Annotated in this window: 48 protein-coding genes, 2 tRNA genes and 1 pseudogene (1 of these 51 running past the window's edge); 30 read left to right on the plus strand and 21 right to left on the minus strand. The window is 70.6% G+C overall.

All coding sequences use genetic code 11. The annotated features are described in order from the left end of the window. Positions 1–174: 174 nt before the first annotated feature. Positions 175–486: a hypothetical protein gene (locus ACZ5CZ_RS14845; protein ID WP_385841452.1), complete on the minus strand. Its 312-nt coding sequence runs from the start codon at positions 484–486 to the stop codon at positions 175–177. Between the two features lie 370 nt (positions 487–856). Between ACZ5CZ_RS14845 and ACZ5CZ_RS14850 the strand changes: the two genes are divergently transcribed. Further along, the gene (locus ACZ5CZ_RS14850) at positions 857–1,729 is read left to right on the plus strand and encodes a bifunctional DNA primase/polymerase (protein ID WP_468942788.1); all 873 of its coding nucleotides are present in this window, start codon (positions 857–859) and stop codon (positions 1,727–1,729) included. Positions 1,730–1,819: 90 nt separating this feature from the next. Here the strand turns inward: ACZ5CZ_RS14850 and ACZ5CZ_RS14855 are convergent. Then, positions 1,820–1,906 (minus strand) — tRNA-Ser (locus ACZ5CZ_RS14855). Positions 1,907–3,052: 1,146 nt separating this feature from the next. Between ACZ5CZ_RS14855 and ACZ5CZ_RS14860 the strand changes: the two genes are divergently transcribed. After that, positions 3,053–4,795 (plus strand): amidohydrolase, encoded by a 1,743-nt coding sequence (locus ACZ5CZ_RS14860; protein ID WP_385841454.1) that lies wholly within the window; start codon positions 3,053–3,055, stop codon positions 4,793–4,795. After that, entirely contained in the window at positions 4,783–4,968 is a 186-nt protein-coding gene (locus ACZ5CZ_RS14865; protein ID WP_385841456.1) for a hypothetical protein, read from the plus strand. The genes ACZ5CZ_RS14860 and ACZ5CZ_RS14865 overlap by 13 nt, the downstream gene beginning before the upstream one ends. A gap of 25 nt (positions 4,969–4,993) precedes the next feature. On the opposite strand, the pseudogene ACZ5CZ_RS14870 reads toward ACZ5CZ_RS14865, so the two are convergent. The 4 genes and pseudogenes from ACZ5CZ_RS14870 to ACZ5CZ_RS14885 form a co-directional block, all read right to left on the minus strand. Beyond that, positions 4,994–5,804, minus strand: a pseudogene (locus tag ACZ5CZ_RS14870) (IS5 family transposase). Between the two features lie 385 nt (positions 5,805–6,189). Then, entirely contained in the window at positions 6,190–6,909 is a 720-nt protein-coding gene (locus ACZ5CZ_RS14875) for a pentapeptide repeat-containing protein (protein ID WP_385841457.1), read from the minus strand. A 390-nt stretch (positions 6,910–7,299) separates the two neighbouring features. Continuing rightward, on the minus strand, positions 7,300–7,770 hold the full coding sequence (locus tag ACZ5CZ_RS14880; RefSeq protein ID WP_385841458.1) for an NUDIX domain-containing protein: 471 nt from the start codon (positions 7,768–7,770) through the stop codon (positions 7,300–7,302). Between the two features lie 2 nt (positions 7,771–7,772). Then, positions 7,773–8,519, minus strand: coding sequence for an XRE family transcriptional regulator (locus ACZ5CZ_RS14885; RefSeq protein ID WP_385841460.1), 747 nt, complete (start codon positions 8,517–8,519; stop codon positions 7,773–7,775). Positions 8,520–8,638: 119 nt separating this feature from the next. Here ACZ5CZ_RS14885 and ACZ5CZ_RS14890 point away from each other — a divergent pair, with 119 nt between their 5' ends. The 3 genes from ACZ5CZ_RS14890 to ACZ5CZ_RS14900 all read left to right on the plus strand — a co-directional run bounded on the left by ACZ5CZ_RS14890 (position 8,639) and on the right by ACZ5CZ_RS14900 (position 10,454). Then, positions 8,639–8,869, plus strand: a complete 231-nt coding sequence (locus ACZ5CZ_RS14890; protein ID WP_385841461.1) for a hypothetical protein — start codon at positions 8,639–8,641, stop codon at positions 8,867–8,869. Positions 8,870–9,105: 236 nt separating this feature from the next. Further along, a complete protein-coding gene (locus ACZ5CZ_RS14895) occupies positions 9,106–9,549 on the plus strand; it encodes a glycine-rich domain-containing protein (RefSeq protein ID WP_385841462.1) in 444 nt (147 codons plus the stop codon). Between the two features lie 68 nt (positions 9,550–9,617). After that, on the plus strand, positions 9,618–10,454 hold the full coding sequence (locus tag ACZ5CZ_RS14900) for a protein kinase family protein (RefSeq protein ID WP_385841464.1): 837 nt from the start codon (positions 9,618–9,620) through the stop codon (positions 10,452–10,454). A 777-nt stretch (positions 10,455–11,231) separates the two neighbouring features. On the opposite strand, the gene ACZ5CZ_RS14905 is transcribed toward ACZ5CZ_RS14900, so the two are convergent. Together ACZ5CZ_RS14905 and ACZ5CZ_RS14910 are read right to left on the minus strand one after the other, a co-directional pair. After that, positions 11,232–11,318 (minus strand) — tRNA-Ser (locus tag ACZ5CZ_RS14905). Positions 11,319–11,400: 82 nt separating this feature from the next. Next, the gene (locus ACZ5CZ_RS14910) at positions 11,401–13,050 is read right to left on the minus strand and encodes a S1C family serine protease (protein WP_385841465.1); all 1,650 of its coding nucleotides are present in this window, start codon (positions 13,048–13,050) and stop codon (positions 11,401–11,403) included. Between the two features lie 268 nt (positions 13,051–13,318). Here ACZ5CZ_RS14910 and ACZ5CZ_RS14915 point away from each other — a divergent pair, with 268 nt between their 5' ends. From ACZ5CZ_RS14915 to ACZ5CZ_RS14925, 3 genes are all read left to right on the plus strand, one after another. Beyond that, complete coding sequence (locus ACZ5CZ_RS14915) at positions 13,319–14,146, plus strand: glycerophosphodiester phosphodiesterase (RefSeq protein WP_468942795.1); 828 nt, start codon at positions 13,319–13,321, stop codon at positions 14,144–14,146. Positions 14,147–14,355: 209 nt separating this feature from the next. Continuing rightward, positions 14,356–15,018, plus strand: a complete 663-nt coding sequence (locus tag ACZ5CZ_RS14920) for an ATP-binding protein (protein WP_385841467.1) — start codon at positions 14,356–14,358, stop codon at positions 15,016–15,018. 195 nt (positions 15,019–15,213) lie between these two features. Continuing rightward, positions 15,214–16,179: a DUF5926 family protein gene (locus ACZ5CZ_RS14925; RefSeq protein ID WP_385841469.1), complete on the plus strand. Its 966-nt coding sequence runs from the start codon at positions 15,214–15,216 to the stop codon at positions 16,177–16,179. A 243-nt stretch (positions 16,180–16,422) separates the two neighbouring features. On the opposite strand, the gene ACZ5CZ_RS14930 is transcribed toward ACZ5CZ_RS14925, so the two are convergent. Both ACZ5CZ_RS14930 and ACZ5CZ_RS14935 read right to left on the minus strand, forming a co-directional pair. After that, positions 16,423–17,061 (minus strand): hypothetical protein, encoded by a 639-nt coding sequence (locus tag ACZ5CZ_RS14930; RefSeq protein ID WP_385841470.1) that lies wholly within the window; start codon positions 17,059–17,061, stop codon positions 16,423–16,425. Between the two features lie 55 nt (positions 17,062–17,116). Further along, entirely contained in the window at positions 17,117–17,791 is a 675-nt protein-coding gene (locus tag ACZ5CZ_RS14935; protein ID WP_385841471.1) for a bifunctional DNA primase/polymerase, read from the minus strand. A gap of 642 nt (positions 17,792–18,433) precedes the next feature. Here ACZ5CZ_RS14935 and ACZ5CZ_RS14940 point away from each other — a divergent pair. The 3 genes from ACZ5CZ_RS14940 (at position 18,434) to pdxR (ending at position 22,896) form a co-directional block, all read left to right on the plus strand. After that, positions 18,434–19,834: a PP2C family protein-serine/threonine phosphatase gene (locus ACZ5CZ_RS14940; RefSeq protein ID WP_385841472.1), complete on the plus strand. Its 1,401-nt coding sequence runs from the start codon at positions 18,434–18,436 to the stop codon at positions 19,832–19,834. Positions 19,835–19,980: 146 nt separating this feature from the next. Then, a complete protein-coding gene (locus tag ACZ5CZ_RS14945) occupies positions 19,981–21,465 on the plus strand; it encodes an aminopeptidase P family protein (protein ID WP_385841473.1) in 1,485 nt (494 codons plus the stop codon). Positions 21,466–21,531: 66 nt separating this feature from the next. Further along, entirely contained in the window at positions 21,532–22,896 is a 1,365-nt protein-coding gene (gene pdxR / locus ACZ5CZ_RS14950; protein ID WP_468942801.1) for a MocR-like pyridoxine biosynthesis transcription factor PdxR, read from the plus strand. Between the two features lie 22 nt (positions 22,897–22,918). On the opposite strand, the gene ACZ5CZ_RS14955 is transcribed toward pdxR, so the two are convergent. Then, positions 22,919–23,365 carry an ATP-binding protein gene (locus ACZ5CZ_RS14955; RefSeq protein WP_468942804.1) on the minus strand — a complete coding sequence of 149 codons (447 nt, stop codon included), beginning with the start codon at positions 23,363–23,365 and terminating at the stop codon, positions 22,919–22,921. A 197-nt stretch (positions 23,366–23,562) separates the two neighbouring features. Here ACZ5CZ_RS14955 and ACZ5CZ_RS14960 point away from each other — a divergent pair, with 197 nt between their 5' ends. The 9 genes from ACZ5CZ_RS14960 to ACZ5CZ_RS15000 all read left to right on the plus strand — a co-directional run bounded on the left by ACZ5CZ_RS14960 (position 23,563) and on the right by ACZ5CZ_RS15000 (position 33,486). Next, positions 23,563–24,414 (plus strand): hypothetical protein, encoded by an 852-nt coding sequence (locus ACZ5CZ_RS14960; RefSeq protein WP_468942807.1) that lies wholly within the window; start codon positions 23,563–23,565, stop codon positions 24,412–24,414. A gap of 103 nt (positions 24,415–24,517) precedes the next feature. Further along, complete coding sequence (locus ACZ5CZ_RS14965; protein ID WP_468942810.1) at positions 24,518–25,222, plus strand: YcnI family copper-binding membrane protein; 705 nt, start codon at positions 24,518–24,520, stop codon at positions 25,220–25,222. Between the two features lie 152 nt (positions 25,223–25,374). After that, positions 25,375–26,031: an SCO family protein gene (locus ACZ5CZ_RS14970; protein ID WP_385841478.1), complete on the plus strand. Its 657-nt coding sequence runs from the start codon at positions 25,375–25,377 to the stop codon at positions 26,029–26,031. Next, positions 26,028–26,483, plus strand: coding sequence for a copper chaperone PCu(A)C (locus ACZ5CZ_RS14975; RefSeq protein ID WP_385841479.1), 456 nt, complete (start codon positions 26,028–26,030; stop codon positions 26,481–26,483). Before ACZ5CZ_RS14970 ends, ACZ5CZ_RS14975 begins: the two co-directional genes overlap by 4 nt. 13 nt (positions 26,484–26,496) lie before the next feature. After that, positions 26,497–28,449, plus strand: a complete 1,953-nt coding sequence (locus ACZ5CZ_RS14980) for a copper resistance CopC/CopD family protein (protein ID WP_385841480.1) — start codon at positions 26,497–26,499, stop codon at positions 28,447–28,449. Positions 28,450–28,457: 8 nt separating this feature from the next. Further along, entirely contained in the window at positions 28,458–29,735 is a 1,278-nt protein-coding gene (gene efeB / locus ACZ5CZ_RS14985) for an iron uptake transporter deferrochelatase/peroxidase subunit (protein ID WP_468942815.1), read from the plus strand. Positions 29,736–29,890: 155 nt separating this feature from the next. Beyond that, positions 29,891–30,823: a prephenate dehydratase gene (gene pheA, locus ACZ5CZ_RS14990; RefSeq protein WP_385841483.1), complete on the plus strand. Its 933-nt coding sequence runs from the start codon at positions 29,891–29,893 to the stop codon at positions 30,821–30,823. A 588-nt stretch (positions 30,824–31,411) separates the two neighbouring features. After that, on the plus strand, positions 31,412–32,689 hold the full coding sequence (gene serS, locus ACZ5CZ_RS14995) for a serine--tRNA ligase (RefSeq protein ID WP_385841485.1): 1,278 nt from the start codon (positions 31,412–31,414) through the stop codon (positions 32,687–32,689). Then, positions 32,686–33,486: an HAD family hydrolase gene (locus ACZ5CZ_RS15000; protein WP_468942820.1), complete on the plus strand. Its 801-nt coding sequence runs from the start codon at positions 32,686–32,688 to the stop codon at positions 33,484–33,486. The genes serS and ACZ5CZ_RS15000 overlap by 4 nt, the downstream gene beginning before the upstream one ends. Before the next feature lie 190 nt (positions 33,487–33,676). On the opposite strand, the gene ACZ5CZ_RS15005 is transcribed toward ACZ5CZ_RS15000, so the two are convergent. The 5 genes from ACZ5CZ_RS15005 to ACZ5CZ_RS15025 form a co-directional block, all read right to left on the minus strand. Beyond that, positions 33,677–33,925: an SGM_3592 family protein gene (locus ACZ5CZ_RS15005; RefSeq protein WP_468942822.1), complete on the minus strand. Its 249-nt coding sequence runs from the start codon at positions 33,923–33,925 to the stop codon at positions 33,677–33,679. Positions 33,926–34,001: 76 nt separating this feature from the next. Next, complete coding sequence (locus tag ACZ5CZ_RS15010; RefSeq protein ID WP_385841488.1) at positions 34,002–34,721, minus strand: ABC transporter permease subunit; 720 nt, start codon at positions 34,719–34,721, stop codon at positions 34,002–34,004. Between the two features lie 10 nt (positions 34,722–34,731). After that, entirely contained in the window at positions 34,732–35,643 is a 912-nt protein-coding gene (locus ACZ5CZ_RS15015) for an ABC transporter ATP-binding protein (RefSeq protein ID WP_468942825.1), read from the minus strand. Further along, positions 35,640–36,548: an ABC transporter permease subunit gene (locus tag ACZ5CZ_RS15020; protein WP_468942828.1), complete on the minus strand. Its 909-nt coding sequence runs from the start codon at positions 36,546–36,548 to the stop codon at positions 35,640–35,642. Before ACZ5CZ_RS15020 ends, ACZ5CZ_RS15015 begins: the two co-directional genes overlap by 4 nt. Next, the gene (locus ACZ5CZ_RS15025; RefSeq protein WP_385841802.1) at positions 36,538–37,518 is read right to left on the minus strand and encodes an ABC transporter ATP-binding protein; all 981 of its coding nucleotides are present in this window, start codon (positions 37,516–37,518) and stop codon (positions 36,538–36,540) included. Before ACZ5CZ_RS15025 ends, ACZ5CZ_RS15020 begins: the two co-directional genes overlap by 11 nt. Positions 37,519–37,745: 227 nt before the next feature. Between ACZ5CZ_RS15025 and ACZ5CZ_RS15030 the strand changes: the two genes are divergently transcribed. The 5 genes from ACZ5CZ_RS15030 to ACZ5CZ_RS15050 all read left to right on the plus strand — a co-directional run bounded on the left by ACZ5CZ_RS15030 (position 37,746) and on the right by ACZ5CZ_RS15050 (position 43,080). Beyond that, positions 37,746–38,588, plus strand: a complete 843-nt coding sequence (locus ACZ5CZ_RS15030; RefSeq protein WP_385841492.1) for a M24 family metallopeptidase — start codon at positions 37,746–37,748, stop codon at positions 38,586–38,588. Beyond that, positions 38,585–40,339 carry an SDR family oxidoreductase gene (locus tag ACZ5CZ_RS15035; RefSeq protein WP_468942832.1) on the plus strand — a complete coding sequence of 585 codons (1,755 nt, stop codon included), beginning with the start codon at positions 38,585–38,587 and terminating at the stop codon, positions 40,337–40,339. The genes ACZ5CZ_RS15030 and ACZ5CZ_RS15035 overlap by 4 nt, the downstream gene beginning before the upstream one ends. 207 nt (positions 40,340–40,546) lie before the next feature. Beyond that, positions 40,547–41,110 (plus strand): RNA 2'-phosphotransferase, encoded by a 564-nt coding sequence (locus tag ACZ5CZ_RS15040; RefSeq protein WP_385841803.1) that lies wholly within the window; start codon positions 40,547–40,549, stop codon positions 41,108–41,110. Positions 41,111–41,233: 123 nt separating this feature from the next. Beyond that, complete coding sequence (locus ACZ5CZ_RS15045; protein WP_468942834.1) at positions 41,234–42,136, plus strand: LLM class flavin-dependent oxidoreductase; 903 nt, start codon at positions 41,234–41,236, stop codon at positions 42,134–42,136. 59 nt (positions 42,137–42,195) lie between these two features. Then, positions 42,196–43,080, plus strand: a complete 885-nt coding sequence (locus tag ACZ5CZ_RS15050) for a Cof-type HAD-IIB family hydrolase (protein WP_450789215.1) — start codon at positions 42,196–42,198, stop codon at positions 43,078–43,080. 38 nt (positions 43,081–43,118) lie between these two features. On the opposite strand, the gene cydD is transcribed toward ACZ5CZ_RS15050, so the two are convergent. From cydD to ACZ5CZ_RS15065, 3 genes are read right to left on the minus strand one after another with little or no spacing between them, the layout of a single operon-like run. Further along, positions 43,119–46,754, minus strand: a complete 3,636-nt coding sequence (cydD, locus tag ACZ5CZ_RS15055) for a thiol reductant ABC exporter subunit CydD (protein WP_468942838.1) — start codon at positions 46,752–46,754, stop codon at positions 43,119–43,121. A 59-nt stretch (positions 46,755–46,813) separates the two neighbouring features. Beyond that, positions 46,814–47,833, minus strand: coding sequence for a cytochrome d ubiquinol oxidase subunit II (gene cydB, locus ACZ5CZ_RS15060; RefSeq protein WP_468942841.1), 1,020 nt, complete (start codon positions 47,831–47,833; stop codon positions 46,814–46,816). A gap of 15 nt (positions 47,834–47,848) precedes the next feature. Continuing rightward, entirely contained in the window at positions 47,849–49,357 is a 1,509-nt protein-coding gene (locus ACZ5CZ_RS15065; RefSeq protein WP_385841498.1) for a cytochrome ubiquinol oxidase subunit I, read from the minus strand. A 207-nt stretch (positions 49,358–49,564) separates the two neighbouring features. Between ACZ5CZ_RS15065 and ACZ5CZ_RS15070 the strand changes: the two genes are divergently transcribed. Then, positions 49,565–49,942: a cyclophilin-like fold protein gene (locus ACZ5CZ_RS15070; protein ID WP_468942845.1), complete on the plus strand. Its 378-nt coding sequence runs from the start codon at positions 49,565–49,567 to the stop codon at positions 49,940–49,942. 60 nt (positions 49,943–50,002) lie between these two features. Here ACZ5CZ_RS15070 and hisC read toward each other — a convergent pair whose 3' ends face one another. Next, complete coding sequence (gene hisC, locus ACZ5CZ_RS15075; RefSeq protein WP_385841500.1) at positions 50,003–51,082, minus strand: histidinol-phosphate transaminase; 1,080 nt, start codon at positions 51,080–51,082, stop codon at positions 50,003–50,005. A 419-nt stretch (positions 51,083–51,501) separates the two neighbouring features. Between hisC and ACZ5CZ_RS15080 the strand changes: the two genes are divergently transcribed. From ACZ5CZ_RS15080 to ACZ5CZ_RS15090, 3 genes are all read left to right on the plus strand, one after another. Then, on the plus strand, positions 51,502–52,614 hold the full coding sequence (locus ACZ5CZ_RS15080; RefSeq protein WP_385841501.1) for a LacI family DNA-binding transcriptional regulator: 1,113 nt from the start codon (positions 51,502–51,504) through the stop codon (positions 52,612–52,614). Positions 52,615–52,995: 381 nt separating this feature from the next. After that, positions 52,996–54,075, plus strand: coding sequence for a metallophosphoesterase (locus ACZ5CZ_RS15085; protein ID WP_385841502.1), 1,080 nt, complete (start codon positions 52,996–52,998; stop codon positions 54,073–54,075). 182 nt (positions 54,076–54,257) lie between these two features. Beyond that, positions 54,258–55,118, plus strand: coding sequence for a hypothetical protein (locus tag ACZ5CZ_RS15090; RefSeq protein WP_468942849.1), 861 nt, complete (start codon positions 54,258–54,260; stop codon positions 55,116–55,118). 167 nt (positions 55,119–55,285) lie between these two features. Here ACZ5CZ_RS15090 and thiC read toward each other — a convergent pair whose 3' ends face one another. Further along, positions 55,286–56,478, minus strand: the 3' portion of a protein-coding gene (thiC, locus tag ACZ5CZ_RS15095) for a phosphomethylpyrimidine synthase ThiC (protein WP_468942852.1). Its footprint extends 592 nt past the window's final position; the window shows 1,193 of its 1,785 coding nt (coding positions 593–1,785); the start codon falls outside the window, past its right edge — the gene reads right to left on this strand; the stop codon is at positions 55,286–55,288.

Genomic DNA, 56,478 nt, shown 5'->3' on the forward strand with positions numbered 1-56,478 from the left:
CGCCCTCCCCCCCTCCCTGCGTGGGGGTGCTGAGAGTGCGCAGAGGAGGGGGGCCCCCCCCCCCCCCCCCCACACCCCCCCCCCCCCCCCCCCCCCCCCCCCCCCCCGCGGACGTGAGACGACCCCGAAGCACACCCCACGGGAACCCTCACCGGGAGGGGCCCCGCCCGGCGGTCACCACAGCTGGACGAAGTGGACGGCGACGTTCTCGTTGCCCTGCTGGATGGCGGACCAGACGGAGCCGTTGACCTGCGCGGTGTTGCTCTGGTTCGAGGCGCCGGAGCCGACCGCGTTCTGCTGCGTGGTCGACGAGTTGCCGTTGTTGTCGTGGCCGACCCCGCTGCCGACGACACTCGCCACCCCCGCGTTCGATCCGTCGCCCGCGATGGCGCCGTTGTCCGCCGTCGCGACCCCGGCGAAGAGAGCGGCAGCGAGCGGAAGAGCGGAGACGGCGGCGAGAACGCGGGCGGTGCGGATGCTTGCCATGTTTGTTCCTCCCAGAACCAGACACTCGGCGGACCCGAGGGCCTCAGTACACGAACTACGGCTTGCGTCAAGGCAGTTGGCCGACCGCCTCGACTTCGTGGACGACGTCGCGCTCTCAGAATTGCCCACCGAATCCCCGGCGAACCACCATGGAAGCCGCTATTCGCACGCAAGCGTGAGGACAAGTCGATAAACCTGTATCGCCATTTTTGGGCACTTCCCGCCGTACTCCGGCTCGACGGGGATGTTCACCCCGCAAGCACGACAAGAGGGGAACCGTTCCTGCGTCATTCCGGCCATTCCCCCCGCCCCTGGCGTGTCCCCGCCGGCCGCCCTTCCCTTTTTCGAACGCATGTACGACCATCGATCCATGGCCACCACCGACCGGCAGGCCACGACGCTGGCCCTCGCCCACGCCCTGTCCGCCGCCGAGCACGGCCTGGCCGTCATCCCCCTGTCCCGGACGAAGCTCCCGGCCCTGCGCTCCCCGCACCGCCACGACCCCGTCCCCGCGGCACCGCCCTGCCACGGTGCCTGCGGCCGCTTCGGCCACGGGGTGTACGACGCCTCCACCGACCCCGCCCGGATCCGCGAGATGTTCGCCGCCGCCCCCTGGGCCACCGGCTACGGCATCGCCTGCGGACTCCCGCCGTACCACCTGATCGGCGTCGACCTGGACACCAAGTCCGGCACCGACTCCTCGGCCGCCCTGCGCGAGCTGGCCCTGCGGCACCTCTTCACGATCCCGGAGACGGTCGTCGTCCTCACCCCGAGCGGCGGCCGCCATCTGTGGCTCACCGGCCCGGCCGACACCGTCGTCCCCAACTCGGCCGGCCGGCTCGCCCCCGGCATCGACATCCGCGGCGCCGGCGGCTATCTGGTCGGCCCCGGCTCCCGCACCGACCACGGCGTCTACGCCACCGCCCCCGGCACCGGGCGACTGCCCCCGGCGCCCTGCCCGCCCTCCCTGCTCCGGCTCCTCCTGCCCCCACCGCACCCCGCCTCCGGCGGCGCCGGCCATGCGTACGGCCAGGGCCACGGCCTGATCGCCTTCGTCCTCTCCGCACACGAGGGCCAGCGCAACACCCGCCTCTTCTGGGCAGCCTGCCGCGCCTACGAAAACGGCCTCGGCCCCACCCTGGCCACCCCCCTCACAGAAGCCGCCCGCCGCACGGGCCTCTCCGAACAGGAAGCCCGCGCAACAATCGCCTCGGCGGCCCGGATGACGGGACACCGGCCTTGATCCACTCCCGCTAGTGAGCGGAGCTGAACGCAGAAAGGGGCGCCCCTGATGCCGGGGCGCCCCTTCTGAGCTGCGCTTCTATGACCTCTGCGGAGGCGGTGGGATTTGAACCCACGGTGACATCGCTGCCACGACGGTTTTCAAGACCGTTCCCTTCGGCCGCTCGGGCACGCCGCCTTCCACCTCGTTCACCAGGAACGGAACAGGTATGGCATATCGGCCAAGGACCTCGCGCGGGGGCTGTGGTCCACGCGGGGTCCACTGGCTCGGACCCGGCCCAAGATCCATCAGGGGCGACCCTTGGATCGCCCGCAGTTCTTGCCCGACACCGCAGAAGCCTACTGCCGCGCCGGCCGAATCCGTCCTCCCTAGGTCCACCGCCCGTGGTGGCGGAGCCTGGACAGCGCTGCACCTTCTGATCCGTAGGATCGGGCAGGCCGTGGGGCGGGGGCTGCGCCTTACTCCCGACTGATCGCTGACGATCGTGATCAACGGTGTCCGTGTGCCGTCGTTGCCGTCAGGGTTGCCGTCGGCTCCGGACGGTGCCACCGGCTAGGCCCCCAACTGACCTGCACATTCACACCCGCCGTGATCCCCATGACGCAGATCCGATCGGACGTCCTTACACACGCAGAAACCCCCAGCGGCATCCAGCCGATCTGCGTGTGTCCAAGGTCCGCCCCCGCGTCGTCCCGTCCCCCACAGCTCCCGGCCCTCGATCTGCCCGGTCCGCGCGTGGCAGGCGTGGAAGGAGGCCGCCGGCCTCACCGACCCGGACGGCTACGTCTGGCGCCGCCTGCACGACCTCTGGCACACCGTCCTGGGGGGCGGCCTGACGCCCGAGTCCATCGGCGACATCGTCACCCGCGCCGGCGAGAGGGCCGGGATCGAGACCCCCTTCACCGGCCATAGCCCCCCGCCGCAGCCTCGCCACCGCCTCCCGCCTGAAGGGCCACGACCAGATCGTCATCGGCAAGCAAGGCGGATGGGCCCCCACTCCAAGGTCCTCGCCGGCTACCTCGCGGTCGTCGACCAGTGGGAGGACAACGCCCTGCTCGGCGTGCTGTAAGGCGTGTCCAGTATTTCAGCTTGCAGCGGCAGCCATCCTCTCACGGAAGCCCGAGAACTGGCTTGACAATAGACGCGTATAATAGCGTTCACCTCCTTGGAGTGCCTGCTCTGCTACGTCGTTCGGGTGATTCCCCTCCGCCTTGTTGGTCCATTCGGGTTCATCTTTTAAGCTGGAAGAAGAGTGCCGCCGAGAAAGGAACCGTCTCGGCCACGGGGAACAGGCTCACTACGCCGCCAGGCGAGGGGTTCGATATGAGCAATGGCGAGGCTACGACGTTCGTAAACGCAGCGATTTACACCGGGTCGAGCAGGAACCCCAATAATGCGGAGCGAACCGGGTGGTACGGAAGCGGAATTCTCCAGGTGAGCAACGGAAAGATAGTTTCCTGCGCCCTGTGGAGTGGCCCTGGAGAAAGCGACTGGCTCAACCTGAAGGGTTACACGATCATTCCGGGCTTCCACGACTCACACCTGCACCTCATGGGAGGCGGTTGGGCGGAGGTCGGCGGTGAATGTGATCTCCGCGGGACGGTCGAACCTGCCGAATACGAAACTCTCATCAAGAAATGGGCGGTGACCCACAGGGATACGAGCAGGCAAGCCGAGAACGACTGGGTGGCTGGAAGTGGCTGGGCCGTGGAAGCCTTCTTCGACCCGCAGAGTGGTAGGAGATGGCCGACGCGCGAGATACTGGACAGGTGGGTGCCGGACAGGCCGGCGTTCCTCGGTCTTCGCGACGGTCACGCCGCTTGGCTGAACAGCATCGCGCTGGACAAGGCGGCTCTCCCCGAGAGCGACCGCGACGTCATCGGTGGATGGATCGAGCGGGACAGTTCCGGGCGCCCCAGCGGGACCCTGCACGAGTGGGCCACCAACTACGTGAAGGACTCCTGCCCATCCCCCGTGCCCGATGAGAAGCTGGTCCAGAGGGTATTCACCTATGCCCAGAACGAGGTGCTGTTCCGTCGCGGTATCACGGGCTGGCAGGACGCGGGGATCGTCTACACGCCTGGCGGCCAGGCCGACACCTACCGCACAGCACTCGCCAACGGGACATTGAAGGGCCGGGCCACGTGCGCCTTCTTCTGGAATCCGTTCGACGAGCGGCCGGTCAAGGATCAGATCGCCGACCTGTGTGCGGCCAGAAATGGTCTGCAGGACTCGACTCACATCATTGCGGACTCGGTCAAGATATATCTTGACGGGATCGTGGAGAACTGGACTGCGGCACTGCTGGAACCGTACGCCATGAAAACTCAGGTGCCAGGGGATTGTGGGACGCTCCACTATAAGGAAGAGTCCCTCCGGGAAATTGTCGGAGGCCTCGCCAAAATGGGTCTCTCCACCCATTTCCACGCGATAGGCGACGCGGCGGTCGAACAAGCTCTCAAAGTGCTCACCGCCGTCAAGGGGACATTGGCGTCCCATCACCAGATAGCACACCTGCAGCTCGTCACCGATAACGATCTCGCACGTTTCGCAGGCATCGCGTTCGCCAGCATTCAGCCGTCCTGGGCCTGCGGAGGGCAACAGATGGAGCAGTACAACGTCAAGGCACTCGGACCGGTGCGAGCAAAGAGAATGTACCGCTTCAATAGCCTGCGGCAGAAAGGTGCGATTCTGGCTGGGGGATCCGACTGGCCGGTCAGCTCCATGTCCGGGACGCAGAAGTGGCCGAAAGGGAATGTGGATCCGCTCGGGGGCATCTATGTCGCCATGACACGGAAATCGCCGGAGGATCCCGACCTTCCTCCCCTTGAGCCGGAGAAAGAGAAGCTGTCCTTTACGGACGCCCTCGACGCCTATACAACGGGTTCTGCCCAGGCCGGCGGATGGGGTGACCGCAGCCTGGTCTCGGGCCATGCCGCTGATTTCGTGGTCCTCAACAAGAAGCTTGACGAGAACACGTCCGCAGAAGACCTCAGAGAGGTGAAGGTGCTCGCCACCTATGTCGCTGGAGAGGCCGTCTACAAGGCCCCGGAATGGCCCTACTGACACTCCCTCTCGCCGACCCGCACAGCTCCGGCAGCGGACAATGGAACACCGTCGAGCGGTGCATCAACCGCCTCAATCAGTGGCGTAGCATCGCGACCCGCTACGAGAAGACGGCGACCATCCACCTGGGCGCACTCCACATCACCGGCATCTTCCTCTGGTCCGCCCGCTGATCCAAACGAAACTGCCTAACAACGGCTAACACAATGAGCTGAGTTGTCGGTGGGTGATCAGGCAGCAGGCGAGTTTGAGGAACGCTTCGTGGATGTCGGCTCGGCGTTCCCAGCGGATCCTCAGGCGCCGGAAGCCGTGCAGCCACGCGAAACTCCGCTCGATTACCCACCGGTAGGTGCCCAGTCCGGTGCCGTGTCGTGTTCCGCGGCGGGCGATGGCCGGCACGATGCCGCGGTCGCGGACCTGCTCGCGGTAGATGTCGTGGTCGTAGCCGCGGTCGGCGAAGAGCGAGTCGGGTTTGCGGCGGGGCCGTCCGATACGGCCGCGGACGGGCGGGATCGCGTCGAGCAGGGGCAGGAGCTGGGTGACGTCGTTGCGGTTGCCACCGGTCAGCAGGACGGCGAGCGGGGTGCCGTGCCCGTCGGTGATCAGGTGGTGCTTCGAGCCGGCCCGGCCTCGGTCGACCGGCGAGGGGCCCGTGTGGCTCCCCCTTTTAGGGCCCTGACGTGGGAGGAGTCGACCACGCAGCGGGACCAGTCCAGCCGAGAGGCTGCGTTCAGTTCGGCCAGCAGGACCTCGTGCAGTCGTTGCCAGACGCCAGCCTCGTTCCAGACCCGCAAGCGTCGCCAGCAGGTCATGCCCGAGCCGAAGCCCAGCTCCTTCGGGAGGTACTCCCACTGGATGCCGGTGTGGAGCACATACAGGATCCCGCACAGCACTCCCGGTCCGGTAAGGCCTTGCGGCCCGGGTACCGGAAGCGCCGTTCGCGCTGCGGCAGCAGCGGCTCCAGGCGATCCCACAGTTCATCCGACACGATCCACGGCGATGTCCCCACACCGGACCGAACGCTCAACTCCAGCTCCAGAAACGGCCATCAACGCCGATCCACCTCATTGTGTTAGCCGTTGTTAGCCAGGAGAGCCGGGGCCCCCTGGCTAGCGGCCTATCAGCACTCCCACACCCTGTACACCCAGTTACCGTAGTCATCCTCGACGTACCCTCGGCGGGTATTGGGGGGATGCGCTTTGGATTGGGCACTCGCGGAAACGGCACTGTGGTCCTCCGCAGGAACCGAGAAGGCGGGGGCGCCGGAGTGGCCGAATGCGTTGGCTTATTGCGCCGGGGATTTCCGCACTGCCCGCTCGCTGGAGCGGGGGCTTGCCGCCCCCCGGCGAGTACGCCAGACCGCTAGGGCGCAGGCCAGAAATAACTGTGCGATCTCACCGTTCCATCAAATGGCAATGAGGAGCAACCTCCCCGCCTGCGATCCCGTCCTCCCTTTTATCCTGCTGGGCAGTAATCACAACACCTTCTTTGTTTGTGAAATTTCGCACTTTTACTTCTTTGAGCATTTGTAGCGAAATTCCTTTGGGCCAGCATGTGCGGGCATTCACCTGCGCTCCGGCGAGTTCTTGCGGAGTTTCGACCATCTTCGCGTGAGTTAGATTAGCGCTCTGCAGTAGCGCTCCCCTCAAATCGGTGTGGTCGAAACTCGACGCCTCCATGTCTGCTCCTACCAGGTTGGCTCCGCCCATATGCGCCCTGTCGAACAGCGCGCCGTAGAGCTTAGTGTCCCTCAATTGGGAGCCGCGAAGGTCCGCATTGGTGAAGTCGGCGTCAAACAGGGACTTCCCACTAAAGTTGATTCCTCGAATGTCGCGATTACCCGGTGAAAATCCCGGGATGCTTTCGGCGGCCTCAACATCTGCTCTCCATGTCGCGTACCTCGTCGAGGCATCGAACGAAGCCTGCAACATGAGCGTTGCAAGTCCCACCGACAAGCCCGTGATAAGACCTCCACCAATAGCAGATAGAACCCCGATCTTTGAGCCCTTTTCTGTCTGATGGACTGCCAGCCTCCAAGCGTCCGCAGCAAAGAGCATTCCGAGAACGAGGAGCGTGCCAACAAGGAGCCATTGCCAGGGGCCAGATGCAGGCACGTGAATACACCCCTTGCCCGCATGTTTTTGATATCTATGTGAGTTACGCTACATAAAGCGTCGGCACATCACTCGACGTGAAGCGCAGCTAGTTGCCTCAACCGACCGCGAGGCTGGCTGAGTCCGGTCTATCCCCTCGCATCCTTCTTACGCCCGGCAGTCCGTGATCGCAATTGGAGTGCTAAAGCCCCCAGCCGTTGAGGCTGAAATAATTGAATAAGGAAGTTGGGCGAGGCGATGTGTTGTGAAACCAAGAAGTTGAGGTCATGGTCCGTTGCTGTCAACAGCTCACTGTGCGAACAGCCCATCGCCCGCCTGATTTGGACCAGAGCCAATGGCTGGGAGCGCCTACGCAAAGCCGATCTGAAGCAGGGGCAGCAAGCTGGAAGATCAGCCGAGGTAGGGCTGCTCCCGGTGCTCCACGAAGTGACGGATCCGGAGCCGCTGCGTATGGTGCATCGGCAGTTGATCAATTTCCTCCGGCTGGACGAACCGCAGTTCCGTGGACTCGTCCGAGATCGCGAGCCGGCCGCCGACCACGCGGGCGGTGAAGCAGACGTTGAACTGTCTGCGCACCTCGCCGTCCGAGTAGGCGATGATGTGGCGAGGGTCGGTGTAGGTGCCCACGAGCCCGGTGATCTCCACGTCCAGGCCCGTCTCCTCCTTCACCTCGCGGACGGCCGTCCCCGGCAGTGAGTCGGTCATCTCCATGCCGCCACCGGGGAGCGCCCAGAGATCGTTGTCCCGGCGCCGCTGAAGGAGCACGCGCCCCTCGTCGTCGGTGACCACGGCGGACGCGGCGACCACCATGCTGTTCGGCTGCGGTGCCTCGGGGTCGTCGTAGTACTCGGTCCGTGCCATGGTCACCCTTCTTCGCTTACCGGCGTCGCGGTCTCCCACACAGCGTCGAAGCTGTGGGCGTAGGTGTCGAACATGCCGCCGGCTCCGTTGCGCCGAAGGTGCCACACGGGAGCACCGTAGGCGTTCACACCCCACACATGGGCATTGACCAGCGCCTGGTCATCCGCACGGTAGATCGAGTTGTAGAGCGTGGTGGCATGGGTCCGCACCTCGATGCCCGGTACCCCGGCAAGAGGGCGATAGTGCATGAGCGCGAGTCGGCAACGGGACTCGATTCCGTGTCCGAACTTCTCTTCCTTGCCGCGCTGCTGAACATTCGTACTGTCGGGGTCGCCGACCGCGATGCGGACTGCGCACCCGTCGGCAGCTCGCTCTCGCAACAGGTCATTGAGACGCGGGTACGCCTCGTGCAGGAAGACTGCGGCATACACCAAGACGTCGATGTGCTCGCGGGCCTGCGTCAGCATGTCCACGAATGCGGACACGGGGATGTCGGCCCGCTGGTCGTAGAGCGCCACAAGTTCCGGACTGACGGCGCGGGCAGGACGCGCCTGCCGAAGGGCAGGCCAAAGAGCGTGCACATCTTCTCCTAGCGTTTCCGCTGCCAGCATGGCCGTGGCGCGGCGCGGCGTACGGCCCAGATTCACCCATCGTTCGACGGACTTGGGATCGACTTCGACCTTGTCCGCGAGGGCGGTGTACGTCCAACCGCCGGCCGCCATGGCAGCACGTAGCCTCTCGTTCGGCATCCCAATCTCTCCCAACACCCGGGGACGGCACTAGGGACGTTCTACCCGACGCGGGACGTCCCAAAGTGGGGTTTGTCGGAGGTTCCGGTGTCCTGACGAGCGGCAGGATGCTCGTGCCCATGGCGAGCAACCAGCAGACCAGACCAGGCATCGGCGAACTGGCGAAGGACACCGCCAGTGGACGGATTGGCGTCGTCATGGACGAGGTCGGCGCCCGGGTGCAGATAAGGCCCATCGGCGGCGGCACCGAGTGGGATGCCCTGCCGAGCGATGTGGTGGCGCCGACGGCGCGGGAGGAACTGAGCGCCCGCCTCGCCATCAAGAACGGCAACAGCCGGGACGGCCTGTGATGCGCGCCATCGGCCGGTACGCGGGAGTCCTCTTCATCATCATGATCAGCGGGTCCTGTGGCCTGGTGATCGGTATTGCCCTCGGTACCAGCCAGTAGACCGGCCGCCCCCGAGCGGGATGCCACTCCCTCCGTTCGGAGGCGGCCTTCCAAGCCCCGCGGTGGTCCGGGGTCGACACCTCGGCAACCGATGCGGGTGCACGTGCCAGAGCACAGCGACACTCAAGGAGTACTCGCATGACAGCAACGGCCAATGACCAGAGGACCGGTCGCTCCCTGGCTGGTGAGGAACTGTTCGACAGCCTGGCGCACTTCGTGGTCGTCCACAACGGACAGCCGCGCGAGCGCGCCGAGCGGATCGCGGACCAGGCGGTGGCCTTCCTGGTCACCGCAGCGACGGCGACCGTTCCCATGGTCCCCTCGGAGGACGTGGACCTCGGTCTCCACGCCCTCATCCTCCACACCAAGGACTACGCCGACCTGTGCGAGCGGTTCGCCGGCCGCTTCCTCCACCACAACCCCAAGCCGGGCGGCGGTCCCCGTGACCCGAAGGCGGTCGCCGCGTCCGCGCACGCGATGAAGGCGGCCGGGTTCATGGTCTTCGACGACCTCTGGACCGTGGACGGCGCGAACCTCGCGCAGTGCGACGCGGACTGCGGCCGACCGTACGGTCAGGCATAGCGACGACAGCAGCGGCGCGGCTGGCCTCCCTACGGGGTCGGCCGCGTCGCCCGGAAGGAGAACAGACGTTGTTCGGGACACCCCCTGAACTGCCGATCGTCGTGCTCGATGCCCTCATGCCCACGGCTCAGCGCCTGGTTCTCAACCGCCGGGGTTCCATGGTCTGGGAGGTCGAGAGTCATCGGGGCCACTACGCCGTGAAGGTCGGCTATCCCATCAAGGCGACGGCCGAGTGGCCGGCGCAGCCATGGACTGCGCTCGCCCCCGCGCGCGAAGGCGCCGTACTGCACCGGCTCGGCTTCCATGACTTCGCGTACGGCGAGTGGGAAGGCGGTACCTGGAACTTCCAGCCGTGGCGCGAGGGGCCGGACCTGTACCAGCTGTGGGAGCCCTGCCGAAAGCCCGACTCGCGCATCCTGCCGCACACCGGTGTGGCTCTCGGCTGCGTGGAAGCGCTGGCCGAACTGCACTCCCAGGGCTGGGCGCACGGCGACGTGCAGCCCGCGCACTTCATCATCGGGCCGGAGCGGACCCACCTCATCGACCTGGCGCTCGCGCACGGCCGGCATGTTCCCGAGGGTCACGACTTCCCGTTCCGCGGCTGCCTGGTCCACTACGAAGCGCCGGAGATCGCGCGTAGCGTGCTGGCGACCGGAGAGGCTGAGCCCACGCAGGAAGCGGATGTCTACGCGCTCGGTGCCTCACTGCTCCTCTCAGCCACGGGCTGGCGGGCAGTCGAGTACCCGGACGACGCACCGCGCCCCGTCCAGCGAAGGGCCGTAGCAGCCGGCAAGCGTCGATCCGTCCGGATGCCGGGGGAACTGGGCGAGCTGATCGAGGCCATGCTCAGCCACGCTCCCGAGGACAGGCCAACGATCTACGAGGTCGGCAAGGCTCTGAGCTGAACCCGGCAGTGCCGACGCTGCCCGACGGCGCATCTCACAGCGAGGACCAGTAACAAGAAAGACCGGACCACCCCTCAGCCTGGACAGCATTCCGGGTGATCCGGTCGCGGAAGCCCTGATCAGGACCCCGGTGCCGATGGTACCGGGGTGGTTGGCGTGCTCGAACTCGGGTGCAACCCCGGCTTCTTGTTGTCGATTTGAGAGGGGTCCTGACCTGAGCCCGGGAAAGTCAGCCACGACGGCGGGTGCGCCGATCGAGCACCCGTCACGTGTGTTTCCAGCAACCCCGTGCCGACCTCAGCCACGCTTCGTCCATGCGTCACGGGCCGCGCCACGACCCTGCCTGGCCGCTGCCGACACGGCGGAGCAACACGTCCTGGACTACGGCTTGGCGGCCCATACGGCTTTGAAGTGGCGAGCACTTGGGAGGCATGGCCCAGCTGGGAGTGCGTCGCCCTGGTCCTGGTGCTCGGAGCGCTCGGGGTGCTTTCTGGTCCGGTCGACCGCTTCGGCGATGCTGCGCGCTGAGCGGGTGGGGGCCGCCGGAGCGGGGCGGAGACAGGAGCGGCGGCGGCCCGTGGCCGCCAGCGCGCGCGGCCCGCCGAAGGCGGGCCGCCTTGACCGAGGAACAGAAGAGTGCCCGATCTGGTCCACGCCTGGTCCACACACACTGATCCACAAGGCGACAGGGCCGGATCAAGGTGAGACGGACCCCATGCAGAAGGGGCGCCCCTCATCGAGGGACACCCCTTGTGAACTGCGCTTCTATGACCTCTGCGGAGGCGGTGGGATTTGAACCCACGGTGACATCGCTGCCACGACGGTTTTCAAGACCGTTCCCTTCGGCCGCTCGGGCACGCCTCCCCGCGCCGCCCACCGGGGCGGAGCGGGTATAGCGTACCGGCCCCGCGCGGGCGGCGGCGGGCGAGGCCGGGCTGTGCGAGCGTCAGTTGTCGCCCTTGCGGGAGCCCAGCGTCACCACCGCCGTGTGCTCCTGGCCGCCCCGCTTGTAGGTGATCGTGACCCTGTCGCCGGGCTTGTGGGTCCAGATCTCGCCGATCAGGGTCGGGCCGCTGTCGATCACCGAGTCGTCCAGCTTGGTGATCACGTCGCCGGGCTTCAGGCCGGCCTGGGCCGCCGGGCCGCCCGGCTCCACCGCGGCGGAACCGGAGGTGCCCTGGTCGGTGATCTTCGCGCCGTCGGTCGAATCCTCCAGGGAGACGGAGGCGCCGATCTTGGCGTACACCGGCACACCGGTCTTGATCAGCTGCTGGGCGACGTACTTGGCCTGGTTGATCGGGATGGCGAAGCCCAGGCCGATCGAGCCGGACTGGCCCGAGCCGCCGAGGCCGCCGCCGCTGGTGGACTGGATCGCGGAGTTGATGCCGATCACCGCGCCCGAGGCGTCCAGCAGGGGCCCGCCGGAGTTGCCCGGGTTGATGGACGCGTCCGTCTGGAGCGCGCTCATGTAGGAGGCCTTGCTCGTGGCGCTGCCGTCGCTGGAGGCCACCGGGCGGTTCTTGGCGCTGATGATGCCCGTCGTCACCGTGTTGGACAGGCCGAAGGGGGCGCCGATCGCGATGGTCTCGTCGCCGACCGCCACCTTGTCGGAGTCGCCGAGGGCCAGCGGCTTGAGGTCGGACGGGGGGTTCTTGAGCTTGACGACCGCCACGTCGTACCCCTGGGCGTGCCCGACGACCTCGGCGTCGTACTTCCTGCCGTTCGGGAACGTCGCGGTCAGCTTGCCGCCGTTGAGCGCGTCCGCCACCACGTGGTTGTTGGTGACGATGTGGCCCTGGGTGTCGAAGACGAAGCCCGTGCCGGTGCCGCCCTCGCCGTTGCTGCCCTCGGCCTCGATGGTGACCGTGCTGGGCAGTGCCCGGGCGGCCACGTTGGCGACGGTGCCGGGGGCCCGCTTGACCTGGGTGGCGCTGCTGTCGGAGGAGGAGATGGTGGTGGAGCCGTGGTCGTCGTGGTTCCGGGCCAGGGTGTAGCCGATACCGCCGCCCAGGCCGCCGGCGACCAGCGCCGCCACCAGCACCGCGGCGACCAGTCCGCCACGGCCGCTGCGCGGCTTGGGGGCGGGCGGCTCGTACGTCGCGCCCCAGCCGCCGGGACCGGCGCCACCGGGACCCATGCCACCCGGACCCGTCCCACCGGGACCCATGCCGCCGGCGCCGCCCTCACCGCCGCCGTACCCGCCGCTGCCGAAGCCTGCGGCACCGCTGTAGCCCGGACCGGCGGGCGGGGCAGGCGGCGGCCAGGAGCCGTCGGGGGCCGGTCCGGACGCATGCGGGGCGCCGGACGGTCCGGAAGGCGCCTCGGCGGTCGGCATCGGGGCCTGCGCCCGCGTCTGCTGCGCGGCGGACTCCGCGGCGGCGGCCGGCGGCGCGCTCGGCTGGGGCGGCGCGGTGGGTGCCTCGGCCGGCACCGGCGGAAGCGGCGCCGTCGGCGCGTTCCCCTCGGGGCCGCCGGGGGCGGGGGCCTCCGGGGCGGATGGCGCGGCGCCCTGCGGGGAGGTGTGGGGAGAGGCCACCGGCACGGGAGGTGCGGACGGGGCCGCGGGTACCTCGTTGCCCTCGTTCTCGGTGCTCACAGCTCTTCTCCTCGATCCACGGCTGTTTTCCTCGGTCGCGCTCGGTCACACTCGGATGCGGCTGCGCATGGTCTGTCTTCTTGTATGCAGTCAGCTTTTCCCACGGGCCGTCAGAGCACCATAAGCGGTGCCTGTGGGTCCGGGACCTCTCTTTATATGGGATCTTTACCGCAAAAGTTACATAAAACGGCAGGGCGTACATCCCCGTTCGCCCCACGGTCGCGTCCTCGCCGCCACACGTACCCGGCGACGGTGGCACCATGACGCGGTGACCGAAGCACCACAGCGCTCCCCCCAGGTCGTCGCCCACCGCGGGGCCTCGGAGGACGCCCCCGAACACACCCTGGCCGCCTACAAGAAGGCGATCGAGGACGGCGCCGACGCCCTCGAGTGCGACGTCCGGCTGACCGCGGACGGCCATCTGGTCTGTGTGCACGACCGGCGGGTGAACCGCACCTCCAACGGCCGCGGCGCCGTCTCGGCGCTGGAGCTGGCCGATCTCGCCGCCCTGGACTTCGGCTCCTGGAAGACCCGGGAGGCCTGGCGCGGCCGGGACGAGGAGCCCGACTGGGAGCATCCGCCGGAGGACCCGGCCGAGACCTCCGTCCTCACCCTGGAGCGGCTGCTGGAGCTGGTCTCCGACGCCGGGCGCCGGGTGGAGCTGGCGATCGAGACCAAGCACCCCACCCGCTGGGCGGGCCAGGTGGAGGAGCGGCTGCTGACGCTGCTGAAGCGGTTCGGCCTGGATGCGCCGGCCAGCGCCGCCGAGTCCCCGGTGCGGATCATGAGCTTCTCGGCGCGCTCGCTGCATCGCGTGCGTGCCGCCGCGCCGACCCTCCCGACGGTCTATCTGGTGCAGTTCCTCTCGCCGCGACTGCGCGACGGACGCCTTCCGGCGGGCGTACGGATCGCCGGCCCCTCGATCCGCATCGTGCGCAAGTACCCCGCCTATGTGGAGCGGCTGAAGCGCAACGGCCACCAGGTACACGTCTGGACCGTGAACGAGCCCGAGGACGTCGACCTCTGCGTCGAGCTGGGCATCGAGGCCATCATCACCAACCGCCCGCGCGCGGTGCTGGACCGGCTGGGCCGCTGACCGCGCACCCCGCGCGGCGGGGTGTGACGTAAAGAGACCGGTAAAGAGCTGTGCACGCCCCTTGACCCGGCTGTGCGTGTCCTGAATTCTCCGGTCTCGGCCATAGCCGTCGAAATCCAGCCACTGAAATCCCGTCAGACGAGACCAGAAACAGAGTTCCTGTCACAGGGAGTGCTCCGGCGCGTTCGCTCCGTGTACGGCCGTTTCGAATGCGTCACCGGAAGAGGATTGGCCGGTTTCCGGTACAGGCCAATGGGGCATCCACACCGTGGCGTGGGGCAAAGGAGGTCTCGGGGGTGGCGTTGGTGGTCGCACAGGAGGTGCCCACGTCGTCGAGCATGGCCGTACCCCATGGCCCTGCGGGCGTGGGGAAGGCGCGGCATCGGATGCGCGCGCAGCTGCGCAACGGCGGCGTCGCGGAATCGGTCATCGACGATGCCGTACTGATCCTTTCGGAACTGCTCAGCAATGCCTGCAAACACGGGCGCCCGCTGAACGACGCACCGGCCGGGGACGGCGCGGTCCTCGCCGCCTGGCGGGTGGACGCCCGGGGCCGGCTCATCGTGGAGGTCACGGACGGCGGCGGCCCGACCCGCCCGGCGCCGGCCACCCCTTCGGTGACCGCGCACGGCGGCCGCGGACTGAACATCATCACGGCCCTCGCCGACGACTGGGGTGTACGCGACGACATCCAGGGCGAGGTGACGGTCTGGGTGGTGGTCCACGCGGACGTCCACGATCCCGACGCCCGGTGCCGCCGTGACGGTTTCGCTACGCGCGTCACCGCGCCCGCGCTGCCGGACCTGGCCGAACACACATTGCCGGATCTGACCGGACTGGACTTCGCCGCGGCTTTCGACGACCTCGACTGACCACTACGGCAGACCGCCACAGAAGACCGGTGCCGCAGACCGCTACGGCACGGCGCCGGAGCCGTCCGCGCCGTCCACAAGTTCACACCACCGGCCTCGAACGCCCGTGGGTTGTCCACAGGTTCCCGTCGGTCATGGCCGCAGCGGCTAGGCTCGCGCCCGTACGAGTTGAGCCGTAACCGGGAGACACCCACGATGGCCAAGAAGCGACCCCAGACGAAGGCCCAGCGTCCGCAGCTCACGGACGGTGAGATCCCGGTCGTCGGTGCCCGCGAGCCCTGCCCGTGCGGCAGCGGCCGGCGCTACAAGGCGTGCCACGGCCGGGCGGCGGCCCAGGCCGCGACCGAGCTGGTGCACCGCCCGTTCGAGGGACTGCCGGGCGAGTGCGACTGGGTCGCGCTGCGCGAGCTGGTCCCGGCGGCGACGGCCGGACTGACCCTCAAGGAGGGCCTGCCCGAGGACGTCCCGTCGGTCACGCTCGCCACGGTGCTGCCGATGGCCTGGCCCGCGCTGCGCCGCGACGACGGCTCGGTCCTGATCGGCCTCCAGAACGACACGGCGTCCGGCGACATCAGCCGCGACCTCGCCGACACCCTCCAGCGGGCGCTCGTGGCGCAGCCCGGCACCCCGGTGCAGGGCCGCCGCGCCCCGGCCGACGGTCCACGGCTCCAGGACCTGCTGGACCTCGAGGCCCCGTTGGAGCCGGTCGTGCACAGCGGCTTCGAGTTCTGGGTGCCGGACGCGGAGAACGCCGCCCCGGAGGTGGCCGCCTCGCTGGAGCGTGCCAACTCCGCCGCCATCCCGACGGCGAAGCTGTCCGGCGTGGACGCCGCCTACTGGTGCGAGACCCCGGAGAAGAACCACCTGCGCTGGGTCATGCCGCACCCGGAGGAGCAGCTTCTGGACGCTCTCGCGCGGCTGCACGCGGCGGGCCGCTCCGGCCTCGGCGAGGGGACCCGGCTCGTGGGCTCCTTCCGTGCTCACGGCCTCACCGTGCCGGTGTGGGACCTGCCGAGCGGGGTCGGTGCCGACGATGTGGAGAAGCCGGCCGCCGAGTTCGCCGAGCGGCTCGCCGCCGCCCTCGCGGTGACGGAACCGCTCACCGCGGACGAGCGCCGGGCGCGCGGCGGACTGACCAACCGGCAGGTCACGCTCAGCTGACGGGCCACGCGGCGGGGTCGCGGCTGACCGGTCGGTCAGCCCCGGCCCCGGGCGGCGGAACGGGTGACTCCTGTCACAACTCCCCTCCTTGAGGGCGAATTCGATGGCCGAATGCCCCGGCAGGAATTTGCGAACGGGCGATCTCTTGTTACCGTTCCAGTAGCCCGGTTGCTGGTGCATCCCCCGTCGCCAGCAACCGGGCCTTTCCATGCCCGCGTCCGCCGGCCGTCCGGCCCCCGGATGTCAACTCCCGCCGGGCCCTTCTGTGTTGCCGTCCCCGACCGCCGCGTTGCTGCCCGAGCGCAGCAGCAGCTCGCCGTCGGCCCCCGGCTCGGCGAACTCCGTGACGGCCGTATACGCGTCGGGCGCGCCCCTGCTGGGTTCGCGGGGCGTCTCGCAGGTGGCGGGCTCGTCGTCGGCGCCCATGGCACAGCGCGTCTCGATGCTGCGGCCGCCCGGACCCATCAGGCTCAGCACGGAGTCCAGCGCCGCCCCGGTGGCGTTGCGGTAGTAGGTGCGCGCCCAGGTGTCGCTGCCCTGGGTCAGCACACAGGTCTGCGCCTCGACGCCCTCGGGCGAGCTGAGTTCCGGACCGCAGCGCGCGGCGGTGGCCAGGCCGAGGCCGAGCAGCCGGGGAGCACGGGCACCGGCCGAGGAGCGCTTGGCGTCCCCCTCGGGGCCCGCCTGCCGTCCGCCCGCGCCGCTCGGCGCGGGCCGCGGAGACGTCCGTACGGCTGACGGCCCCGCGTCGCCCACCTGCCCGGCGGACGCCACGGCCAGCGGCAGCACGACCGCGGCCAGCGACACGCCCACCAGGGCGAGCAGCCGGATCCTTCGGGGGTCCGGGGAGTGTGCGGGGCGGCCCCCGGAGCGATGCAGCATGAGCGGACGATACAGAGCAGGCGGGTCCCGGCCGTCCCCCGCGCGCCGGACACTCCTACAACTCGGGCGCGCTCACACCCGTACGAGTGAGGGCGTCGACCACGGCGTCCACCACGGCCTCCACATCCGGCACCCAGGGCGCGGCCGAACCCGGCAGCGGGGCCCGCTCCCAGCGGACGGCACCCTGGCCGGTCTCGGACGGCGGCAGGGCGAGATAGCCGCCCTCGCCGTGGAAGCGCAGCGAGCCGGGGACGAAGTCCTTGGCGTACAGCAGCTCGCCCAGCTGCTCCAGGGAGTACGGCTTGACCAGCAGCGCCCAGCGGGTCGGCGAGGCCACCACCGGGCCGAGGCGCATGCCCCGGCGGTCGAGCTGGGTCAGGGCGCGGGCGGCGGCGAGCGCCGGCAGGCTCACCGCGCAGGGCGCCTTGCCGCCGGTGGCCAGGACGATCGGCGCGGCGGGCCGGTTGGTCCACCACCAGCGCACCATGCGCTCGTCCGTGGTGGCCGCGAGCAGGCCCGGGTCGAAGGGGTGCGCACCGGGAACCGTGCACTCGGGGTCGGGGCAGCCGCACCGGCCGCGCCCCTCGGGGTCCGGGCCCACGCCCGGGAGTACGGGCCACTGCCACCCGGTCGCGAAGGTCAGGGCCGCGCCGATCAGCTCGGTGCTCCCGTCGTTCCGCCTGTTCCGCCTGGACAGGAGCCTGCGTCGCCTTCCGGGGATCTCGCGCATGAGCGCTCGTCCTTTCCGTTGCACCGCTGGCAACACCGTGGTCCACATCACAACATGTGTCGATCACTTCACTGTGCGTACCTGTTGGCGCATCACGCCCCCGCGTCCGGCAGGGGGAACCCCAAGGGGTCGAGCACGGGCCGCGTCCGCGTCCGTGGCGGGGCCCATGGGGTCCATGGTGCGTCCATCAGCAGAGCGGGTGCGGCCTGGGGGTGGCGAAGTCTGGCGTTTTGCCGTCGCGCGTGGTTCTCTCCGCCTCCGCCACGGGAGGATGGGGCTCGGCCGTCGGTGGCTATGACGCCCGGGTCCGTCGCCAGGTTCCGGGTGGCCCCCAACCACCCCTGGCCTTCTCCGAGTACGTACCCATCACGACCGCTGTGACGCTCCGTGGAGCGAGCCCAGTCGACCGCAATCAGGCGATACCTAAGGCAGTTTTTAGCCAACTTGCCAGTAAGGCAAGGGGTTCGGGAAAAGCGCTGCCAAAACCCCACCCGGCTCACGGACACCAGGAATCCTCGCAGGACAATGCTGGACATCCCCTCACGAGTGCGTGTACATGTGGAGACACTGCTAGCGGCGCAGAATGACATGGGGGTTTGCGATGCTTTTCAGCAATACGCACCGGTCTGAGAGCCGGACGCCATGAACGCCCCGCACCCTCCGAAAGTGGCCGGAATCGATCCCACTCTTCCCCCACCCGCACAGACTGTCGCGCCGACCTCTCACACCTCGGGGACCACCCCCGTCCCGGGCGGACCCGCGGTCCCCGCCCCGAACACCCCCGCTCCCGGCACCCTCCTCCAGGACCGGCTGGCCGGCTGGGTCTCGGACCTCACGACCCTGCACGAACTCACCGAGCGCCTCTCCCGCACCCACGCGCTCGACCCCGCCCTCCACGAACTGCTGCGCGCCGGAGCCGCCCTCGTCGGCGCCCGCCGCGGCCTGGTCGTCCTGGAACCGGGCGACGGACTCGGCCCCCGCACCACCCTCGGCCTCGGCCTCGGCCGCGCCGACCTCGGCCACATCGAGACCGTTCCGCACGGCGCCCTGCCGTACGACACCACCGCCGCCGGCGAGACGGTCCACGCCGACCTGTTCGCCGAGGACGGCCTCGACCCGCGCCACCGCGAGGTCGCCGCCCGCCTCGGCTACGCCGCCAGCTACGCCCTGCCCCTCGCCGGCGACTGTGCCGGCCGCCTCGGCGCCGCCGTCTGGCTCTACGACGAACCCGCCGAACCGCACGAGCGCCGGCGCCACCTGGCCCGCCTCTACCTGCGCCACGCGGCGGAGCACCTGGCCCGCCTGGTGGAGGTGGAACGCGCACGCGCGCGCGTGGCGACCCTCACCGAGGAACTGCTGCCCTCCCGGCTGCCCCGGGTGGCCGGCGTCCAGCTCGCCGCCCGGCACCGTACCGGCCCGCGCGGCGGCGGCGACTGGTACGACGCGCTGCCGCTGCCCGACGCCGCCCTCGGCCTGGCCGTCGGCTCGGTCACCGGCTCCGGGCCGAGCGCCGTGGCCGCCATGGGCCGGCTGCGCGCCAGCCTGCGCGCGTACGCCGTGATGGAGGGCGAGGACCCGGTCGCCGTCCTGTCCGACCTGGAGCTGCTGCTGCGGCTGACCGAGCCCGCCCGGTCGGCCACCGCCCTGTTCGCCTACTGCGAGCCCGCCCTGCGCAGGATCACCCTGGCCGGTGCCGGGCACAGCCCGCCGCTGCTGATCGGCGAGCGGCGCACCGAGTTCGCCGAGACCTCCGTCTCCGCGCCGCTCGGCATGCTGGCCTGCTGGGAGGCGCCCAGCGTGGAGATCGAGGCCCAGCCCGGCGAGACGGTGCTGTTCTACACCGACGGGCTGCTGCACCGTACCGGTGACCCCGTGGACCGCGCCTTCACCCGGCTGCACGCCGCCGCCGCGAGCGTGCCGCGCGCGGCCCGCCACGATCCGGCCGCGGTCGCCGACCACGTCCTGCGCACCGTCCTGCCGGACGGCCTGGACGCGGCCGAGAGCGAGGAGGACGTGGTCCTGCTGGCGGCCCGCTTCGACTGAGCCCACCTGCGATGACCGGGCATAACAGGTCATCCGACCCTGTCCCGCCACGGATACGACCGTACGATGATGGGGGTCCCCGCTCGGCCACAAGCAGGAGCGTCGCGGGCCCGGGGGAGATCATCAGGCGTATCGAGGAGGATCACGTGTCCGACGAGCTCAACCCGGCTGTGCCCGACTCCGCTACCGCGGAGGGCCCCGAGACCGAGTCCGAGGAGCCCATCAAGCAGCGGAAGAACGGCCTGTACCCGGGCGTCTCCGACGAGCTGGCCGAGAACATGAAGTCCGGCTGGGCCGACACCGAGCTGCGTGACCTGGAGCCGATCCCGCAGGCCGCCGAGACCGCGCGCCGCCGCGCCGCACTCTCCGCCCGCTTCCCGGGCGAGCGCCTGGTGATCCCGGCGGGCAACCTGAAGACCCGCTCGAACGACACGGAGTACCCCTTCCGCGCCTCGGTCGAGTACGCGTACCTCACCGGCAACCAGACCGAGGACGGCGTCCTGGTGCTGGAGCCGAAGGACGAGGGCCACCAGGAGACGATCTACCTGCTGCCCCGCTCCGACCGCGAGAACGGCGAGTTCTGGCTGTCCGGCCAGGGCGAGCTGTGGGTCGGCCGCCGCCACTCCCTCACCGAGTCCGAGGCGCTCTACGGCATCCCCGCCGCCGATGTGCGCGAGCTGGCCGGCGCGCTGCGCGAGGCCACCGGCCCGGTCCGCGTGGTGCGCGGCCACGACGCCGGCATCGAGGCCGCCCTGACCGACAAGGTCACCGCCGAGCGCGACGAGGAGCTGCGCGTCTTCCTCTCCGAGATGCGGCTGGTCAAGGACGAGTTCGAGATCGGCGAGCTCCAGAAGGCCGTCGACTCGACGGTCCGCGGCTTCGAGGACGTCGTGAAGGTCCTGGACAAGGCCGAGGCGACCAGCGAGCGCTACATCGAGGGCACCTTCTTCCTCCGCGCGCGCGTGGAGGGCAACGACGTCGGTTACGGCTCCATCTGCGCCGCCGGCCCGCACGCCTGCACCCTGCACTGGGTCCGCAACGACGGCCCGGTCCGCTCCGGCGACCTGCTGCTGCTGGACGCGGGCGTGGAGACGCACACCCTCTACACCGCCGACGTCACGCGCACGCTGCCGGTCGACGGCACGTACAGCGAGATCCAGAAGAAGATCTACGACGCCGTGTACGAGGCCCAGGAGGCCGGTATCGCGGCCGTGCAGCCGGGCGCCAAGTTCCGCGACTTCCACGACGCCGCCCAGCGGGTGCTCACCGAGAAGCTGGTCGAGTGGGGCCTGGTCGAGGGCCCGGTGGAGCGCGTCCTGGAGCTGGGCCTCCAGCGCCGCTGGACCCTGCACGGCACCGGCCACATGCTCGGCATGGACGTCCACGACTGCGCGGCCGCGCGGACCGAGACGTACGTCGAGGGCACGCTGGAGCCGGGCATGGTCCTCACCGTCGAGCCGGGTCTGTACTTCCAGGCCGACGACCTGACCGTCCCCGAGGAGTACCGGGGCATCGGCGTCCGGATCGAGGACGACATCCTCGTCACCGAGGACGGCAACCGAAACCTTTCGGCCGGTCTGCCGCGCCGCTCCGACGAGGTCGAGGCATGGATGGCGTCGCTGAAGGGCTGATCTGAGATTCAATGGCCGGGTACCGGGAAGGTGCCCGGCCATTGACATGCCTAGGGGGAGGCTTTCATGGACGACTTCTGGTCGAGCGTCGGTGTGGACCTGCATCTCGAACCCGACGCCGCGGACGGCCGCAGAGCCGGGCTGGAGCGGGCACTCAGGGACGCCGTACGGGACGGCCGGCTCGCCCCCGGCACCCGGCTGCCGGCCACCCGGCGGCTCGCCACCGACCTCGGGGTCTCGCGCGGCACCGCGAAGGCGGCGTACGACCAGCTCGTCGCGGAGGGCTATCTGACGGCGCGGCAGGGCTCCGGCACCCGGGTCGCCGAGCTGCCGACCGTGGAGTCGGTGGCACCCGGCACGGCGACCCGCAGCCACGCCCCCCGTTTCGACCTGCGCCCCGGCAGCCCGGACGTCGGCGCGTTCCCGGCCGCGGCCTGGCTGCGCGCCCTGCGCCGCGCGATCGCGACGGCGCCCTCACTGGCGTACGACTACGGCGACCCGCGCGGCCGGGTCGAACTGCGCACCGCCCTGTCCGGCTATCTGGGCCGGGCGCGCGGGGTCATCGCGCCCCCCGAGCGGATCGTCATCACCTCCGGATACGTGCAGGGGCTCGCGCTCCTCACGCGCGTGCTGGACGGCGCCACCGTCGCCATGGAGGACCCGGGGCTGCCCTTCCACCGGGAGGTCGTCCGGCGCAACGGCTCCCCGGTGCACCCGGTGCCGGTCGACGCGCGCGGGGTGCGCCCCGAGGAGCTGGGCGAGGCACGGGCCGTGGTGGTCACCCCGGCCCACCAGTACCCGACCGGGGTGACCCTGCACCCGGAGCGGCGCCGCGCGCTCGGCGACTGGGCACGCGCGCGTGACGGACTGATCGTGGAGGACGACTACGACGGCGAGTTCCGCTACGACCGTCAGCCGGTCGGCGCGCTCCAGGGCATGGCACCGAACCGGACGGTCTACCTCGGCACCGCCTCCAAGACGCTCGGCCCCGCCCTGCGCCTCGGCTGGATGGTGCTGCCGCCGCACCTGGTCGACGCGGTCGCCGACGCCAAGCTCCACACCGACCTGCACACCGAGACCATCGGCCAGCTCGCCCTCGCCGAGCTGATCGACAGCCACGCCTACGACCGGCACGTGCGCGCGTGCCGGCTGCGCTACCGGCGCCGCCGGGACCAGCTCCTGGACCGGCTGGGGGCGCGGCGGGGCGTGCGCGGGATCGCGGCGGGGCTGCACGCGCTGATCGACGTGCCCGACGAGGCGGAGGTGCTGGCCCGGGCGGAGACGGCGGGCCTGGCCGTCGGCGCCCTCGGCGACCACTGGCACACCCCCGCCCCGGACCGCCCCCAGGGGCTGGTCATCGGCTACGGCACCCCGCGCGAGCGGGCCTACCCGGAGGCCCTGGAGGCGCTGGCGAAGGTGCTGGAGGCCTGAGCCGGCCGGCGCGGTGCGGGTGTCAGGCCGTCAGCAGGGACGGGTCCTTCGTCCACTTGAGCATCTTGTCGAAGCTGACCACCGTCCCGCGGCGGCCCGGTCGCGCGGCGATGTGGACGTGGTCCGCCAGCTCCCGGATCAGCCCGAGCCCCCGGCCGTGCTCGGCGTCCGTGCGGGCCGGGCGGATCTCCTGTACGCCGCCGAGACCGGGACCGGAATCGGCCACTTCGATCCGGCACTTCTCCCCGTCGAGGTACGCGGTCACCCGGTACGCCTCCGAGGCGCCGCCCCGCACGCTGCCCCCGCCGTGCTCGACGGCGTTCGCGCAGGCCTCGCTGAGGGCGACGGACAGGTCGTAGGAGATCTCCGGGTCGACGCCCGCCGTCTCCATGGTGCCGAGCAGCAGGCGCCGGGCCAGCGGCACGCTCGCGGCCTCGCGCCGCAGATGGAGTGACCACCAGATGCTCATGCTCCAGCCTCCTGGCCGCGGCTCGACATACCGATACGTATTGCCGTCCGTAAGGGGGTGTAAGCACGCTGTTGACGTGAGTCCGCCCATTCGGCCGATGCGCGCGGGGAGGAACCGGTGTATGAGGGGCGCGTCGGACACCGCTGCCGTGCCCTGCCGTACGACGACGCCGAAGGCAGTGGGATGATGACCCCGCCATGACTGCCCCCCACCCCCGCACAGCGCGCCCCGGAGCCGGCCTCCGGTTGCTGCGGGCCGCGGTGTTCGCCGCGGTCTGCGTCGTGCTGGCCGCGGCCGGGCACACCCTGGCCTCCTGTGCACGGGTGCCGCTGTGGACGCTCGGGGCGGGCTTTCTCGGCGCGCTGCTGCTGGTGGCCCCGCTCGCCGGGCGGGCCCGCTCGCTGCCGGGCATCGCCGCGCTGCTCGCGCTCGGCCAGACCGTGCTGCACACGCTGTTCGGGCTGGGCCAGCACGGCACCGCGATGTCCATGGGCTCGATGCCCATGGGGTCGGCCGTGGCGGGCTCCCGCGGCTCCGCGTCGAGCGGCGCCGCACTGGTCGAGCAGGCCGCCCGGCTGGTGTGCGGATCGAGCCCCACCGCGCTCACCCCCGGGCACGCCTACCGGCTGCTGCTGAACGCGCACCTGATCGACCGCTCCGCCCGGCCCCCGGCCGCGTCCGGCGCCCTGCCGCACGCGTACGACGCCGCCGGAGCCTCCGCCTCCCTGCTGCCCTCGCTGCCGATGCTGCTCGGCCACCTCCTCGCGGCCGTCACCACGGGCTGGCTGCTGCGCCGGGGCGATCTCGCCCTGCTGCGGCTGATCGAGCTGTCGGCGCACGGAGTCGCCGAGGGGGCGCTCGTACGATCCCTGCGCGCGGCGCTCACGCTGGCGCACGCCCTGTGTGCGGGTCTGCTGCCCGCCGCCGGGCCCGGCCCGCGCGTACGTCGTACCGAGCGGGACGCGGTGCCCGCCCCGCACACCACCGCGCTCCAGCACACGGTGATCCGGCGCGGCCCGCCCGCCGCCGCCTTCCTTCTCGCCGCCTGACGCGACGCGAGCACTCTGCCCCGCTGCCGGGGAGAGGCCGCCGTCGCGCGGCACGCGCATGCGTACCTCTCCTCAGCACCTCTCCCAGTGGAGTACTCCTGCCATGAAGGCTTCCCGTATCACCGCCGCCGCTGCCGTCGCGGGCACCGCCGTCCTCGCGCTCGCCGCCCCGGCCTTCGCCCATGTCTCCGTGCAGCCCGAGGGGCCCGCGGCCAAGGGCGGTTTCGCGGTCGTGGACTTCAAGGTCCCCAACGAGCGCGACAACGCCTCCACCACCAAGCTCGAGGTGACCCTCCCGGCCGACCACCCGCTGGCCTCGGCCATGCCCGAGCCGCTGCCCGGCTGGACCGTGCAGGTCACCAAGTCCAAGCTGGACAAGCCGCTGACCCTGCACGGCGAGAAGATCGCCGAGGCCGTCACCAAGGTCACCTGGACCGCCGACGGCAAGGGCATCCAGCCCGGCTACTTCCAGAAGTTCCCGCTCTCCCTCGGCGCGCTGCCCGAGAACACCGACCAGCTGGTGTTCAAGGCGGTCCAGACGTACTCCGACAAGGAGGTCGTCCGCTGGATCGAGGTGCCGCAGCAGGGCCAGGCCGAGCCGGAGAACCCGGCCCCGGTGCTGGAGCTGTCCGCCGCGGCCGACGACCACCACGGCACGACCGTCGCCGGCCGGACCGAGAACGTGGCCGCCGCGACCGCCTCGGACGACACCGACACCACCGCCCGCGTGCTCGGCGTGGCGGGCATCGTCATCGGCGCCGCGGGCGTGGCGTACGGCGTCCTCGCCGGCCGCCGCCGCTCCGCCTAGCCCCCCTTCCGGACCGCGCACCGGGGCCGTACCCGCCCGCCCTGCCTGGTCGTGCCGGTCGTACGACCAGGTCATGCCCGTCGTACGACCAGGCCGTGCCCGTCGTACGACCCCGGTGCGCGCCGGAGTTCACACATCTGGGACATTTCTCTATGCGCAAGAAGACGTTCGCCGCGGCCGCCACCCTGCTCGCCGCCGCCACCCTGACCCTGACCGCCTGCGGCAGCGGGAACGACACCGCGTCACCGGTCACCGTCGTCTCGGCGGATTCCGGCTCGGGCAAGGCCGCCACCGTCCTCGACCAGCCGTTCACCAAGCCGGACCTGGTCCTCACCGACACCCACGGCCATAAGTACGACCTCCGCAAGGAGACCAAGGGCCACCCGACCCTGGTCTACTTCGGCTACACGCACTGCCCGGACATCTGCCCCACCACGATGAGCAACATCGCCGTCGCCAAGAAGGCGCTGCCCAAGGCCGAGCAGGACGACCTCCGGGTCGTCTTCGTCACCACCGACCCCGGCCGCGACACCCCCGCCGAGCTGGGCAAGTGGCTCAAGGGCATCGACCCCCAGTTCATCGGTCTGACCGGTGACTTCGCCACCGTCCAGGCCGGCGCCCGCTCCCTCGGCATCTCCGTGGAGCCGACCACCAAGGACAAGAACGGCAAGACCGTCTCCGTCCACGGCACCCAGGTCATCGCCTTCTCCCCGAAGACCGACGCCGGGTACGTCCTCTACGGCGAGAGCGCCACCGTCGACGACTACACCAAGGACCTGCCCAAGCTCGTCAAGGGGGCCAAGCCGTGAGGCGCCGCGCCGTTCTCGCACCGGCCGCGCTCGCCGGTGCCCTGATCCTCACCGGCTGCTCGGGCTCGGACTCCGCGAAGGCCGAACTGTCGGTGAGCGGGCCCTACATGCCCCAGCCGGTCTCCGCCGACATGGCCGCCGGGTTCCTGACCATCACCAACAAGGGCGGGGCGGACGACCGGCTGACCTCGGTCACCAGCGAGGTGGCCGGCCAGGTCACCATGCACAGCACCGTCGGCGGCGCCATGGCGGAGCAGACCTCCTTCGCCATACCCGCCCATGGTCAACTCGTGTTCAAAAGCGGTGGCAACCACCTGATGTTCGAGAAGCTGAAGCGCGCGCCCAGGCAGGGCCAGACGGTCGCCGTAAAGCTGACCTTCGCCGAATCAGGGCCCCTGACGGTCGAGATGCCGGTGAAGTCCGCCACGTACCACCCACCGACCGGCCACTGAGGGAGGGACCACCGTGATCCGGACCATCACCCCCCGTCTGCGGGCAGTGGTGCTGCTGCTCCTCACCGTCGCCGGCGCCCTGCTGGCGGGCGCCGCACCGGCCTCCGCGCACGCCGCGCTGACCGGCAGCGACCCCGCCCAGGGGGTGGTGGTCAAGCAGGCCCCCACCCAGGTGTCGCTCACCTTCTCCGAGAAGGTGGCGATGAACGACGACTCGCTGCGCGTCCTCGACCCCCGGGGCAGGCCGGTGCAGACCGGCGCCCCCGCCGAGACCGGCGGCACGACCTACGCCGTACGGCTCAAGAGCGGCCTCGGCAAGGGCACCTACACGGTCACCTACCAGGTCGTCTCCGCCGACAGCCACCCCGTCGGCGGCGCCTACACCTTCTCCGTCGGGGCGCCCTCGCCGACCGTGGTCACCGGCACCGGGCCGACCGCGGGCGGCGGCGCCGTCGGCTGGCTCTACGCCCTCGGCCGGTACGCCTCGTACGCGGGGTTCATCGTGCTCGCGGGCGGCGCGGCCTTCGTCCTCGCCTGCTGGCGGCCCGGCGCGGGCGTACGGCCCGTGCAGCGGCTGGTCGTCGGCGGCTGGCTGACCCTCACCGCGGCCACCCTGTGGCTGCTGCTCCTGCGCGGCTCCTACACCACCTCGGGCAAGCTCGCCGACGTCCTCGACCTCGATCTGCTCGGCCAGGTGCTCCAGACCAAGACCGGTGCCGCGCTGGTCTCCCGGCTGCTGCTGCTCGCCGCCGCCGCGCTGTTCATCGCCGTCCTCTTCGGCGCCTACCAGCGGCGCGAGGAGGGCGCGGAGAAGCGGGATCTGACCTTCGGGCTCGCGGTCGGCGGGCTGGTCGTCGCGGCCGGGCTCGCGGCGAGCTGGGCGATGGCCGAGCACGCCTCCACCGGGCTCCAGCCGGGCATCGCCATGCCCGTCGACGTCGTCCATCTGCTCGCCGTCGCCGCCTGGCTGGGCGGGCTCGCCGCCCTGCTGGTGGCGCTGTACCGGGCGCCCGCCGAGACCCCGGTCGAGGCCGCCGCCGTCCACCGCTTCTCCCGGCTGGCCTTCGGCTCCGTCCTCGCACTGGTCGCCACCGGCGCCTATCAGTCCTGGCGCCAGCTCGGCTCCTGGTCGGCGTTCACCGGCACCCGGTACGGCCAGCTGCTGCTGGTCAAGATCGGGCTGGTGGCGCTGATGACCGGCATCGCGGCGGTGTCCCGACGGTGGACGGCACGGCTCGCCGACCGGGACGGGGACGACGCCCTTGCGTCCCGTGCCGCCGTCGCCGCCGCCGAGCAGGCGAAGGAGCCCGCAGCGGCGAAGAAGCCCGTCGCGGCCAAGGGCGGGAGCACCGGCACCGCCAAGTCCGGCTCCGGCTCCGCCGGCTCGCAGCGTGCCGCCCAGCTCGCCCGGCAGCGGGCCGCGATGGACGCCGCTCGGCAGAAGCGGCTGCGGGACGCCGATCCGAACCGCTTCGGACTGCGCCGCTCGGTGCTGGCCGAGGCCGGTGTCGCCGTCGTCCTGCTCGCCGTCACCACCGCACTGACCCAGACCGAGCCGGGCCGCACCGAGCAGGAGGCCAGGGCCGCCACCTCGTCGTCCGGCACCGCCGCGGTGCCGTCGAACGGCGCCCTCACCCTGGACATGCCCTTCGACACCGGCGGCACGGGCGGCAAGGGCGTCGTCAGCGTCGATCTCGACCCCGCGCGCACGGGCGCCAACGAGATGCACGTCTACGTCCAGAAGCCGGGCGGACAGGCCTTCGACGTCCCCGAGGTGAAGATCGCCTTCACCCTCGACGCGAAGAAGATCGGCCCGCTCCCCGTGACCCCCGACCACATCACCACCGGCCACTGGGCGGCGGAGGGGGTGCAGATCCCGATGGCGGGCGACTGGAAGATCGCCGTCACCGTGCGCACCTCCGACATCGACCAGGTGACCGTCTCCAAGAACGCGCAGATCGGCTGAACGACACCATGCCCGAGCACCAGTCCATTCCGCAGCCCCGCACCTCCGACGCGCCGGTGCAGGAGACCCCCCCTGCGGGCGTCTCCCGGCGCACGCTGCTCGGCACCGCCGGCGCCACCGGGCTGGTGCTCGGCGCGGCCGGCGGGGTCGCGGGCTACGCCGCCGCGCCCGCCCGGGCCACCCCGCTGACCTCCGTGGGCACCGGCCGCGCGATGTTTCACGGGAAACATCAGCCCGGCATCACCGAGGGGCTCCAGGCGCGCGGCCATCTGGTCGCCTTCGACCTGGCGCCGGGCGCGGGCCGCAAGGAGGCGGCGGCCCTGCTGCGCCGCTGGTCGGCGACGGCCGAGCGGCTGATGGCGGGCGAGGCCGCGCCGCACGGCGACACCGACGTGGCCCGGGACGCCGGCCCCTCCTCACTGACCCTCACCTTCGGCTTCGGCCACAGCTTCTTCGGCCGCACCGGACTGGAGAAACAGCGGCCCACCGCCCTGGACCCGCTGCCCGACTTCTCCTCCGACCGGCTCGACAAGGCGCGCAGCGACGGCGACCTGTGGGTGCAGATCGGCGCGGACGACGCCCTGGTGGCCTTCCACGCCCTGCGCGCCGTCCAGAAGGACGCGGGCGACGCGGCCCGGATCCGCTGGCAGATGAACGGCTTCAACCGCACCCCGGGCACCACCTCCCACCCCATGACCGCCCGCAACCTCATGGGCCAGCTCGACGGCACCCGCAACCCCAAGCCGGCCGAGGCCGACTTCGACCAGCGGATCTTCGTGCCCGCCGACGGCGAGCCCGCCTGGATGGCGAACGGCTCCTACGCCGTCGTACGCCGGATCCGGATGCTGCTGGACGACTGGGAGAAGCTGTCCCTGTCCGCACAGGAGCAGGTCATCGGGCGGCGCAAGGACAACGGGGCGCCGCTGTCCGGGGGCACCGAGACGACCCCGATGGACCTGGAGAAGACCGACGCCCGGGGCGGGTACGCGGTCCCGGTCAACGCGCACGCCCGGATCTCCCGGCCCGACCAGAACGGCGGGGCGGCCATGCTGCGGCGCCCCTTCTCCTACCACGACGGTTTCGCCCCGGACGGCACCCCGGACGCCGGTCTGCTCTTCGTCTGCTGGCAGGCGGACCCGCTGCGCGGCTTCGTCCCGGTGCAGCGCAAGCTCGACCGGGGCGACGCGCTGTCGAAGTTCATCCGGCACGAGTCGAGCGGGCTGTTCGCGGTGCCGGGCGGTGCGGCGAAGGGCGAATACGTGGGACAGCGGCTGCTGGAGGGGTGATCCGGGCGCCGCGGCCCTGGGGTGATCCGGGGTGCTCCGGGGTGCGCAAGCGCGGCGCGGCAATTCTGTGCTGATCACGCTTTCAAACCACCCGGTCGAGTGGCGTTTATGAGACGCGGCCGCCGCTTTTCCCTGCGGCCATTAGGGTGAGGGACATGCCAGCCAGCTATGCGTATCTCGGTCCCGAGGGCACCTTCACCGAGGTGGCCCTGCGCACGCTGCCGGAATCGGCCACCCGGGAGCTGATCCCGTATGTGTCGGTGCAGTCCGCGCTGGACGCGGTGCGGGCCGGCGAGGCCGAGGCGGCGTTCGTGCCGATCGAGAACTCGGTCGAGGGCGGTATCACCACCACCCTGGACGAGCTGGTCGCGGGCGAGCCGCTGATGATCTACCGCGAGGTGCTGCTGTCCATCACCTTCGCCCTGCTGGTACGGCCCGGCACCACGCTCGCGGACATCAAGACGGTCTCCGCCCACCCGGCGGCCCAGCCGCAGGTGCGCAACTGGCTGCGGACCAACCTCCCGGACGCCACCTGGGAATCCGCCGCCTCCAACGCGGACGCCGCCCGGCTGGTCCAGGAGGGCCACTACGACGCCGCCTTCGCCGGCGAGTTCGCCGCCGCCCGGTACGGCCTCACCGCCCTGGAGACCGGGATCCACGACGCGGAGAACGCGCAGACCCGGTTCGTGCTGGTCGGCCGCCCGGCCCGGCCCGCCGCGCCGACCGGCGCCGACAAGACCTCGGTGGTGCTGTGGCAGCGCGACGACCACCCCGGCGCGCTGCGCGATCTGCTCGGCGAGTTCGCCACCCGCGGGATCAACCTGATGCTGCTCCAGTCCCGGCCGACCGGCGCCGGTATCGGCAACTACTGCTTCTGCATCGACGCCGAGGGGCACATCACCGACCGGCGGATGGCGGAGGCGCTGACCGGGCTGAAGCGGATCTGTCTCCAGGTGCGTTTCCTCGGTTCCTACCCGCGCGCGGACATCACGGCGAAGGAGGCCCGGCCGGCGCTGCCGGGGACCTCGGACCAGGAGTTCATCGCGGCGGCCGACTGGGTGGCCCGCTGCCAGGACGGCCGGTTCTAGGCCGGTTCCAGCCAGCCGCACCCGGGCCGGCGTTATCCACAGACGTTATCCACAGGTCCTCTTCTCGACCTGGGGACAAGTCGACAACGAAGGGTCGGTCGGTCGACAAATCCCCCTTCGCCCCACAGGCGGGTCTACCGACACATGGGCCACCCTTCGTCCACCTGTTTCCTTTGGTTCATCTTTCAGGGCGACCGTTTTCCACCGAAAGTGGGTGTCGAAGCGGTTTGACCGGGGAATTCTTCGCTGTGTTCGACACTTCCGGAGTGATCGATTCCGAAATCCACAGATCTTCCGCACAGCCTGTGGATAACTCTCGGAGAGGCGTGAGTCCCTGTGGACAACAAGGGCGCGACCGGCCCGCCAAGTGCCGCTCTCCACAAGGAAATCCGGTCAACCAGGCACCTCGGACCTGCCCCGTCCCAGGGAGTGAGACACTTTCCCTTGACCGGACTCGTTGCCTTGATCGGGACTCGACCGGACTCGACACAGTCGGCAATTACCGCATAGCGGAACGTATGGAGCGAATCAGAACTCCCCGGAATTGTGATTCGTGAGCGGCAACCCCGCACCGGTAGCCTTGGCCCTGTGATTGACCTTCGCCTGCTTCGTGAGGACCCCGACCGTGTGCGCGCGTCTCAGCGCGCCCGTGGAGAGGATGTCGCGCTCGTCGACGCTCTCCTGTCTGCCGACGAGCGGCGCAGGTCCTCCGGCGTCCGCTTCGACGAGCTGCGCGCCGAGCAGAAGCAGCTCGGCAAGCTCATCCCCAAGGCCACCGGCGACGAGAAGGCCGAACTGCTCAAGCGCGCCGAGCAGCTGAAGGCCGACGTCAAGGCCGCCGACGCCGAGCGCGACGCGGCCGACGCCGAGACCCAGGAACTGCTGCTCCGGCTCGGCAACCTCGTCCACCCCGACGTGCCCGTCGGCGGCGAGGAGGACTTCGTCACGCTGGAGACGCACGGCACCATCCGCGACTTCGCCGCCGAGGGCTTCGAGCCCAAGGACCACCTGGAGCTGGGCCAGCTGCTCGGCGCCATCGACGTCGAGCGCGGCGCCAAGGTCTCCGGCTCCCGCTTCTACTTCCTCACCGGCGTCGGCGCCCTGCTCGAGCTGGCCCTGGTGAACGCGGCGATCGCCCAGGCCACGGCGGCCGGCTTCACCCCCATGCTCACCCCGGCGCTGGTCCGCCCGCAGTCCATGGCGGGCACCGGCTTCCTCGGCCAGGCCGCCCAGGACGTCTACCACCTCGACAAGGACGACCTGTACCTGGTCGGCACCTCCGAGGTCCCGCTGGCGGCCTACCACATGGACGAGATTATCGACGCCGACAAGCTGCCGCTGCGGTACGCGGGCTTCTCGCCCTGCTTCCGCCGCGAGGCCGGCTCGCACGGCAAGGACACCCGGGGCATCTTCCGCGTGCACCAGTTCGACAAGGTCGAGATGTTCTCGTACGTCGCGCCCGAGGACTCCCAGGCCGAGCACCAGCGCCTGCTGGAGTGGGAGAAGCAGTGGCTGACCTCGCTGGAGCTGCCGTTCCGCGTCATCGACGTCGCCTCCGGTGACCTCGGCGCCTCGGCCGCCCGCAAGTACGACTGCGAGGCGTGGGTCCCGACCCAGGGCAAGTACCGCGAGCTGACCTCGACCTCGGACTGCACCGAGTTCCAGTCCCGCCGGCTGTCCATCCGGGTCCGCGACGGCAAGCAGGTCAAGCCGCTCGCCACCCTCAACGGCACGCTGTGCGCCGTACCGCGCACCATCGTGGCGATCCTGGAGAACCACCAGCAGGCCGACGGCTCCGTCCGGGTCCCCGAGGTGCTGCGCCCGTACCTGGGCGGCCGGGAGGTCCTGGAGCCGGTCGCCAAGTGACCGGGTTCCCCTTCCGGCTCATCGCCACCGACCTCGACGGAACGCTCCTGCGCTCCGACGAGTCGGTCTCGCAGCGCACCCGTGAGGCGCTCGCCGCGGCCACCGCGGCGGGCGCGGCCCATATCGTCGTCACCGGCCGCGCGGTCCCCTGGACCCGGCACATCCTGGACGACCTCGGCTACGACGGCCTCGCCGTCTGCGGCCAGGGCGCCCAGGTCTACGACGCCGGCGCGCACCGCCTGCTGACCTCGGTCACCCTGGACCGGCAGCTGGCGGGCGTGGCCCTGGCCAAGATCGAGGCCGAGGTCGGCCCGCTCTATCTGGCGGCCAGCCGGGACGGCCTCGACGGCGAGGTGCTGGTGGGCCCGGGCTACGCGGTCACGGGCAGGCTGCCGGCCACCCCCTTCACCGACGCGTCCGACCTGTGGTCGGCCCCGCTCGGCAAGATCTACATACAGCATCCGACGCTGACCGACGACGAGCTGGCCGAGGCCGCACGGACCGCGGCCGGCGGTTTCGTCAGCGTGGCGATGGCGGGCGAGGGCATCGTGGAGCTGCTCCCGCTGGGGCTGTCCAAGGCCACGGGTCTGTCTCTCGCCGCCCGCCGCCTCGGTCTGAAGGCCGCCGACACGCTCGCGTTCGGTGACATGCCCAACGACATCCCGATGTTCGCCTGGTCCGCCCGAGGGGTGGCCATGGCCAACGCCCACGAGGAACTGCGCGCGGTGGCCAACGAGGTGACCACCTCCAACGAGGAGGACGGCATCGCTGTCGTGCTGGAGCGCTTGCTGAGGTAACCCGGGTGCAGAGTGCCCCCCTTGTGACAAGGGGGGCACCGGGGAGGACGGCCCACGCGAGCGCGAGGCTCACATGCTCGAAGCGGCCGCCGGCAATCCCAGCCCGTTCCGCCCGGACACTCCCGGCAGATGGTGCACAACCACTCTGCGCCGGCACCGAGTCGGCTGCCACCGAATAACGGCGGCTCCACTACCGGCGACGCCATCTGCGTCTGCGCGCCTTGCTGAAGAACCAGCCGGCCGGCGGCTCGTCGGACCGCCAGGGCTGCGGCTCCGGCGCCTCGGCCTGCCAACGGGCGGCGAGCATCCGGGCCCGCGCGGACGGCTCGGCGGTCCCGGCGGCGCGGACGAAGTCCTCGTCCAGGACGAGGTCGTCCCAGGCGTCGCTCCCGGCCGGCGGCTGCCCGCGACCGTCCTGCGGCTCCCTTTCCTCTGCCATCACCGGCCTCCTCGCCGTGTCCGCCGTATCCAGTCTGCCCAGCCCCGGATGAAGTCCCCGTCAAGGCAGCCGGGGCCTACTCCTCGCCCGCCAGCTTCAGCGAGCGCAGCTTCTGGCCCGCGTACCAGGTGGCCAGCACGGTGACCGCCACCAGCAGCACCACCGCGGTCGGCAGTCCCACCTCGGAGGTGACCAGGTCGCCGCCGGCCAGCTTGTGGGCGACGGCCAGCGACCACTGCTGGACGCTCAGCGTGCGCGCCCCGGGTACCAGGGAGCCGAACAGCGCCTCCCACACGAGCGCGTAGACCAGCCCGAAGACCACGGCGTGCCGGGAGACCGTGCCGAGCAGGAGGAACAGGGCCGAGTACGCGATGGAGGAGACCAGCGCGGCGACGGTGTAGGCGACGGCGATCTGCTGGCCGTTTCCGTTCAGGATCAGACCGGCGATCAGGGTCGGCACCGCCGAGAACACCATGGTCACCGCGATGGCGACGATCAGCTTGGTGAAGATGATCGTCGGCCGCTTCAGCGGCTTGGCCAGCAGGTAGACGACGGAGCCGTCGTCGATCTCGGGGCCGATCGCACCGGTGCCCGCGATGACACCGATGATCGGCACCATGGTGGCGAGCGCGAACCCGCCGAGCACGTCGGCGGCGGTCTGGTCGTCCGCGCCGGTCAGGGAGCGCACCACCACGGAGATCACGATCAGCAGCAGCGGCAGCGCGCCGAGGATGAGGGCCCGACGGCGGCCGAGCAGGGCCCGGTAGGTGAGCCGGGCGACGGTGGGGTCGTACATCTTCGGCCTCCTACGCCGCGACCAGGTACGAGAAGACGGACTCCAGGGACTCGTCGGACGGCGAGACCGTGAGCAGCCGGATGCCGTGGTCCCTGGCGACCTTCGGCAACAGGGTGGTGAAACGGCCGAAGTCGACGGCCTGGATGCGCAGCGCGCCCTCGGCGTGGTCGACCTCGATCCCCGAGGTGGACGGGTCGGCGATCAGCGCGGCGGCGAGGGCGCGGTCGTCGCTGGAGCGGACCAGGTAGCGGTGCGGGCGGTCGGTCATCAGGCGGCGGATCCTGCGGAAGTCACCGCTGGCCGCGTGGCGTCCGGCGACGACGACCTCGATGTGCCGGGCCAGCTGCTCGACCTCTTCGAGGATGTGCGAGGAGAACAGCACGGTGCGGCCCTCGTCGCCCATCTTCCGCAGCAGGTCCATGAGTTGCAGGCGCTGCCGCGGGTCCATGCCGTTGAACGGCTCGTCGAGCAGCAGCAGCGACGGGTCGTGGACGAGGGCGCTCGCCATCTTCACGCGCTGCCGCATGCCCTTGGAGTAGGTGGAGATCTTCCGGTCCTGCGCGTACTCCATCTCCACCGTGGCGAGGGCCCGCTGGGCGGCCGTGGCGCCGAGGCCGTGCAGCTCGGCGTTGGCGAGCACGAACTCGCGGCCGGTGAGGAAGTCGTACATCGCCTCGCGCTCGGGGACGATGCCGATGTGCCGGTAGATCTCCTCGTTGCGCCAGACCGGCCGTCCGTCGAGGGTGACCGTGCCGGTGGAGGGGGCGAGGAAGCCGCCCATCATGTTGATGAGGGTGGACTTGCCGGCGCCGTTCGGTCCGAGCAGGCCGGTGACTCCGGGGCCGATGGTCATGGTGATGTCGTTGACGGCGACCACGTTGCCGAACCATCGGGAGACGTGGTCGAGGCTCAGTGTGGTCACAGTCCCACCTTCTTGTAGCGGCGCAGCAGGAGGCCGTAGCTGCCGGCGATGAGGCCGAGGACCACCAGGACGTACACCACGCCCTGTCCGGCCGACGGGTCGACGCCTCCGGGGTTGCGGGCGGTCGCGCCCAGGAAGGCCGACTGGACCCCGTCGATCAGGGTGACGGGCGAGAACAGGCCGATCAACGGGATGACCCCGCTGTGTCCCTGGGTGTAGGCGATGGCCTGGAGCGTGGAGACCGCGCCATAGGAGATGACCATGACCGCGATCACGGCGGCGATGCCGAAGCCGCGGCGCGGGGTGACGGCTGCGATGACCAGGCCGATACCGGCGAAGAGCAGGGAGAGCAGGGCCACGGAGACCAGTCCCTCGGCGAATTCCTTCGTCTGGTGGGCGAAGTCCAGCTTGGACAGCAGGGCGCCCGCGTACATCACGACCAGCGGGGCGGCGGTGAGGACGAAGACCGCCGAGGCGAGCGCCGCGTACTTGGCCCGGACGTAGTCGGCGGTCTCGATGGGCCGCGAGAAGTACAGCGGTACGGTCTTGAACCGCAGGTCGCGGGAGACGGACTGCGGCGCCTGCGCGGCGACGAACAGGCTGATCACGGCCTGGAGCATGATCCCGTAGCGGGTGTAGGCGACCGGCAGTTCGTGTGCCTTGGTGGCGACCGCGACGGCCACCATGATGGCCGCGGGCACGCACATCACCGTGAACAGCAGCATCGGCAGCACCTTGGACTTGGCCGAGCGGCCGAGTCCGTAGGAGCCGCGCAGGGACTGCGAGTACAGCGAGCGGCGGGCGTAGGCGCGGCCGAGGCGGGGGCCGTCGTAGCCGCGGTAGCCGATGTCGTGGATGCGGGTCTGGTCGCCCGCGGAGGTGGTCAGGGGCTGCTCAACCGCCATGGCCGACGGCCTCCTTCCGCTGCTCGTCGCTGCTGTGTGCGTCCTCGCCGGTGAACACCTCGGAGATGTGGTGCCGGCGCTGCTCCATGCGCACCAGGCCGAGGCCGAGGTCGGCGACCACGTCCCGGACCAGGTCGTAGGTCTCCTCGCCCTGTGCGGTGAGCAGCAGGATGTGGCCCGCTCCGGGCAGTCCGGCGCCCTCCGCGCGGGTGTCCACCCCGCGCGCGTGGAGCGCCTCGCGGACCGCGCTGGTGCCGTCCGGGTGGGTGTCGCTGTCGGTGACCTCGATCGCGAGGGTGGCGGTGCTCTGGGTGAAGTCGGTGGTGGAGCTGGAGCGCAGGAGCTTGCCGCCGTCGATGACGACGACGTGGTCGCAGGTGCGCTCCAGCTCGCCGAGCAGATGGGAGGTGACCAGGACCGAGATGCCGAACTCGGTGTGCACCCGGCGGATCAGGCCGAGCATCTCGTCGCGGCCGACCGGGTCGAGGCCGTTGGTGGGCTCGTCCAGGAAGACCAGCTGCGGGTCGTGCACCAGGGCCTGCGCGAGCTTGACCCGCTGTTTCATGCCGGTGGAGTAGCCGCCGATGGGGCGGTAGCGCTCCTCGTACAGCCCGACGTGGCGCAGGGTGTCCGCGGTGCGCTCGCGGGCCGCGGTGGGCGGCAGGCCGGACATGCGGGCCATGTGGACGACGAACTCGGTGGCCGAGACGTCCGGCGGCAGGCAGTCGTGTTCCGGCATGTAGCCGACGCGCTCACGGATGGCGGCGCCCTCGGTGGCGACGTCGAGGCCGAGCACCTCGGCGCGGCCCTCCGTGGCGGGGGACAGACCCAGCAGGATCTTGATCAGGGTGGACTTGCCGGCGCCGTTGGCCCCGACGAGTCCGGTCACACCGGGTCCGATGTCCACGGACAGCCGGTCGAGCGCGGTCACCCGGGGGAACCGCTTGCTCAGGCTTTCGGTCGCGATCACAGTCACGTCTACGACGGTAGTGATCCGGGACACTTCCGTCGTCAGACCACAGAGCCGTCTTCACCTCAGACCCAGGTATTACGGGGCCCTAGGGGATTCCCCCCTGCGGGGCCGTTCGGGGGTCCGCCAGCACCCTGCCGACGCGCCTATTGACGCCGACTCTAACAAGTGCGAGTGTCACCAGAGTCAAGTTACTGACGCGTACCGCGGACGACGGGACGGGCGGCATGACGACGGCAGTGAGCAGGGAACTCTCCGCGGAGCTGCGGGGGTTCAGGCGGGTGCAGCGCCTCGCCTACGAGTGCGCGGAGGCGGTCGCGGCACGCCTGGAGCCGGGCGTGACCGAGCGCGAGGCGGCACGGATGCAGCGCGCGTGGCTGCGCGAGCGCGGGGTGCGGGACTGGTTCCACCTGCCCTTCGCCTGGTTCGGCGACCGTACGGCGTTCGTGGACTTCCGCGTCCCGCTCCAGTTCTTCCCCACCGACCGCGCGCTGGCGCCCGGGATGCCGTTCATCCTGGACATGGCGCCGGTGTACGAGGGATACACGGCCGACATCGGCTACTCGGGCTCGCTCGGCGTGAACCCGGTGCAGGACCGGCTGCTGGCCGACCTGGAGGCGCACCGCGAGCTGATCCTGCGCGAGGTGCGCGAGCGGCGCCCGCTGCGGGACATCTACGAGGACGTGGACCGGCTCATGGTCCGCCAGGGCTACGCCAACCGGCACCGCGCGTATCCGTTCGGCGTGATCGCCCACAAGGTGGACCGGGTCAGGCAGCGCCGCTTCTCCCCGCATCTCTTCGGGTTCGGCACCCAGTCCCTGAAGGGCCTCGCCGCCGACGCGCTGCACGGCCACCGCGAGGGCTGGTCGCCCCTGTGGTCGCCGTACCGCTTCTCGGACCATCCGCCGCAGCCGGGCCTGTGGGCGGTCGAACCGCACCTCGGCTTCCGCGGCACGGGCGCCAAGTTCGAGGAGATCCTCGTGGTCACCGACTCGAAGGACCCCGAGGAGAGCGCGTTCTGGCTGGACGACGATCTGCCGCACGTGCGGCGCTGGGCGGAGGAGAAGTGACACTCGAGGGTGCGCGTGAGCGCTGGGTGCGGACCGGCGGGGTCGAGCTGTGCGTGGCCGAGCTGGGCGACCCGGAGCAGCCGACGGTGGTGCTGGTGCACGGCTATCCGGACAGCAAGGAGGTCTGGTCACCGGTCGCACAGCGCCTGGCCGGCCGCTTCCATGTCGTCCTCTACGACGTCCGGGGCCACGGCCGGTCGACGGCTCCCGAGCCGCTGCGCGGCGGCTTCACGCTCGCCAAGCTGACGGACGACTTCCTGGCCGTGGCGGACGCGGTCAGCCCGGACCGGCCGGTGCACCTGGTCGGCCACGACTGGGGCTCGGTGCAGTCCTGGGAGTTCGCCACGACCGGCCGCACCGAGGGCCGTATCGCCTCCTTCACCTCCATCTCCGGACCGTCCCTGGACCACTTCGGGCACTGGATCAACGCGCGCGTGAAGCGTCCGACGCCCCGCAGGGTGGGCCAGCTCCTCGGCCAGGGCGCCAAGTCCTGGTACGTCTATCTGCTGCACACCCCCGCGCTGCCGGAGCTGGCCTGGCGCGGCCCGCTCGGCAAGCGCTGGCCGGGGATCCTGCGGCGCGTCGAGCAGGTCCCCGCCGGCGACTACCCGACCGCCTCCCTGCCCTCGGACGCGGCCCACGGCGCCTGGCTGTACCGGGACAACGTCCGCGCCCGGCTGCGCAGGCCCCGCCCGGACGCGTACGCACACGCGCCCGTGCAGCTCATCACGCCCCAGGGGGACGCGTTCCTCTCCAAGCGCCTCTACGACGACCTGGACGCGTGGGTGCCCCAGTTGACCCGCCGCACCCTCCCGGCCAAGCACTGGGTGCCACGCACCCGCCCCGACCAAGTGGCCGGCTGGATCGAGGAGTTCGTCACCGGCGTCGAGGGCGGCCGGCCGGAGGAGCGGGCCACCGGACGCCACGCCGACCGGTTCGCGGGCCAGTTGGTGCTGGTGACCGGGGCCGGCAGCGGAATCGGCCGGGCCACCGCGTTCGCCTTCGCGGAGGCGGGCGCGCGCGTGATCGCCGTGGACCGCGACGCCGAGACGGCGGCCCGCACCGCCGAACTCGCCCGGCTGATCGGCGCGTCCGGGGCATGGGCCGAGACGGCCGACGTCGCCGACGAGCAGGCCATGGAGAAGCTCGCCGAGAAGGTACACCGCGAGTACGGCGTACTGGACGTGCTGGTCAACAACGCGGGCATCGGGCTGTCCGGCTCCTTCTTCACCACGACGACCGACGACTGGCGCAGGGTCCTGGACGTCAACCTCTGGGGCGTGATCCATGGTTGCCGCCTCTTCGGTGCCCGCATGGCCGAGCGCGGCCAGGGCGGCCATATCGTCAACATCGCGTCGGCGGCCGCCTTCCAGCCGTCCCGCGCGCTGCCGGCCTACAGCACCTCGAAAGCAGCCGTGTTGATGCTCTCCGAGTGCCTGCGCGCCGAACTCGCCGCGCAGGACATCGGGGTGAGCGCGATCTGCCCCGGCCTGGTCAACACCAACATCACCGCGACCGCCCGCTTCACCGGCGTCGACGAGGCGGAGGAGCGCCGCCGCCAGAAGAACTCCGCCCGCCTGTACGGCCTTCGGAACTACCCGCCGGAGAAGGTGGCCGACGCGGTACTGGACGCGGTCGCCCGCAACAAGGCGGTCGTCCCGGTGACTCCGGAAGCCCGGGGCGCCCATCTGCTGTCCCGCTTCCTGCCGGGTGCGCTGCGCCGACTCGCGCGTGTGGAGCCGAAGTTGTGAGAGTGCCTTGAGGGGATGGGGAGTTGGCCAAACATCCCCATTCCCCGGGCACTTGTCCACAGATCCGCCAACTGGGCTTGTGGATAACTGCACTTGCTTGTGGATCAAACCTCGGGAGGAAAACAACCTGCGTGATCCGCGTCTCTCCCGCACGCTGGACGTATGAACGAGAGACAGGTGAGCGGGAAACGCGTGAGCGAGGGACATGTGAGCGAGGGCCGGCCGGACGAGAGACGTGCCGTGAAGGTGTCCAAGTACCTCTCCAAACACCTCCGGCACCAGCCCGAGCGCATCGGCCTCACACTGGACCGCGGCGGCTGGGTGGAGATCGACACACTGATCGACGCGGCCGCCGCACACGGGTTCCGGTTCACCCGTGCGGAACTGGACCACGTGGTGGCCGGCAACGACAAGCAGCGCTTCGCGATCGAGGGCACCCGCATCCGCGCCAGCCAGGGCCACAGCATCGACGTCGATCTCGGCCTGCCGCCCGCGACCCCGCCGCCGTACCTGTACCACGGCACGGTCGCCCGCAGCCTCGACGCGATCCGCGCCGACGGGCTCAAGCCCATGAACCGGCACGCCGTGCACCTGTCCGCCGACCGGGAGACCGCCACCCGGGTCGGTGCCCGCCGGGGCCGTCCCGTGGTGCTCGCCGTCGACGCCGGTGCCATGCACCGCGACGGCCACGTCTTCCACGTCAGCGCCAACGGCGTCTGGCTGACCGCCGCCGTCCCGCCCCGCTACCTGCGCTTTCCCGGCCCGCGCTGACGGCAGCCCCACACATGCGCCATATATGCGGAGCAGCCCGGCATCCCTGCCCGTCCGTGGCGGAGCGGCCGCGCACGGTGACCGTTTCGTCCGTTGTCAGTGGTGCCGCTTAGTCTCGGACGCATGAGCCTGCGTCTGAGCACCGTGATCCTGCCCTACCGCCGCTGGAGCGAAGGCGGCCGCGCGGCCTGGACGCGCGCCGAGGAGCTCGGCTTCCACACCGCGTACACCTACGACCACCTGTCCTGGCGCAGCTTCCGCGACGGCCCCTGGTTCGGCGCGGTACCGACGCTGACCGCCGCCGCGGCCGCCACCGACACCCTCCGCCTCGGCACCCTGGTCACCTCGCCGAACTTCCGCCACCCGGTGACCCTCGCCAAGGAGCTGATCTCCCTCGACGACATCTCGGACGGCCGGATCACCCTCGGCATCGGCGCCGGCGGCACCGGCTTCGACGCCACCGCCCTCGGCCAGGAGCCCTGGTCCCCGCGCGAGCGGGCCGACCGGCTCGCCGAGTTCATCCCGCTGCTCGACCGGCTGCTCACCGAGGACGCGGTGACCCAGGAGGGCCGTTTCTACTCGGCGCACGAGGCACGGAACATCCCCGGCTGTGTGCAGCGCCCCCGGCTGCCGTTCGCGGTGGCGGCCACCGGCCCGCGCGGCCTCCGCCTCGCCGCGCGGCACGGCCAGGCCTGGGTGACCACCGGCGACCCGAAGCTGTACGAGACCGGCACCCCCGAGCAGTCCGTAGCGGCCCTGCGCGGGCAGCTCGGCAAGCTGTCCGAGGCGTGCGCGGCCGCCGGGCGCGACGTGGCGGACCTGGACAAGGTCCTGCTCACCGGCTTCACCCCGGACCGGAACCAGCCGCTTCGGTCGCTGGACGCGTTCGTGGACTTCGCCGGCCGCCACCGCGAGCTGGGCTTCACCGAGATCGTCGTCCACTGGCCGATCCCCGACTCCGACTTCGCCGCCGACGAGAAGGTCTTCGAGCAGATCGCCATGGAGGCCCTGGCCCAGCTGGGCTGACGGCTCCGGACGTCATCTGTGTCTCATCTGTGCGGAGTTCCGCACGGGCGTGATGGCATATGCGCGACAATGGCCGGGTGACCTCAGCGACCAGACAGCCCGGGACCCCGTCCGCCGCCGTACGGCCGCGGCTGATCGCCACCGACCTCGACGGCACCCTGCTGCGCGACGACAAGTCGGTCTCCCCGCGGACCGTCGCCGCGCTGGCCCGGGCCGAGGAGGCCGGCATCGAGGTCTTCTTCGTCACCGGCCGCCCGGCCCGCTGGATGGACGTCGTCAGCGACCATGTCCACGGCCACGGCCTGGCGATCTGCGGCAACGGCGCCGCCGTCGTCGACCTGCACGGCGGCCCCGGCGCCCACCGCTTCGTGAAGGTGCGCGAACTGGACCGCAAGAACGCCCTGAGTGCCGTCGGACTGCTGCGCGACGCGGCTCCCGGCACGGTGTTCGCGATCGAGCAGACGTACGGCTTCCACCAGGAACCGGCCTATCCCAAGCTGCACATGGAGATACCCGACCGGCTGCTGCCCGCCGAGGACCTCCTCGCTCCCGACGGCCCGGACGCCGACCAGCCCGTCCTGAAGATCCTCGCCTACCACCCCGACCTCGACCCCGACGCCTTCCTGGGCCTCGCCCGGCTCGCCGTCGGCGGCCATGCCAACGTCACCCGCTCCAGCCCCAGTGCCCTGCTGGAACTGAGCGGCCCCGAGGTCTCCAAGGCCAGCACGCTCGCGCTGTGCTGCGCCGAACGCGGCATCTCGCACGAGGAGGTCGTCGCCTTCGGCGACATGCCCAACGACGTCGAGATGCTCACCTGGGCCGGACAGTCGTACGCGATGGGCAACGCCCACCCCGAGGTGATCGCCGCCGCCTCGGGCCGGACGGTCGCCAACAACGACGACGGCGTCGCAGTGATCATCGAGCGCCTGCTGGCGGACCTCTAGCGCCTTTCTTCCGCCGGCAAGCTCCGGAAGGAGAGGCCCTAGGAGGACGAGGAGGACGCCCCCACCAGCGACTCCGCCTCCGCCTCCCGGCGTGCCATCGTGCGCAGCGGCCCGTCCACCGCGGCCAGTTCCGCGTACGGACCCCGCTGCACCACCCGGCCGCCGTCCAGCACGATCACCTCGTCCACCGCCTCCAGACCCGCCAGCCGATGGGTGATCAGCAGGGTCGTACGGCCCTCCGTCGCGGCCAGCAGATCGGCGGTGAGCGCGTCGGCCGTCGGCAGGTCCAGATGCTCGGCCGGCTCGTCCAGGACCAGCACGGGGAAGTCCGCCAGCAGGGCGCGGGCCAGCGCCAGCCGCTGCCGCTGACCACCCGACAGCCGGGCCCCGTGCTCTCCCACCAGCGTGTCCAGGCCGTCGGGCAGCCCGTCCACCCAGTCCAGCAGCCGCGCCCGCGCCAGCACCCGGCGGAGCTCCTCCTCGGTGGCGCCCTTCCTGGCCAGCAGCAGGTTCTCGCGCACCGAGCTGTCGAAGAGATGCGCGTCCTGCGCGCACAGTCCGACCAGCCGCCGTACATCGTCGTCGGCCACCGTGTACGCGTCCACACCGGCCAGCGTGTACGAGCCCGCCTCGGCGTCGAGGAACCGCAGCAGCACCTGGGCGAGAGTCGTCTTGCCGGAACCCGACGGCCCGACCACGGCGATCCGGCGGCCCTGCTCCAGCGTGAGATCGACCCCGGCCAGCGCCTCCCGCCGCTGTCCCCCGTGCCGCGCGGACAGCCCCTTGAGGACCACCGGGAAGGGCACGGCGGGCGCCTGCCGCGGCCGCTCCGGCTCGCGCACCGGCTCCGGGGCGTCCAGCACCTCGTACACCCGCTCCGCGCTGCGCCGCACCCGCTGGCGGTAGCGCACGGCGAGCGGCAGTCCCAGGACGGCCTCGAAGGCGGCCAGCGGAGTGAGGACCACCACGGCCATCGCCACCCCGCCGAGCCGGCCCGCGGCCACCGCCTGGGCGCCGAACAGTGCCGCGGCGGTGACGGTCAGGCCCGAGACCAGCGCGGTGAGCCCGTCGCCGAGCGCGGTCACGGTCGCCGCCCGCGAGGCGATCCGGGTGAGGGTGGCGTCGGCCCGCCGGGCCGCCTCGGCACGGGCGGGCAGTGCACCGGCGACGGTCAGCTCGGCGGTGCCGGTGAGCAGATCGGTCACCCGGGTGGCGAGCACTCCCCGCGCCGGCGCCAGCCGCCGCTCGGTGCGCCGGGCCGCCGTCGCGGTCACCAGCGGCACACCCACGCCGGCCACCAGCAGGCCGGCCGCGAGGGCGGCCCCCGCCTCGGGCAGCAGCCACGCCGTGAAGCCGACGGAAGCGGCGGAGACGACCAGGGCGACCCCGGCCGGCAGCAGCCAGCGCAGCCAGTAGTCCTGAAGCGCGTCCACATCGGCGACCAGCCGGGTGAGCAGGTCACCCCGGCGCACCGTCCGGAGCCCGGCGGGCGCAAGCCGCTCCAGCCGCCGGTACACGGCGACCCGGGTGTCGGCCAGCATCCGCAGTACGGCGTCGTGCGACACCAGCCGCTCCGCATACCGGAAGACGGCCCGCCCGATACCGAAGGCCCGGGTCGCCGTCACGGCCACCATCAGATACAGCACCGGCGGCTGCTGCGAGGCCCGCGAGATGAGCCACCCGGACGTCGCCATCAGCCCGACGGCACACCCCAGCGCCAGACTCCCAAGCACCAGGGCCAACCCCAGCCGCCCGCGCCACTCCCCGGCAAGCCCCCGAACCCACCTCAACCCCCGAGACCGCCCCCTCGCCGCGGAAGACGCAGCAGGCTCACCATCCAGCTGACCGAGCGGAGACGCCGTGGGCTCGCCTTCCAGCCGAGGGAGTCGGGTGGCGGGTGGGCGAGGACGGGGGTCCAGGGGGCGGAGCCCCCTGGGACGCTCACTGCCACCCCGGCCACCCAACATCTCCGCGCCACTCAACACCCCGGCGCCACTCACCACCTCCGCGCCACTCACCACCGCACCGCCCACACCCAACCGCACCACCCGCCCGGCAACCCCCAGCAACGCCGGCCGATGCACCACAAGCAACACCGTCCGCCCAGCGGCCAGCCTCCGCACCGCCGCCACAACCTCCGCCTCCGTCCCCCCATCCAGCGCAGCCGTCGGCTCATCCAGCAACAGCACCGGCCGATCCGCCAGAAACGCCCGCGCCAACGCGAGCCGCTGCCGCTGCCCCGCCGACAACCCGGCCCCGTCCTCCCCGAGAACCGTCTCTGCCCCCTCCGGCAGCGCATCCACGAACTCCAGCGCCCCCGCGTCCCGCAACGCCTGCCGCACCGCACCGTCGTCCGCACCGGGCCGGGCCAGCCGTACGTTCTCCGCGATGGTCCCGGCGTACAGATGCGGCCGCTGCGGCACCCAGGCGATCCGCGACCGCCACGCCTCCGGGTCGAGGTCGGCGAGATCGGCTCCCCCGACCCGCACCCGGCCCCCGGTGGCCCGGACGAACCCCAACAACACGTTCAGCAGCGTCGACTTGCCCGCCCCGCTCGGCCCGACCAGCGCCACGGTCTCACCGGGCTCCACCCGGAAGGACACATCGGTCACGGCATCGGCCGACCGCCCCGGATAGCGAACGGTGACCCCCTCGAAGGCCACCGCGCCCACCGAGCCTTCCGCAGACACCGGCACCGCGCCCTCGCCCGCCGCCGGAACCGGCGTCTCCAGCACCGAGAAGATCTCCTCCGCAGCGGCGAGCCCCTCCGCCGCCGCGTGGTACTGCGCCCCCACCTGCCGCACCGGCAGATAGGCCTCGGGCGCCAGGATCAGGATCACCAGGCCGATGGACAGATCCATCTCGCCATGGACGAGCCGCATCCCGATCGTCACGGCGACCAGCGCGACCGACAGCGTGGCCAGCAGCTCCAGTGCGAAGGAGGACAGGAAGGCGATCCGCAGGGTCCGCATCGTCGCCTGGCGGTACTCCCCGGTGATCCGGCGGATGGACGCGGCCTGCGCCTTGGCCCGGCCGAACACCTTCAGCGTGGGCAGCCCCGCGACCACGTCCAGGAAATGGCCGGACAGCCGGGACAACAGCTGCCACTGCCGGTCCATCCGGGACTGCGTGGCCCAGCCGATCAGAGCCATGAAGAGCGGGATCAGCGGCAGCGTGCCGACGATGATCGCCGCCGACACCCAGTCCTCGGTGACGATCCGCGCCAGGACGGCCACCGGTACGACCACCGCAAGCCCCAGCTGCGGCAGATAGCGCGCGAAGTAGTCATCGAGGGCATCAACGCCCCGCGTGGCCAGAGTGACCAGAGAACCCGTCCGCTGACCGCTCAGCCAACCGGGACCAAGAGCGGCCGCCCGCTCGAGGAGCCGCCTCCGCAGCTCCGACTTCACCGCCGCACTGGCCCGGTGGGCCGCGCGTTCGGTGAGCCACGCGACCACCGACCGCCCCACCGCCACGGCGGCCAGCAACAGCAACGGACTGCGCAGCTCAGCGACCGGCTGCCCGTGCTGGAAGGCCCCGACGACGATGTCGGCGATGAGCATCGCCTGAGCGATGACCAGCCCGGCACCGACCGCCCCGAGGGCGATGACCGCCACCAGGAAGAGGCGGGTGGCACGGGCGTACCGCAGAAGACGCGGATCGATGGGTTTCACGTGAAACATGCCCTTCGGTCCAGAGGGTGTGTTTCACGTGAAACACACCCTCGGCGGACTCAGTGTGCGGCGCCGGCAGCAGCGTCAGGAGCGATGTGCTGCGTACCGATCCGCTTGCGGAACACCCAGTAGGTCCAGCCCTGGTAGAGCAGGACGATCGGCATGGCGATCGCTGCGCACCAGGTCATGATCTTCAGGGTGTAGGGGCTCGACGAGGCGTTGGAGACCGTCAGGCTCCACTCCCCGTTGAGCGTCGACGGCATGACGTTCGGGAAGAGCGAGAGGAAGAGCATCGCCACGGCGGCCACGATGGTGACCCCGGACAGTGCGAACGACCAGCCCTCCCGGCCTGCCTGGTTGGCCACGAGGGCGGCCACCAGCGCGACGACCGCGACGATCAGAGCCACCAGACTCGCGCTGTCACCACTGTGGGCCTGTGTCCACAGCAGGAAGGCGAGTGCCACCACGGCCGTGGCCAGACCGACCCAGAGCGCCAGCTTCCGCGCCCGCACCCGGATGTCACCGACGGTCTTGAGCGCGGTGAACACCGCTCCGTGGAAGGTGAACAACGTGAGCGTCAGCAGGCCACCCAGCAGGGCGTAGGGGTGGAACAGATCCCCGACGCTGCCGACGTACTCGAAGTTCCGGTCGATCTTCACACCCCAGACGAGGTTCGCGAAGACCACACCCCACAGGAACGCCGGGATCAGCGAGGTCCAGAAGATCGCCGTCTCCCAGTTGCGCTGCCAGTTCTCCTCCGGTCGCTTCGCCCGGTACTCGAAGGCGACCCCCCGGATGATCAGGCAGACCAGAATGACCAGCAGGGGCAGGTAGAAGCCGGAGAAGAGGGTGGCGTACCACTCGGGGAAAGCGGCGAAGGTCGCGCCGCCGGCGGTGAGCAGCCACACCTCGTTGCCGTCCCAGACGGGGCCGATGGTGTTGATCAGCACCCGGCGCTCGGACCGGTTCCGGGCCAGCAGCTTGGTGAGGATGCCGACCCCGAAGTCGAATCCCTCCAGGAAGAAGTAGCCGGTCCACAGGACGGCGATCAGGACGAACCAGACGTCGTGAAGTTCCATGACTGTCCCCTCGGCCTAGTAGGAGAAGGCCATCGGCTTGTCGGCGTCACGGGTGTCGCCGCCGATCTTCGTGGGCGGGTTGAGGTCGGCTTCGGTCAGCTCGGGCGGACCGGCCTTGACGTACTTCGCGAGCAGCTTGACCTCGACCACGGCGAGGACCGCGTACAGCGTCGTGAAGACGATCATCGAGGTGAGGATCTCGCCCTGGGAGACACCGGGGGAGACCGCCTGCCGGGTCTGGAAGACGCCGTAGACGACCCACGGCTGCCGGCCCATCTCGGTGAAGATCCAGCCCCAGGAGTTGGCGATCAGCGGGAAGGCCAGGGTCCAGGTCGCGATGCGCCAGTACCAGGGGGTGAGCTTCGGGCCGAGTGCCTTGCTCTTGAAGAGCACCAGGTGCGGCACCTCGTCCTCACCGACCCGCAGATGCCGGGGGAGCATGAACTTCTTGCGGGTCAGCCAGAGCCCGGCCAGGCCCAGGGCGAAGGAGGCCATGCCGAAGCCGATCATCCAGCGGAAGCCCCAGAAGGCGACGGGGATGTTGGGCCGGTAGTCACCGGGCCCGAACTTCTGCTGCTCGGCCTTGTTGACGTCGTTGATGCCGGGGACGTACGAGGTGAAGTCGTCGTTGGCGAGGAAGGACAGCAGGCCGGGGATCTCCACGGCCACGGTGTTGTGGCCCTTCTGCACATCGCCGTACGCGAAGATCGAGAACGGTGCCGGCTTCTGGCCGTCCCACAGCGCCTCGGCGGCCGCCATCTTCATCGGCTGCTGCTTGAACATCACCTTGCCGAGCACATCGCCGCTGACGGCGGTGAGCAGACCGGCGATGACCACCGTGACCAGGCCCAGCCGCAGCGAGGTCTTCATCACGCGCACATGCTTCCTGCGGGCCAGGTGGTAGGCCGCGATGCCCACCATGAAGGCGCCACCGGTCAGGAAGGCGGCGGACAGGGTGTGGAAGACCTGGCTCAGTGCGGTGTTCTGGGACAGCACGGCCCAGAAGTCGGTCAGCTCGGCACGGCCCTTGGCCTTGTTGATCCGGTAGCCGACGGGGTGCTGCATCCAGGAGTTGGCCGCGAGGATGAAGTACGCCGACAGGATCGTGCCGATCGACACCATCCAGATGCAGGCCAGGTGGATCTTCTTGGGCAGCTTGTCCCAGCCGAAGATCCACAGCCCGATGAACGTGGACTCGAAGAAGAACGCGATCAGCGACTCGAAGGCGAGCGGGGCGCCGAAGATGTCACCGACGAAGCGGGAGTAATCGGACCAGTTCATGCCGAACTGGAACTCCTGCACGATGCCGGTGACCACACCCATGGCGATGTTGATCAGGAAAAGCTTGCCCCAGAACTTGGTGGCCCTGAGGTACTTCTCCTTGTCCGTACGTACCCAGGCGGTCTGGAGCCCGGCCGTGAGCGCGGCCAGGGAGATCGTCAGCGGGACGAACAGGAAGTGGTAGACGGTGGTGATGCCGAACTGCCAGCGCGCCAGTGTCTCCGGCGCCAAAGCCAAGTCCACGTCGTCAGCTCCTTACTTCGCCGTGGTAGCGGCGGTTTGCCCCTTTTGTCGCGCACATAATGGAGCAACCGGGACACGCTTGTGAACGCGTTCACATTCACAAGCCATTATGACGCACTGATTTTCAGCCCGGCAGGGTGGGGTGGCTCTATCGCCATGGCGTCAAGACCTTGGCAGCGACTTCAACATCTTGTTGAATTGCGCGCCATGCAGATACGGATCTCCTGGCCCGCGGGAAACCTCACCGCGACCCTCGACGGCACCACACCGACCGCGCAGGCCCTGGCAAAGGCACTGCCTCTCGCCGCTACCGCTCAGACATGGGGCGAGGAGGTCTATTTCGACACAGGCGTCTCTGTTTCACGTGAAACGGACGCCCGGCAGGTCGTGGAGCCGGGCACGGTGGCGTTCTGGACGGACGGCGACTCGCTCGCCCTCCCCTACGGCCCCACACCGATCTCGCGAGGGACCGAGTGCCGCCTCGCGAGCCCGTGCAACATCCTCGGGCGGGTGGACGGGGACGCCGACGTCCTGGCGACCGCACGGGCCGGCGACCCCATCCGGGTGGAACTGATCGACGAGTAGAGCGGGGAGCGAGACACCCGCCCCCGCCGACGTCGGGCTACAACCACTGCGGACGCGGAGCTACAGCTCCTTGTGGAACGCCTCCGTCACCTTCAGGAAGATGTCGTTCGCCTCGGTCTCGCCGATCGTGACCCGCACACCCTCGCCCGGGAACGGCCGGACCACCACTCCGTGCTCCTCACAGGCCTGCGCGAACGCGACCGTCCGCTCCCCCAGCCGCAGCCATACGAAGTTGGCCTGCGTCTCCGGCACCGTCCAGCCCTGGGCCCGCAGCGCGTCGACCACGCGCGTGCGCTCGCACACCAGCGAGCCGACCCGGCCCAGCAGTTCGTCCTCGGCCCGCAGCGAGGCGATCGCCGCCTCCTGCGCCAGCTGGCTCACGCCGAACGGCACCGCCGTCTTGCGCAGCGCCGCCGCCACCGGCTCATGGGCGATCGCAAACCCGACGCGCAGTCCGGCAAGGCCGTACGCCTTGGAGAACGTGCGCAGGACGCAGACGTTGGGCCGCTCCCGGTACAGCTCGACACCATCGGGCACCTCGGGATCCCGGATGAACTCGCGGTACGCCTCGTCCAGCACCACCAGCACATCGCTGGGCACCCGGTCGAGGAAGCGCTCCAGCTCGGCCCGCCGCACCACCGTGCCGGTCGGGTTGTTCGGGTTGCAGACGAAAATCAGCCGGGTCCGGTCGGTGATCGCCTCCGCCATCGCGTCCAGGTCGTGCACATCGCCCGGCGTGAGCGGCACCGGCACCGCCCGGGCACCGCTGATCTGCGTGATGATCGGGTACGCCTCGAAGGACCGCCAGGCGAAGATCACCTCGTCGCCGGGGCCGCTGGTCGCCTGGAGCAGCTGCTGGGCCACACCGACCGAGCCGGTGCCGGTGGCCAGGTGGGAGACCGGGACGCCGAACCGGTCCGACAGCTCGTCCATCAGGCCGGTGCAGGCCATGTCGGGATAGCGGTTGAAGTTGCAGGCCGCGGCGGTCACCGACTCCATGACGCCCGGCAGCGGCGGGTACGGGTTCTCGTTGGAGGACAGCTTGTAGGCGACCGGCCCGCCGGCCGCGGCGGGCTTGCCCGGCTTATAGGTGGGGATACCCTCCAGCTCGGCGCGCAGCTTGGGGCTCGTCTCGCTCACCGCAGTCCTCCTCGCGACCACCAGCGGACCGTCGACGCCGCCGGCTTCCAATACTCCTCACCTTATGAGGATTCGGCAGTCCTGAGTACTGGCTGCGGGCAAACCACGTCGATCCCCCTGTCATCACGGGCATCACCGCACGAAGGCGTACGTTTCAGGGGGCGCGCCGTACATATATCTACGCGCCGGTGGCTCACGCCGTGGCGCGCGTCCCCCGTGAAGGTGAGTTGAGACCTCTTCGAGACATCGGGCACTTGGCAGGTTCATACGCGTCACCACGACACGTCTTCCTACTGAACCGCTCAACTACCTTTACTTCAAAGGAAGTTGACTACCCATGACCTTGCAGAAACGTGCCTGTCAACGCGTGCATATGCGTCCGCACTACCCCACCGCATGAGCCCTACTATCGGCTCGCCATGACAGCAGCAGGGAAGCATCAGGTGAGCCGCGCGGAAACCTCACGTCGAGGCAGCCGGCCGGGCCGAGCGGGCATCAGGGACGTGGCCGCCGCCGCCGGAGTCTCCATCACTACCGTCTCCGACGCCCTCAACGGCAAGGGCCGGCTCCCGGATGCCACCCGGCGCCATGTCCGTGAGGTCGCCGACCGGCTGGGGTACCGACCCTCGGCCGCCGCCCGAACCCTCCGTACCGGCAAGTCCGGCCTCATCGGCCTGACGGTGACCACGTACGGGGATGAACCTTTCACCTTCACGGAGTTCGCGTACTTCGCCGAGATGGCCCGGGCCGCGACCTCGGCGGCGCTCGCCCGCGGCTACGCCCTCGTCATCCTGCCCGCGACCTCCCGGCACGACGTGTGGTCCAACGTCGCCCTGGACGGCACCGTCGTGATCGACCCCTCCGACCAGGACCCGATGGTCAGCGAACTGGTCCGCCAGGGACTGCCCGTCGTATCCGACGGCCGCCCGGTCGGCTCGCTCCCCGTGACCGCCTGGGTCGACAACGACCACGAGGCCGCCGTCCTCGGCATCCTCGACCACCTCGCCGACGCCGGCGCCCGCCGTATCGGGCTGCTCACGGGCACCACGACGGACACCTACACCCATCTGTCCACCACCGCCTACCTGCGCTGGTGCGAGCGCGTCGGCCAGGATCCGGTCTACGAGGCCTACCCCGCGCACGACCCGTGCGCCGGTGCCGTCGCCGCCGACCGGCTGCTCGCCCGCCCCGACCGGCCCGACGCCGTCTACGGCCTGTTCGACCCCAACGGCACCGACCTGCTGGCCGCCGCCCGCCGCTACGGGCTCCGGGTCCCGGAGGACCTGCTGCTGGTGTGCTGTAGCGAGTCCACCGTGTACGCCAGTACCGAGCCGCCCATCACCACGCTGTCGCTGAAGCCGCGCCGCATCGGCACCGCCGTGGTGCAGCTGCTCATCGACGCCATCGAGGGCGTCGACTCGGACCACCCGGTCGAGCAGGTGATACCGACCGAACTGATCGTGCGCACCTCCTCCCAGCGCCGCCCCCCGCGGACCACGGTCAGTCCACCGCGGTCACCGGACGAGGCATAGCCGCCGGGCGAGCGGCGCCCAGGGGCAGCGAAGGCCGGGGGCAGCGAAGGCCGGACGGCGCGCGGACGACGGATCACCCACGGTCGTGGAGGGTCGTCCGCCGCGTGCCCGACCGGTCGCCGCGCGTCGGCCGGCACCCCACGGACCGGTCGTACCCGGCACCGCAGGACCGGCAAGCGGCCGCCAGCGCCTCCGCTGTCAGCCGAACACCTGCCCAAACGGGGCGAAAGCCGCGGCGAACCGGAGTCTTGTTCCGATTCACCACCCCTGGGTCATCACACGGCGCGACGCGCATTCCTATGATGGGCCCACGACACCGCGGACCGCTGCGACCAGGCAGTCCGAAGCGGTGCAGATGCGGCGCGATGGTGGAGGGGTCTGATGACTCAGGGGGCCGGTCAGGGACCCGAGGTGGAGCGGACGGCGACGCTGCGCGACTTCCGGGTACCCGCGTACGTCCACGAGACCGGTCCGTACGTCCACCAGGTCCATCCCGGCGACGCCGTCCCGCCCGCCGACACGGCCTACCCGGGGGACTACACGCCCACCCAGCGCGACCTGCCCGTCATCAACCGAGGTGACACGCTCCAGCTGCCCGTGGACCCGGCGCCCGCCGCCCCGGCTCCGCAGCCGGCGGCCGGTCCCGGACCGCTGTACGTCGTCGGCGACGTCCACGGCTACCTCGCCGAACTGGTGGCCGCCTTGCAGGACCGGGGGCTGATCGACGCCTCCGGCCAGTGGTGCGCGGGCACCACCCGGCTGTGGTTCCTCGGCGACTTCACCGACCGCGGTCCGGACGGCATCGGCGTCATCGACCTGGTCATGCGGCTGTCCGCCGAGGCGGCCGCGGCCGGCGGCTACTGCAAGGCCCTGATGGGCAACCACGAGCTGCTGCTGCTCGGCGCCAAACGGTTCGGCGACACCCCCGTCAACTCCGGCGCGGGCACCGCCACCTTCCAGGCGGCCTGGCTGCTCAACGGCGGCCAGAAGACCGACATGGACCGCCTCCAGGACCACCACCTTCAGTGGATGGCCCGCCTGGACGCCGTGGAGGAGGTCGACGGCTATCTGCTGCTGCACTCCGACACCACCGCGTATCTCGACTACGGGGACTCGATCGAGGCCGTCAACGACACCGTCCGCGAGACCCTGACCCGCAACGACGCCGACGAGGTCTGGGATCTCTTCCGCAAGTTCACCAAGCGCTTCTCCTTCCGCGACGAGGGCGGCGCGGCCGCCGTGCGCTCCCTTCTCGATACGTACGGCGGCACCCGGGTCGTTCACGGGCACAGCCCCATTCCCTACCTGCTCGGCGAGGTCGGCTCCGAGGACGGCGAGGAGGGCACCGGCCCGGTCGTCGAGGGACCGCATGTCTACGCCGACGGGCTCGCCATCGCCATGGACGGCGGAGTGACCATGGCCGGAAAGCTGCTCGTCGAACAACTCCCTCTGGAAAACTGACGGTTCGCCGGGCAGGCGTCCCCCGGCGGAGATACGTGCAGGCCGGACCCCAATTTCCGGCAACCCCCTGTCACCGTGTGCCGTCACGGCTCTACCATCGGCGTATCCGTAGCAGGCTCCCCTCCGTTTCTGCCCGACGGCTCGCCGGCGTGCGAGCCCCAAGCCCTACGGAGCACCGGGGGATGCACATGAACAGCGTTCCGCAGCATCTTCAGAGCGAGGACCGCCAGGAATTCGAGCGGCTCCTCGATGAGGCGCTGCGCTCCGCACCACACCGACCGGAACTGACCGGTGTCGGACAGCGGCTCAATCCCGAGCAGCTGCGCACCATGGCCCTCAACGCCACCGCCCTGATCACCCAGGCCGCGGCGGCCGAGTACCAGCACTATGTGAAACTCCGCCAGGAGCTGCGCCAGCCGGCGATGACCCCCTCGTCGCCGGCCGACTCCGGCTCCACGGAACCGGACGAGGACACGACGGGCCCCGCCACCGGCCTCGGCGACGACGCCGAGAACAGCGGCGCGGGCGCCATCGCGGTCGTCGCCGTACTGGCGCCCGTCCTGTCGGGCACGGCCGCGGCGATCTTCCTGCTCGTCGGCTACATCCTGAAGATGCTGAACCCGGAGCAGTCCCTCGCCCAGACCATGCTGACCACCGGCTGGGTGTTCGGCGCGGTGACGGCGGCCGCGATCCTGCTCGCCGCCGTCGGCCTGCTGCTGACCGCACTGCGCAACAGCACCTCGCCCGAGGCGCAGGCTCGCGACGCGGCGCACGAGGAGCTGGCCAGGGCCAGGCAGGCCTGGCTGGGCGCGCTGCTGGAGCGCGGCATCCTGCCGTTTCTGCGGGAGGCGCTGGCCGCGTCCGGCCCGCCCGCGCTCCACCGCACGCCCCCGCCGGCCCCGAGCGGCCGTATACCGCGTCTGGGCTACGACCGTCCCGGCTTCAGCAGCCCCGACGCCGGCAGCGCGTCCGGCCGCCCGGGCTTCACCAGCCCGGACTACACGAGCCCGGACTTCGACGGCCCGAACCACCAGCCCGAGTAGCCCGGCCCGCCTCCTGGGCGGGCGTGAGCCGAGCGGACGTGAGCCCAGTGGGGCGGGCCGCGCGGCCGAGCCGGTGTGGCACCACCACTCCGGTCAGCCGCGAGCCCGCTCGTGTGCAGGGCCCCCTCAAGGAGACCTGGGACGGGGCGAGTTCACCGCGCGCCGGATCAGTCGGCGATCGGCAGATAGACCCGGTTGCCCGCGGCCGCGAACTCCTGGGACTTCTGCGCCATCCCCTCCTCGATCTCGGCCTGGCTGCCGCCGTGCTCGCGGCGGATGTCCTGCGAGATCTTCATGCTGCAGAACTTCGGCCCGCACATGGAGCAGAAGTGGGCCGTCTTGGCGGGCTCGGCCGGCAGGGTCTCGTCGTGGAACTCCCGCGCCGTGTCCGGGTCCAGGGCGAGGTTGAACTGGTCCTCCCACCGGAACTCGAAGCGGGCGTCGGACAGCGCGTCGTCCCACTCCTGCGCGCCGGGGTGCCCCTTGGCGAGGTCCGCCGCGTGGGCGGCGATCTTGTAGGTGATGACACCCGTCTTGACGTCGTCCCGGTTGGGCAGGCCCAGGTGCTCCTTGGGCGTGACGTAGCAGAGCATCGCCGTGCCCCACCAGGCGATCATCGCGGCGCCGATGCCGGAGGTGATGTGGTCGTAGGCCGGTGCGACGTCCGTGGTCAGCGGGCCGAGCGTATAGAACGGAGCTTCATCGCAGATCTCCTGCTGAAGGTCGATGTTCTCCTTGATCTTGTGCATCGGGACGTGCCCGGGGCCTTCGATCATCGTCTGTACGTTGAAACGCTTGGCGATCCGGTTGAGTTCCCCGAGCGTCCTCAACTCCGCGAACTGCGCCTCGTCGTTGGCGTCGGCGATCGAACCGGGCCGGAGGCCGTCACCCAGCGAGTACGTGACGTCGTAGGCGGCGAGGATCTCGCACAGCTCCTCGAAGTTCTCGTACAGGAACGACTCCTTGTGGTGCGCCAGACACCACGCGGCCATGATCGAGCCGCCACGCGAGACGATGCCCGTCTTGCGGTTGGCGGTGAGCGGCACGTACGGCAGCCGGACGCCCGCGTGGACCGTCATGTAGTCCACGCCCTGCTCGGCCTGCTCGATGACGGTGTCCTTGTAGATCTCCCAGGTCAGTTCCTCGGCCTTGCCGTCGACCTTCTCCAGCGCCTGGTAGAGCGGCACCGTGCCGATGGGGACGGGGGAGTTGCGCAGCACCCACTCGCGGGTGGTGTGGATGTTGCGGCCGGTGGACAGGTCCATGACTGTGTCGGCACCCCAGCGGGTCGCCCAGGTCATCTTCTCCACCTCCTCCTCGATGGAGGAGGTCACCGCGGAGTTGCCGATGTTGGCGTTGA

It is taken from the genome of Streptomyces sp. NPDC031418, from assembly GCF_055581605.1.

What these genes read in the sequence shown, in the direction of transcription:
- ACZ5CZ_RS14930 (WP_385841470.1), bottom strand. Translation starts at nt 17,061, where the DNA reads ATGCTGCATCGCTCCGGGGGCCGCCCCGCACACTCCCCGGACCCCCGA.
- ACZ5CZ_RS15080 (WP_385841501.1), top strand. Translation starts at nt 51,502, where the DNA reads ATGACAGCAGCAGGGAAGCATCAGGTGAGCCGCGCGGAAACCTCACGT.
- ACZ5CZ_RS15070 (WP_468942845.1), top strand. Translation starts at nt 49,565, where the DNA reads ATGCAGATACGGATCTCCTGGCCCGCGGGAAACCTCACCGCGACCCTC.
- ACZ5CZ_RS14895 (WP_385841462.1), top strand. Translation starts at nt 9,106, where the DNA reads ATGACAGCAACGGCCAATGACCAGAGGACCGGTCGCTCCCTGGCTGGT.
- ACZ5CZ_RS14940 (WP_385841472.1), top strand. Translation starts at nt 18,434, where the DNA reads ATGAACGCCCCGCACCCTCCGAAAGTGGCCGGAATCGATCCCACTCTT.
- ACZ5CZ_RS15010 (WP_385841488.1), bottom strand. Translation starts at nt 34,721, where the DNA reads ATGTACGACCCCACCGTCGCCCGGCTCACCTACCGGGCCCTGCTCGGC.
- pheA (WP_385841483.1), top strand. Translation starts at nt 29,891, where the DNA reads ATGCCAGCCAGCTATGCGTATCTCGGTCCCGAGGGCACCTTCACCGAG.
- ACZ5CZ_RS14960 (WP_468942807.1), top strand. Translation starts at nt 23,563, where the DNA reads ATGACTGCCCCCCACCCCCGCACAGCGCGCCCCGGAGCCGGCCTCCGG.
- ACZ5CZ_RS14955 (WP_468942804.1), bottom strand. Translation starts at nt 23,365, where the DNA reads ATGAGCATCTGGTGGTCACTCCATCTGCGGCGCGAGGCCGCGAGCGTG.
- ACZ5CZ_RS15090 (WP_468942849.1), top strand. Translation starts at nt 54,258, where the DNA reads ATGCACATGAACAGCGTTCCGCAGCATCTTCAGAGCGAGGACCGCCAG.
- ACZ5CZ_RS14880 (WP_385841458.1), bottom strand. Translation starts at nt 7,770, where the DNA reads ATGGCACGGACCGAGTACTACGACGACCCCGAGGCACCGCAGCCGAAC.
- ACZ5CZ_RS14860 (WP_385841454.1), top strand. Translation starts at nt 3,053, where the DNA reads ATGAGCAATGGCGAGGCTACGACGTTCGTAAACGCAGCGATTTACACC.
- ACZ5CZ_RS14935 (WP_385841471.1), bottom strand. Translation starts at nt 17,791, where the DNA reads ATGCGCGAGATCCCCGGAAGGCGACGCAGGCTCCTGTCCAGGCGGAAC.
- pdxR (WP_468942801.1), top strand. Translation starts at nt 21,532, where the DNA reads ATGGACGACTTCTGGTCGAGCGTCGGTGTGGACCTGCATCTCGAACCC.
- ACZ5CZ_RS14890 (WP_385841461.1), top strand. Translation starts at nt 8,639, where the DNA reads ATGGCGAGCAACCAGCAGACCAGACCAGGCATCGGCGAACTGGCGAAG.
- ACZ5CZ_RS15050 (WP_450789215.1), top strand. Translation starts at nt 42,196, where the DNA reads ATGCGCGACAATGGCCGGGTGACCTCAGCGACCAGACAGCCCGGGACC.
- ACZ5CZ_RS14865 (WP_385841456.1), top strand. Translation starts at nt 4,783, where the DNA reads ATGGCCCTACTGACACTCCCTCTCGCCGACCCGCACAGCTCCGGCAGC.
- ACZ5CZ_RS14920 (WP_385841467.1), top strand. Translation starts at nt 14,356, where the DNA reads ATGCGTCACCGGAAGAGGATTGGCCGGTTTCCGGTACAGGCCAATGGG.
- ACZ5CZ_RS15045 (WP_468942834.1), top strand. Translation starts at nt 41,234, where the DNA reads ATGAGCCTGCGTCTGAGCACCGTGATCCTGCCCTACCGCCGCTGGAGC.
- ACZ5CZ_RS15030 (WP_385841492.1), top strand. Translation starts at nt 37,746, where the DNA reads ATGACGACGGCAGTGAGCAGGGAACTCTCCGCGGAGCTGCGGGGGTTC.
- ACZ5CZ_RS14845 (WP_385841452.1), bottom strand. Translation starts at nt 486, where the DNA reads ATGGCAAGCATCCGCACCGCCCGCGTTCTCGCCGCCGTCTCCGCTCTT.
- efeB (WP_468942815.1), top strand. Translation starts at nt 28,458, where the DNA reads ATGCCCGAGCACCAGTCCATTCCGCAGCCCCGCACCTCCGACGCGCCG.
- ACZ5CZ_RS14970 (WP_385841478.1), top strand. Translation starts at nt 25,375, where the DNA reads ATGCGCAAGAAGACGTTCGCCGCGGCCGCCACCCTGCTCGCCGCCGCC.
- ACZ5CZ_RS14965 (WP_468942810.1), top strand. Translation starts at nt 24,518, where the DNA reads ATGAAGGCTTCCCGTATCACCGCCGCCGCTGCCGTCGCGGGCACCGCC.
- ACZ5CZ_RS15005 (WP_468942822.1), bottom strand. Translation starts at nt 33,925, where the DNA reads ATGGCAGAGGAAAGGGAGCCGCAGGACGGTCGCGGGCAGCCGCCGGCC.
- ACZ5CZ_RS14885 (WP_385841460.1), bottom strand. Translation starts at nt 8,519, where the DNA reads ATGCCGAACGAGAGGCTACGTGCTGCCATGGCGGCCGGCGGTTGGACG.
- cydB (WP_468942841.1), bottom strand. Translation starts at nt 47,833, where the DNA reads ATGGAACTTCACGACGTCTGGTTCGTCCTGATCGCCGTCCTGTGGACC.
- ACZ5CZ_RS14925 (WP_385841469.1), top strand. Translation starts at nt 15,214, where the DNA reads ATGGCCAAGAAGCGACCCCAGACGAAGGCCCAGCGTCCGCAGCTCACG.
- ACZ5CZ_RS15020 (WP_468942828.1), bottom strand. Translation starts at nt 36,548, where the DNA reads ATGGCGGTTGAGCAGCCCCTGACCACCTCCGCGGGCGACCAGACCCGC.
- ACZ5CZ_RS14850 (WP_468942788.1), top strand. Translation starts at nt 857, where the DNA reads ATGGCCACCACCGACCGGCAGGCCACGACGCTGGCCCTCGCCCACGCC.
- ACZ5CZ_RS15085 (WP_385841502.1), top strand. Translation starts at nt 52,996, where the DNA reads ATGACTCAGGGGGCCGGTCAGGGACCCGAGGTGGAGCGGACGGCGACG.